The sequence below is a fragment of the Aquibaculum arenosum genome (genome assembly GCF_029222965.1).
GTDB lineage: Bacteria > Pseudomonadota > Alphaproteobacteria > Kiloniellales > DSM-21159 > Aquibaculum > Aquibaculum arenosum.
This window is the reverse complement of sequence record NZ_JARHUD010000002.1, coordinates 55,204-110,552: the sequence shown is the minus strand read 5'-3', so window position 1 is coordinate 110,552 and position 55,349 is coordinate 55,204. Positions and strand designations below refer to the sequence as shown.

57 protein-coding genes and 1 tRNA gene (2 of these 58 only partly in view) are annotated in these 55,349 nt (G+C 64.3%); 23 read left to right on the top strand and 35 right to left on the bottom strand.

Annotation, left to right across the window (positions count from 1 at the left end):
• Nucleotides 1–333 carry the beginning of a prolipoprotein diacylglyceryl transferase gene (lgt, locus tag P2G67_RS03470; RefSeq protein WP_275820059.1) on the bottom strand. Its footprint begins 480 nt before the window's first position, so 333 of the gene's 813 nt are visible here — the first part of the coding sequence; its start codon is at nt 331–333; its stop codon lies off the left edge, out of view.
• A gap of 117 nt (nt 334–450) precedes the next feature.
• Here lgt and P2G67_RS03465 point away from each other — a divergent pair, with 117 nt between their 5' ends.
• The 7 genes from P2G67_RS03465 (at nt 451) to P2G67_RS03435 (ending at nt 5,394) form a co-directional block, all read left to right on the top strand.
• Nucleotides 451–771: an accessory factor UbiK family protein gene (locus P2G67_RS03465; RefSeq protein WP_322099631.1), complete on the top strand. Its 321-nt coding sequence runs from the start codon at nt 451–453 to the stop codon at nt 769–771.
• Nucleotides 772–969: 198 nt separating this feature from the next.
• On the top strand, nt 970–1,470 hold the full coding sequence (locus tag P2G67_RS03460; protein WP_275820057.1) for a type III secretion system chaperone family protein: 501 nt from the start codon (nt 970–972) through the stop codon (nt 1,468–1,470).
• A gap of 4 nt (nt 1,471–1,474) precedes the next feature.
• Nucleotides 1,475–2,296, top strand: a complete 822-nt coding sequence (gene proC, locus P2G67_RS03455) for a pyrroline-5-carboxylate reductase (protein ID WP_275820055.1) — start codon at nt 1,475–1,477, stop codon at nt 2,294–2,296.
• Nucleotides 2,293–2,799 (top strand): YbaK/EbsC family protein, encoded by a 507-nt coding sequence (locus tag P2G67_RS03450; RefSeq protein WP_275820053.1) that lies wholly within the window; start codon nt 2,293–2,295, stop codon nt 2,797–2,799. Before proC ends, P2G67_RS03450 begins: the two co-directional genes overlap by 4 nt.
• Nucleotides 2,800–2,880: 81 nt before the next feature.
• Nucleotides 2,881–3,573, top strand: coding sequence for a TetR/AcrR family transcriptional regulator (locus P2G67_RS03445; RefSeq protein ID WP_275820051.1), 693 nt, complete (start codon nt 2,881–2,883; stop codon nt 3,571–3,573).
• Between the two features lie 88 nt (nt 3,574–3,661).
• The gene (locus tag P2G67_RS03440) at nt 3,662–4,555 is read left to right on the top strand and encodes an S-methyl-5'-thioadenosine phosphorylase (protein ID WP_275820049.1); all 894 of its coding nucleotides are present in this window, start codon (nt 3,662–3,664) and stop codon (nt 4,553–4,555) included.
• Complete coding sequence (locus P2G67_RS03435) at nt 4,552–5,394, top strand: VOC family protein (protein WP_275820047.1); 843 nt, start codon at nt 4,552–4,554, stop codon at nt 5,392–5,394. The genes P2G67_RS03440 and P2G67_RS03435 overlap by 4 nt, the downstream gene beginning before the upstream one ends.
• A 29-nt stretch (nt 5,395–5,423) precedes the next feature.
• Here the strand turns inward: P2G67_RS03435 and P2G67_RS03430 are convergent, their stop codons facing one another.
• The 3 genes from P2G67_RS03430 to P2G67_RS03420 all read right to left on the bottom strand — a co-directional run bounded on the left by P2G67_RS03430 (nt 5,424) and on the right by P2G67_RS03420 (nt 8,574).
• Nucleotides 5,424–6,422, bottom strand: a complete 999-nt coding sequence (locus tag P2G67_RS03430) for an RluA family pseudouridine synthase (RefSeq protein WP_275820046.1) — start codon at nt 6,420–6,422, stop codon at nt 5,424–5,426.
• A 43-nt stretch (nt 6,423–6,465) separates the two neighbouring features.
• Nucleotides 6,466–7,128, bottom strand: coding sequence for a cysteine hydrolase family protein (locus P2G67_RS03425; RefSeq protein WP_275820043.1), 663 nt, complete (start codon nt 7,126–7,128; stop codon nt 6,466–6,468).
• A gap of 144 nt (nt 7,129–7,272) precedes the next feature.
• Entirely contained in the window at nt 7,273–8,574 is a 1,302-nt protein-coding gene (locus P2G67_RS03420) for a replication-associated recombination protein A (protein ID WP_275820041.1), read from the bottom strand.
• Nucleotides 8,575–8,691: 117 nt separating this feature from the next.
• On the opposite strand from P2G67_RS03420, the gene P2G67_RS03415 reads away from it, so the two are divergent.
• The gene (locus P2G67_RS03415; RefSeq protein WP_275820039.1) at nt 8,692–9,942 is read left to right on the top strand and encodes a D-alanyl-D-alanine carboxypeptidase; all 1,251 of its coding nucleotides are present in this window, start codon (nt 8,692–8,694) and stop codon (nt 9,940–9,942) included.
• Between the two features lie 73 nt (nt 9,943–10,015).
• Here the strand turns inward: P2G67_RS03415 and P2G67_RS03410 are convergent, their stop codons facing one another.
• From P2G67_RS03410 to P2G67_RS03365, 10 genes are all read right to left on the bottom strand, one after another.
• Nucleotides 10,016–11,047 (bottom strand): NAD(P)-dependent alcohol dehydrogenase, encoded by a 1,032-nt coding sequence (locus tag P2G67_RS03410; RefSeq protein WP_275820038.1) that lies wholly within the window; start codon nt 11,045–11,047, stop codon nt 10,016–10,018.
• Between the two features lie 31 nt (nt 11,048–11,078).
• Nucleotides 11,079–11,936, bottom strand: coding sequence for a S49 family peptidase (locus tag P2G67_RS03405; RefSeq protein WP_275820036.1), 858 nt, complete (start codon nt 11,934–11,936; stop codon nt 11,079–11,081).
• A 4-nt stretch (nt 11,937–11,940) separates the two neighbouring features.
• Nucleotides 11,941–12,972 (bottom strand): histone deacetylase family protein, encoded by a 1,032-nt coding sequence (locus P2G67_RS03400; RefSeq protein WP_275820034.1) that lies wholly within the window; start codon nt 12,970–12,972, stop codon nt 11,941–11,943.
• Entirely contained in the window at nt 12,972–13,898 is a 927-nt protein-coding gene (locus tag P2G67_RS03395) for a nitrilase-related carbon-nitrogen hydrolase (RefSeq protein ID WP_275820032.1), read from the bottom strand. The genes P2G67_RS03400 and P2G67_RS03395 overlap by 1 nt, the downstream gene beginning before the upstream one ends.
• A 123-nt stretch (nt 13,899–14,021) precedes the next feature.
• Nucleotides 14,022–15,062, bottom strand: a complete 1,041-nt coding sequence (locus P2G67_RS03390) for an extracellular solute-binding protein (protein ID WP_275820030.1) — start codon at nt 15,060–15,062, stop codon at nt 14,022–14,024.
• 75 nt (nt 15,063–15,137) lie between these two features.
• On the bottom strand, nt 15,138–15,932 hold the full coding sequence (locus P2G67_RS03385) for an ABC transporter permease (RefSeq protein WP_275820028.1): 795 nt from the start codon (nt 15,930–15,932) through the stop codon (nt 15,138–15,140).
• Between the two features lie 9 nt (nt 15,933–15,941).
• Nucleotides 15,942–16,841, bottom strand: a complete 900-nt coding sequence (locus P2G67_RS03380; protein ID WP_275820026.1) for an ABC transporter permease — start codon at nt 16,839–16,841, stop codon at nt 15,942–15,944.
• The gene (locus tag P2G67_RS03375; protein WP_275820024.1) at nt 16,841–17,932 is read right to left on the bottom strand and encodes an ABC transporter ATP-binding protein; all 1,092 of its coding nucleotides are present in this window, start codon (nt 17,930–17,932) and stop codon (nt 16,841–16,843) included. Before P2G67_RS03375 ends, P2G67_RS03380 begins: the two co-directional genes overlap by 1 nt.
• A gap of 79 nt (nt 17,933–18,011) precedes the next feature.
• Nucleotides 18,012–18,782, bottom strand: coding sequence for a tRNA1(Val) (adenine(37)-N6)-methyltransferase (locus tag P2G67_RS03370; RefSeq protein WP_275820022.1), 771 nt, complete (start codon nt 18,780–18,782; stop codon nt 18,012–18,014).
• The gene (locus P2G67_RS03365; protein ID WP_275820020.1) at nt 18,782–19,003 is read right to left on the bottom strand and encodes a putative signal transducing protein; all 222 of its coding nucleotides are present in this window, start codon (nt 19,001–19,003) and stop codon (nt 18,782–18,784) included. The genes P2G67_RS03370 and P2G67_RS03365 overlap by 1 nt, the downstream gene beginning before the upstream one ends.
• Nucleotides 19,004–19,112: 109 nt before the next feature.
• Between P2G67_RS03365 and P2G67_RS03360 the strand changes: the two genes are divergently transcribed.
• A complete protein-coding gene (locus P2G67_RS03360; RefSeq protein WP_275820019.1) occupies nt 19,113–20,132 on the top strand; it encodes a polyprenyl synthetase family protein in 1,020 nt (339 codons plus the stop codon).
• Between the two features lie 29 nt (nt 20,133–20,161).
• Here the strand turns inward: P2G67_RS03360 and pgsA are convergent, their stop codons facing one another.
• Nucleotides 20,162–20,743, bottom strand: a complete 582-nt coding sequence (pgsA, locus tag P2G67_RS03355; protein WP_275820017.1) for a CDP-diacylglycerol--glycerol-3-phosphate 3-phosphatidyltransferase — start codon at nt 20,741–20,743, stop codon at nt 20,162–20,164.
• A gap of 94 nt (nt 20,744–20,837) precedes the next feature.
• Nucleotides 20,838–21,137 carry a c-type cytochrome gene (locus P2G67_RS03350; protein WP_275820016.1) on the bottom strand — a complete coding sequence of 100 codons (300 nt, stop codon included), beginning with the start codon at nt 21,135–21,137 and terminating at the stop codon, nt 20,838–20,840.
• Nucleotides 21,138–21,251: 114 nt separating this feature from the next.
• Here P2G67_RS03350 and msrB point away from each other — a divergent pair, with 114 nt between their 5' ends.
• The 3 genes from msrB to uvrC all read left to right on the top strand — a co-directional run bounded on the left by msrB (nt 21,252) and on the right by uvrC (nt 24,805).
• Nucleotides 21,252–21,650, top strand: coding sequence for a peptide-methionine (R)-S-oxide reductase MsrB (gene msrB, locus P2G67_RS03345; RefSeq protein ID WP_275820015.1), 399 nt, complete (start codon nt 21,252–21,254; stop codon nt 21,648–21,650).
• A complete protein-coding gene (locus P2G67_RS03340) occupies nt 21,643–22,425 on the top strand; it encodes an SDR family oxidoreductase (protein ID WP_275820014.1) in 783 nt (260 codons plus the stop codon). The genes msrB and P2G67_RS03340 overlap by 8 nt, the downstream gene beginning before the upstream one ends.
• 430 nt (nt 22,426–22,855) lie before the next feature.
• Nucleotides 22,856–24,805 carry an excinuclease ABC subunit UvrC gene (uvrC, locus tag P2G67_RS03335; protein WP_322099638.1) on the top strand — a complete coding sequence of 650 codons (1,950 nt, stop codon included), beginning with the start codon at nt 22,856–22,858 and terminating at the stop codon, nt 24,803–24,805.
• A 25-nt stretch (nt 24,806–24,830) separates the two neighbouring features.
• Here the strand turns inward: uvrC and P2G67_RS03330 are convergent, their stop codons facing one another.
• The 3 genes from P2G67_RS03330 to P2G67_RS03320 all read right to left on the bottom strand — a co-directional run bounded on the left by P2G67_RS03330 (nt 24,831) and on the right by P2G67_RS03320 (nt 28,622).
• Nucleotides 24,831–26,300, bottom strand: a complete 1,470-nt coding sequence (locus P2G67_RS03330) for an LTA synthase family protein (protein WP_275820012.1) — start codon at nt 26,298–26,300, stop codon at nt 24,831–24,833.
• Nucleotides 26,300–28,372, bottom strand: a complete 2,073-nt coding sequence (locus P2G67_RS03325) for a capsule polysaccharide biogenesis protein (protein WP_275820011.1) — start codon at nt 28,370–28,372, stop codon at nt 26,300–26,302. Before P2G67_RS03325 ends, P2G67_RS03330 begins: the two co-directional genes overlap by 1 nt.
• A gap of 175 nt (nt 28,373–28,547) precedes the next feature.
• A tRNA-Gly gene (locus P2G67_RS03320) sits at nt 28,548–28,622 on the bottom strand.
• Between the two features lie 124 nt (nt 28,623–28,746).
• Here P2G67_RS03320 and P2G67_RS03315 point away from each other — a divergent pair.
• Entirely contained in the window at nt 28,747–29,271 is a 525-nt protein-coding gene (locus tag P2G67_RS03315; protein WP_275820010.1) for a prolyl-tRNA synthetase associated domain-containing protein, read from the top strand.
• A 19-nt stretch (nt 29,272–29,290) separates the two neighbouring features.
• Here the strand turns inward: P2G67_RS03315 and P2G67_RS03310 are convergent, their stop codons facing one another.
• From P2G67_RS03310 to P2G67_RS03270, 9 genes are all read right to left on the bottom strand, one after another.
• Entirely contained in the window at nt 29,291–30,448 is a 1,158-nt protein-coding gene (locus P2G67_RS03310) for a pyridoxal phosphate-dependent aminotransferase (protein WP_275820009.1), read from the bottom strand.
• Nucleotides 30,449–30,500: 52 nt separating this feature from the next.
• Nucleotides 30,501–31,229, bottom strand: a complete 729-nt coding sequence (locus P2G67_RS03305; protein ID WP_275820008.1) for a hypothetical protein — start codon at nt 31,227–31,229, stop codon at nt 30,501–30,503.
• Nucleotides 31,230–31,262: 33 nt separating this feature from the next.
• Entirely contained in the window at nt 31,263–31,475 is a 213-nt protein-coding gene (locus tag P2G67_RS03300) for a DUF4170 domain-containing protein (RefSeq protein WP_275820007.1), read from the bottom strand.
• A gap of 173 nt (nt 31,476–31,648) precedes the next feature.
• On the bottom strand, nt 31,649–33,688 hold the full coding sequence (locus P2G67_RS03295) for a sensor histidine kinase (RefSeq protein ID WP_275820006.1): 2,040 nt from the start codon (nt 33,686–33,688) through the stop codon (nt 31,649–31,651).
• A 96-nt stretch (nt 33,689–33,784) separates the two neighbouring features.
• Nucleotides 33,785–34,627 carry a HesA/MoeB/ThiF family protein gene (locus tag P2G67_RS03290; protein ID WP_275820004.1) on the bottom strand — a complete coding sequence of 281 codons (843 nt, stop codon included), beginning with the start codon at nt 34,625–34,627 and terminating at the stop codon, nt 33,785–33,787.
• Between the two features lie 87 nt (nt 34,628–34,714).
• Nucleotides 34,715–35,710: a GlxA family transcriptional regulator gene (locus P2G67_RS03285; RefSeq protein ID WP_275820002.1), complete on the bottom strand. Its 996-nt coding sequence runs from the start codon at nt 35,708–35,710 to the stop codon at nt 34,715–34,717.
• A gap of 39 nt (nt 35,711–35,749) precedes the next feature.
• Nucleotides 35,750–36,214, bottom strand: coding sequence for a thioesterase family protein (locus tag P2G67_RS03280; RefSeq protein ID WP_275820000.1), 465 nt, complete (start codon nt 36,212–36,214; stop codon nt 35,750–35,752).
• Nucleotides 36,211–37,167 (bottom strand): 3-hydroxyacyl-CoA dehydrogenase NAD-binding domain-containing protein, encoded by a 957-nt coding sequence (locus P2G67_RS03275; protein ID WP_275819998.1) that lies wholly within the window; start codon nt 37,165–37,167, stop codon nt 36,211–36,213. The genes P2G67_RS03280 and P2G67_RS03275 overlap by 4 nt, the downstream gene beginning before the upstream one ends.
• Nucleotides 37,168–37,178: 11 nt before the next feature.
• Nucleotides 37,179–38,063: a beta-keto acid cleavage family enzyme gene (locus tag P2G67_RS03270; RefSeq protein ID WP_275819996.1), complete on the bottom strand. Its 885-nt coding sequence runs from the start codon at nt 38,061–38,063 to the stop codon at nt 37,179–37,181.
• A gap of 175 nt (nt 38,064–38,238) precedes the next feature.
• On the opposite strand from P2G67_RS03270, the gene P2G67_RS03265 reads away from it, so the two are divergent.
• The 10 genes from P2G67_RS03265 (at nt 38,239) to P2G67_RS03220 (ending at nt 49,704) form a co-directional block, all read left to right on the top strand.
• Nucleotides 38,239–39,399, top strand: coding sequence for a TauD/TfdA family dioxygenase (locus P2G67_RS03265; protein ID WP_275819994.1), 1,161 nt, complete (start codon nt 38,239–38,241; stop codon nt 39,397–39,399).
• A gap of 113 nt (nt 39,400–39,512) precedes the next feature.
• A complete protein-coding gene (gene rpoZ / locus P2G67_RS03260) occupies nt 39,513–39,887 on the top strand; it encodes a DNA-directed RNA polymerase subunit omega (protein ID WP_322099630.1) in 375 nt (124 codons plus the stop codon).
• A gap of 168 nt (nt 39,888–40,055) precedes the next feature.
• Nucleotides 40,056–42,209, top strand: coding sequence for a RelA/SpoT family protein (locus P2G67_RS03255; protein ID WP_275819992.1), 2,154 nt, complete (start codon nt 40,056–40,058; stop codon nt 42,207–42,209).
• An 88-nt stretch (nt 42,210–42,297) separates the two neighbouring features.
• Entirely contained in the window at nt 42,298–42,879 is a 582-nt protein-coding gene (locus P2G67_RS03250) for a DUF2062 domain-containing protein (RefSeq protein WP_275819990.1), read from the top strand.
• A gap of 109 nt (nt 42,880–42,988) precedes the next feature.
• Nucleotides 42,989–43,732: a signal peptidase I gene (gene lepB / locus P2G67_RS03245; protein WP_275819988.1), complete on the top strand. Its 744-nt coding sequence runs from the start codon at nt 42,989–42,991 to the stop codon at nt 43,730–43,732.
• Nucleotides 43,725–44,462: a ribonuclease III gene (gene rnc, locus P2G67_RS03240; RefSeq protein WP_275819986.1), complete on the top strand. Its 738-nt coding sequence runs from the start codon at nt 43,725–43,727 to the stop codon at nt 44,460–44,462. The genes lepB and rnc overlap by 8 nt, the downstream gene beginning before the upstream one ends.
• On the top strand, nt 44,459–45,361 hold the full coding sequence (gene era, locus P2G67_RS03235) for a GTPase Era (RefSeq protein ID WP_275819984.1): 903 nt from the start codon (nt 44,459–44,461) through the stop codon (nt 45,359–45,361). The genes rnc and era overlap by 4 nt, the downstream gene beginning before the upstream one ends.
• A 54-nt stretch (nt 45,362–45,415) precedes the next feature.
• Nucleotides 45,416–46,165, top strand: coding sequence for a DNA repair protein RecO (recO, locus tag P2G67_RS03230; protein WP_275819982.1), 750 nt, complete (start codon nt 45,416–45,418; stop codon nt 46,163–46,165).
• Between the two features lie 49 nt (nt 46,166–46,214).
• Nucleotides 46,215–48,455, top strand: a complete 2,241-nt coding sequence (parC, locus tag P2G67_RS03225; protein WP_275819979.1) for a DNA topoisomerase IV subunit A — start codon at nt 46,215–46,217, stop codon at nt 48,453–48,455.
• A 130-nt stretch (nt 48,456–48,585) separates the two neighbouring features.
• Nucleotides 48,586–49,704 (top strand): TRAP transporter substrate-binding protein, encoded by a 1,119-nt coding sequence (locus P2G67_RS03220; RefSeq protein ID WP_275819977.1) that lies wholly within the window; start codon nt 48,586–48,588, stop codon nt 49,702–49,704.
• A gap of 146 nt (nt 49,705–49,850) precedes the next feature.
• On the opposite strand, the gene P2G67_RS03215 is transcribed toward P2G67_RS03220, so the two are convergent.
• The 7 genes from P2G67_RS03215 to ispH all read right to left on the bottom strand — a co-directional run.
• Complete coding sequence (locus P2G67_RS03215) at nt 49,851–51,446, bottom strand: TRAP transporter large permease (protein ID WP_275819975.1); 1,596 nt, start codon at nt 51,444–51,446, stop codon at nt 49,851–49,853.
• A gap of 3 nt (nt 51,447–51,449) precedes the next feature.
• Nucleotides 51,450–51,995, bottom strand: a complete 546-nt coding sequence (locus tag P2G67_RS03210; protein ID WP_275819973.1) for a TRAP transporter small permease subunit — start codon at nt 51,993–51,995, stop codon at nt 51,450–51,452.
• A 156-nt stretch (nt 51,996–52,151) separates the two neighbouring features.
• Nucleotides 52,152–52,937 carry an arginyltransferase gene (locus tag P2G67_RS03205; RefSeq protein WP_275819971.1) on the bottom strand — a complete coding sequence of 262 codons (786 nt, stop codon included), beginning with the start codon at nt 52,935–52,937 and terminating at the stop codon, nt 52,152–52,154.
• A 17-nt stretch (nt 52,938–52,954) separates the two neighbouring features.
• Complete coding sequence (locus P2G67_RS03200) at nt 52,955–53,461, bottom strand: RDD family protein (RefSeq protein ID WP_275819969.1); 507 nt, start codon at nt 53,459–53,461, stop codon at nt 52,955–52,957.
• A 62-nt stretch (nt 53,462–53,523) separates the two neighbouring features.
• On the bottom strand, nt 53,524–53,967 hold the full coding sequence (rnhA, locus tag P2G67_RS03195; RefSeq protein WP_275819967.1) for a ribonuclease HI: 444 nt from the start codon (nt 53,965–53,967) through the stop codon (nt 53,524–53,526).
• Entirely contained in the window at nt 53,967–54,929 is a 963-nt protein-coding gene (locus tag P2G67_RS03190; RefSeq protein WP_275819965.1) for a homoserine kinase, read from the bottom strand. Before P2G67_RS03190 ends, rnhA begins: the two co-directional genes overlap by 1 nt.
• Nucleotides 54,930–54,960: 31 nt before the next feature.
• Nucleotides 54,961–55,349, bottom strand: partial view of a 4-hydroxy-3-methylbut-2-enyl diphosphate reductase gene (ispH, locus tag P2G67_RS03185; protein WP_275819963.1) — the end only. The gene runs 568 nt beyond the window's last position; 389 of the gene's 957 nt are visible here — the last part of the coding sequence; the start codon falls outside the window, past its right edge; it ends in the stop codon at nt 54,961–54,963.

Genomic DNA, 55,349 nt, shown 5'->3' with positions numbered 1-55,349 from the left:
CAGGAAGCCCCCGTGGAACGCCATGCCACCTTGCCAGACGTAGAGCGCCTCGATCGGGTGGGCTGCGTAGTAATCGAAATTGTAGAAGAGCACATAGCCCAGCCGCCCGCCGAGGACCACACCGAGGGTCGCCCAGAGCAGGAAGTCGTCAAAATCCTGGCGCGAGATCCTGGCCGGCGTGCTGTCGGTCAACTTGCGGCAGTAGAGCCAGGCCGTGACCAAACCGACCACATAGGCCAGGGCGTACCAGCGGATTGCCAGTGGGCCCAGCTCGATGGCGACAGGATCGAACTGGGGGAAGGTCAGCGCGGCCAGGGTCGGGAGATCGAACATTGCAGGCTCCGCCAGTGTGCCGGCGCGTTATAGAACCTCCCTGCTTGCGGTTAAAGGCCGTGCCGGCCTAGTTTGCGGCAACGACGCCAGTCGTGCCCCAGGTTTGAGAGGTCCATCATGCAAACGCGCAATCCCATTTTCGACGATTTCGCCCGAGTCTTTTCCGGCGCCGTTGGGGCCGCCAGTGGCGTGCGCGGTGAGGTCGAGGCCCGGGTGCGCGCGCAGCTGGAACGTATCCTGGCCGACATGGATCTGGTGCCGCGCGAGGAGTTCGAAGCGGTGCAGGCCATGGCAGCGAAAGCGCGCGAAGAGCAGGAGGTCATAGCCGATCGTCTGGCTGCGCTGGAGGCTCGCCTGGACGCGCTGGAAGGCGAAGCCGTTTCGAAGCCCAAGGCTCATTCCGCCTCCAAGGACCAACCCCCGCCCAGCGAGGCCTAGGTTTTCCAACAGCTCAGTCTATCAGATTGCCTCTGCCCCTGCAGACCAACAGAAGCGTTGCACTGAGGAATCCAATTTGGCACGCTACATCTGGTAGCGCCTACAGGGCTGTGCCTCGATATTTCGCGTCTGAGCGGAACCTTCGAGGACTGCACGTGCCAACATTCGCCGCATCACGCGGCACTTCGGGAGGCTGACATGAGTCTTCTCGCTGGGGATGCCCCCCTTTCCAACAATCCCTTGGACCTCTTTGAGGAATTGGCTGCCGCCAATGACCTGATCCACGATCGTTCGAGCGACTGCGAGTTGGTGGTGCAACTGACCGGCAGGTGGGGTGACTATCCCATCTGCGCGGTCTGGCAGGCCGAGCTGGGCGCCATGTACCTCTCCTGCCAGATCGACAGCAAGGTGCCGGCGGCGCGCCGCCGTGCCGTCTACGAACTGCTCGGCTTGATGAATGAGCGGCTCTGGCTGGGGCACTTCGACTACGGCGAGGAGGAGGAACTGGTGATGTTCCGCCACACCATTCCCCTGCGCGGGACGCCGGGAGCGAGCGTGGAGCAGATCGAGGATCTGGTGGATACCGCGCTCGAGGAGTGCGAGCGGCTTTATCCGGCATTGCAGATGGTGATATGGGGCGGCCAGAGCGTGCGAGACGCGCTGAACGCTGCACTGATGGAAACGGTGGGAGAGGCTTGAAGGTATGATTTCTCTTGATGGAGAGCTGTTGCTGCTCGGCTGCGGCAAGATGGGCGGTGCGCTCCTGGCGGGCTGGCTCGAGCAGGGCGTGGCGCCGACACAGGTGCATGTGATCGAACCGAGCGCCGAGGCCGTGGCCGATTTTGTGGCCCGCGGAGTGACGCACCACAAGGATGCCAGCAGTCTGCCCGCCGACCTGCGGCCGGCAGTGGTTCTCCTGGCTGTGAAGCCGCAGATGATGGAAGAGGCGCTGCCGGCAGTGGCCACGTTGGCGTCTCCGCACACCCTTTATATCTCGGTTGCTGCGGGCAAGACCATCGACTGGTTCCGCAGCAAGCTGGGTCAGGAAGCCCGGATCGTGCGCGCCATGCCCAACACGCCAGCTGCTGTGGGCCGCGGCATGACGGTTCTGGTGGCAGGAGTGGGCGTGGATGAGCGCCAGGCACAGGCCGCAGCCGATCTGCTTTCCGCGGTCGGGGAGGTGGCCTGGGCGGAAGAGGAAGGCCAGCTCGATGCTGTCACAGCCCTGTCCGGTGGCGGGCCGGCATATGTGTTCCTGCTGATCGAGTGCCTTGCCAAGGCCGGCGAGGATGCGGGCCTGCCGCGGGAGCTTGCCCGCCGGCTGGCCCGGGTGACCGTCGCCGGTGCCGGAGAACTAGTGCATCGCTCGAGCGATGAGCCGGAAACCCTGCGTCAGAACGTGACCAGCCCCGCCGGCACCACGCTGGAAGCCTTGAATGTCCTGATGGCCGAGGATGGTCTGCAGCCCCTGATGACTCGCGCCATTGCGGCGGCGGCGCGGCGCAGCCGCGAACTGGCGTCGTGAGCGAGGCCGGCAGCGATCCGGCGAGCGACCTGCAGCCTGCTGCCCGCCGGGTCCAAGAGGCGCTGGCAGCCAAGGGGCTGTCCCTGGAGGTCAGCACCTTTCCCGCCGGCACGCGCACGGCCCAGGATGCGGCCGCCGCCATCGGCTGCGAGGTGGCACAGATTGCCAAGTCGCTGATCTTCCGCGCACGCAGCAGTAACCGCCCGGTCCTGGCGGTGGTCAGCGGCGCCAATCAGGCGGATGAGAGCCGTCTCGCCGCTTTGCTGGGGGAGGAAATCGGCCGCGCCAATGCGGCCTTTGTGCGTGAGCGCACCGGCTTCGCCATCGGTGGCGTGCCGCCGATTGCCCATGTGGAACCCCCGGTGACCTTTCTCGATTCTGATCTACAAACCTTCGAAGAAATCTGGGCTGCGGCAGGAACGCCGAACACGGTGTTCCGTCTGACCCCGGACGAGCTGGCGGCGATGACCGAGGCGCCATTTGTCGAGCTGCGTCGCGGGTGACTTCGACCGACAGGGCGTTGGATTCGGGCGCTGGCGACCCCACTTCCTTGGGGGTAACACTTGGGATACGAGGAGGCTAGCATGGCCGCGAGACGCCCGCAGAAGAGCAATCGAGACAAGATCATCGACGCGACGCTGCAACTGGCGGCCGAACGGCCCTGGTCCGAGGTGCGGCTTCCCGATATCGCGGCAGCGTCGGAACTGCCGCTGCGCCAGATCTATGAGGAGTTCGGCAGCCGCAGTGAGATCCTGGCCGCCTTTTCCCGCCGCCTTGATGCCGAGGTGCTGGGCGAGGAGGAGATGAACGCCGAGATCGTCGACGAATCGCCCCGCGATCGTCTCTTCGAGGTGCTCATGCGCCGTTTCGAGGCCATGCAGCCCCATCGTGCCGCGTTGAGTTCCATCCTGGCCTGTTACAGCTGCCAGCCGACAGACAGTCTCTCGGCACTGCCGCAGTTGGGGCGCTCCATGGCCTGGATGCTGACCGCCGCCGGGATCTCCGCCGAGGGCTGGCGAGGCATTTTGCGCATCAAGGGCGTCTCGGCCATCTGGCTGGCAACGCTGCGGGTGTGGCTGAAGGATGACAGCGAGGACATGGCGAAGACCATGGCAGCCCTGGATCGCAATCTACGCCGAGCAGAGGATTTGATTTCGCGCCTGCCGCGCCGTCGCCGTCGTGCCTATGCGGAGGATGCAGGCGCGGGCGCCGAGGCATCTGCGGACCCCGGCCCAGAGGCACCTGGGCCAGAGGCACCCTCCGGCGCTCCTGCTTGACCGCGCGCTTTTTCAGTAAAGAGGCATTCAGCCCACCGCCTGACTGCACTATGATGCCGCTCCTTTTCTGAGTAGCCGGGGGCGAGACATGGCGCAGGCGGTTCAGCCGGTGATCGGCATCATCGGCGGCAGCGGGCTGTATGATATCGACGGCTTGAGCGGCAAGCGATGGGAGAAGGTCGAATCTCCCTTTGGCGAGCCGTCCGATGCTTTGCTGTTCGGTGACCTGGACGGGCAGCCCCTCGTGTTCCTTCCGCGGCACGGCCGGGGCCACCGCCTCTCCCCCACTCACGTCAACTATCGCGCCAACATCGACGCCCTGAAGCGGGCCGGGGTGACGGATATTCTTTCGGTCAGTGCGGTGGGATCGCTGAAGGAGAACCTGCCGCCGGGCAAGTTTGTGCTTGTGGACCAGTTCATCGACCGCACCTTCGCGCGGGAGAAGACCTTTTTTGGCGCGGGTGTGGTTGGCCACGTCTCCATGGCCCACCCGGTCTGCGGCCGGCTGCTGGATCGTCTCGCCGAGGCTGCCGGGCAACAGAAAATCGATCACCAACGCGGCGGAACCTATCTGGCGATGGAGGGACCACAGTTCTCCACGAAGGCCGAATCCAAGCTTTATCGCTCCTGGGGCTGCGATGTAATCGGAATGACCAACATGCCCGAGGCCAAGCTCGCGCGTGAGGCGGAGATTTGCTACGCCTCCATTTCCATGGTCACTGACTACGACTGCTGGCACCCCGACCATGACCATGTGACGGTGGAGCAGGTGGTTCAGGTGCTCATGAACAATGCCGAGAAGGCGCGGGGCCTGATCAAGGCGCTGGTGCCTCTCCTGGCAGAGCGGCATATGCCCTGCGAGCAGGGCTGCGACAGGGTATTGGACACGGCCTTGATCACCCATCCCGAAGCACGGGATGCGGCTCACATTGAACGCCTGGATGCGGTTGCGGGGCGCGTACTGAAGGACTCGAAAGCATGAAGCCGGTAATCACCGCCTTCGATCACGTCCTGGTGGGGGTGGCCGACCTGGAGGTAGGGCGAGCCAACTGGGAAAGGCTGGGCTTCACCGTCTGCCCGCGTGGACGCCATATCGGCTGGGGCACTGCCAACTACTGCCTGATGTTCCAGAATGATTATATTGAGCTGTTGGGCATCGTGGACCCCTCGCAGTTCACCAACAATCTCGACCGTTTTCTGGAAGAGCGAGGCGAGGGCCTGCTGGCCGGCGCTTATCGCAGCAGCGATATCGACGGCGACGTGGCAGAACTCCGCCGCCGGGGGCTCACCGTGGATGGGCCCAAGGACCTGGCGCGGATCATCGAGCATCCCGATGGCGAACTGCGACCTCGCTTTCGCTTGATGCATTTCGATCCCGCCTCGCGCCCTGGCTTTCTTGCCTTCGCGTGCCAGCACCTGACGCCGGAGATGGTGTGGCAGGCGCCTTGGCTGGAGCACGCCAATGGCGCCCGGGCGATCACAGGATTTCTGGCGGTGACCGAGGATCTCGAAGCCGCCGAGCGGGCCGGCGTGGCCTGGTTCGGGGAGGAGCAGGTCCAGCGCGCGGCAGACAGCCTGACGATGCGGTCGGGCGAGCTAACTCTGGCTCTGGTGACGCCCGCTGCGGCAGCGAGCCGCTATGGCGAACGCCTGCCTGCCGGGTTCGTGAGCGGACCGCTCGGCTTCACCGTGGCAGTGGCGGATCTCGCAGGGTGCCGTGAGCTGCTTCAGTCCCGTGGCGTGGACTTCGAAGCCGAGGATAGCGGGCTGTATCTGCCCGCGGACGAGGCGAACGGCGTGCTCCTGAGCTTCGTGGAATAGCAGGGGCCGGGAGGGCTGGGCCCGTAGCCTTACTGCTTTTCTGTCAGCCAGTCCGCCGCCCGCTCTGCCGCTGTGTCATCCGGGTCGAAGCCGAGGGCAGCAAAGGCGGTCTGGAAGTGGGGCGGCAGCGGTGCCTGCACGCGCAGGGTCATGCCATCCTCCGGGTGCGGCAGCACAATCTCCCGCGCAAATAGGAAGAGCTGCTTCGGCAGTTCGGGCTGGGTTAGGAAGGCTTTGCGCCTGCCATATTTGCCGTCGCCCAGGATCGGGTGGCCCATGGCCTCGCAATGCGCACGCAGCTGGTGTGTGCGGCCGGTCAGTGGGCGTAGGGCAAGCCAGGCGGCCGACTGGCCTCGCTTGGCCACGGTGGACCAGCGCGTGGTGGCGGGTTTGGCATCCGGCGCTTCGCTGGACATCTTCTCGCCCTTCGGGCCCGGCAGCTTGCCCAGAGGCAGGTTGAGCATGCCCCGCGGCTTCTCGGGAAGGCCCGCGACCAGAGCCCAATAGATCTTACAGGGGGCATCGCTCTTGAAAGCGGCGCCAAGCCGCCGGGCGGCTTCCGTCGTGCGCGCCAGGAGCAGGACGCCCGCCGTGTCGCGATCCAGGCGGTGGACGAGACGAGGGCGCTCCTTGCCATCGAAGATGAGGGCATCCAACAAACCGTCGAGATGGTGCGGAGTGTTGCTGCCGCCCTGAACGGCCAAGCCGGCGGGCTTGTCGATCGCGATCACCCAGTCGTCGCGGTAGAGCACACGCGCGCGCAGCGCCTCGGCTTCCTGGTCGGACGGCCGGGCACGGGTAGGCGAGCGGACGGGTGCCCCGGCGCTTTCGCCCAAGGGCGGGATGCGGATCTCCTGGCCGGCGGTCAGGCGAAGATTTCCCTTCGCGCGTTTGCCGTCGACGCGTACCTGGCCGGTGCGCAGCAGCTTCTCCAGGCGGCCGTGAGTGACCTGCGGATAGCTCTTGCGAAACCAGCGATCCAGGCGCTGATCAGCTTCTTCGGGCGTGATGACGCGAGTCTCGATCATGTGCGCCCTCTAGCTGCAGCCAGGTTGCCCGGTGGCAAGCAAATCAGGCTGCGTTAGGCCGGCGGTTGCCACTCAACCACTCGAGCACCGAATCTGCGCTCATCTGATAGACGCCGAGACGGCCAAGTTCGCGCAGGCCCTCTTCACTTGCATCACAGAGCGCGTCGGCGCCGACAATCACGCGAAAATCCCGGGCGCCGGCGTCATAGATCGTCGCGCGTCCGCCGGTGGGGAAATTGAAGCCACAGACGACGAGCGTGGTGATCCCCATGTCGTTCAGCCGCTCCTCCAGCTCGGTGCGGAAGAATGCGCTCCAGCGGGACTTGTAGAACACGAACTCATTGTGGCGCAGCTTCTGGAACTCTCCATCAAGCAGCGCATCCGCCTCCAGCCTGATCTCGGGATCAGGCTTGGCGGCCTCGATCAGTTCAGCGCCGGAGGTGCCGGGCATCAGGACGCGCAGTCCCTCCTCGACAGCCGAACGCCGGCACAGATCCACGTTCGAGCCATCCGGCCGATAAAGCCGCACCGCGTGAAAGACTGGCCGATCGTGGCTGCGAAAAGCATTCACGATTTTCAGGATCTGGGGAAGGGTTCCGGACACGCCGGACGCCTGGACCGGCGACCCCTGGCAGGCGAAATCGCGCTGCAGGTCGACGGTAAGCAGAGCCACAGCGTGGCGATCGGGTATGTTGTGTTCGGCCATCTGTGGCGGCAGTTCCCTCGACCGTTGCAGGAGCCTCGCCGGTAGGCAAGACCCTCACTCCATAACGCGGGAGCCTAAGCCGGGAACCGGAAGGTGCAAGCTGCAGCTTCGCATAACGGCTTCGCGGGAAGCGCAAGGCTGATATCAGCCTTCTTGCTTGCTTCGTTGACGTCGCAGCTTGTCCCAGTATTCCAGCCGTTTGGCGATTTCCCGCTCGAAGCCGCGTGCCACCGGCTGATAGAAAGTCTCGCGCGTCATGTCCTCGGGAAAGTAGTCCTGACCGGAGAAGCCGTCCGGTGCGTCGTGGTCATAGGCATAGCCCTTGCCGTAACCGAGCTCCTTCATCATCCCGGTGGGGGCGTTGAGGATGTGCTTGGGCGGCATGAGCGAGCCGGTTGCCTTGGCGGCGCGCAGGCTGCGTTTGTGCGCCAGGTAGGCGGCGTTGGATTTCGGGGCTGTGCCGAGGAAGACGACGAGCTGCGCGAGGGCAAGATCGCCTTCCGGGGACCCGAGACGCTCGTAGGTCTGCCAGGCGGCCAAGGCCTGTGTCACTGCCTGCGGTTCCGCCAGGCCCACGTCCTCGATGGCGAATCGCAGCAAGCGCCGGGCGATGTAGTGGGGGTCTTCGCCGCCAACCAACATCCGCGCCAGCCAGTACAGCGCCGCATCGCTGTCGGAGCCGCGCAAGGATTTGTGCAAAGCGGAAATAAGATTGTAATGCTCCTCGCCGCTCTTGTCGTAGACGGGCGCTCGGCGGTGGATCACATCGGTCAAGCCGCGGGGATCAAGTGGTTCCGCGGACTCCGGAACCTGGAAGAGTTCCTCCGCGAGATTGAGAAGGTAGCGTCCGTCGCCGTCGGCCATGGCCAACAGAGCGCTGCGGGCATCCTCGTTCAGGGGCAGTGTCCGTCCGCTCTCCTGTTCCGCTCGCTCGAGCAGTTCTTTCAGGGCGGCTTCGTCGAGGCGATGCAGCACCATCACCTGGCAGCGCGAGAGCAGTGCTGCGTTGAGCTCGAAGGAGGGGTTCTCCGTGGTCGCTCCGATCAGGACGACCGTGCCGTCCTCGACGTAGGGCAGAAAGCCGTCCTGCTGCGCCTTGTTGAAGCGGTGCACCTCATCGACGAAGAGCAGCGTCCCCCGACCGTCTTGCCTGCGCTGGCGGGCCCGATCGAACACTTTGCGCAGATCCGCTACGCCCGAAAAGACCGCCGAAAGCGGCTCGAAAGCGAGATCCGTGGCCTCGGCCAACAGGCGGGCGATCGTTGTCTTGCCGCAGCCCGGCGGTCCCCAGAGGATCATGGAGGCCAGTCGCCGCTGTGCCACCATGCGACCGATCGGACCGTTGGGCCCGAGCAGATGCGTCTGTCCCACCACCTCATCCAAAGTGCGGGGGCGCAGCCGGTCGGCGAGAGGGCGGGGGGCGTCTTTTTCGAAGAGTCCGCTCATGGTCCTGTGGAGTAACATAGGCCGACCGTAGCGCGAAGGCTGGACAGCGACTCATTCATTGGGTAGATTCTTCCTGATATTGCTTCTAGTTAGAACGGGAAATTCGGGGGGTAGCTCATGTTTCCCGCTTTAAATGGCCGAATTGGCAGACTCTTCGCGTTGCTGTTCCTGCTGCCTGTACTGCTGGCAGTCGCGGCACCGACGACGGCGCAAGCCAATCCTCGCTACGCCTCCATCGTCATAGACTATGCGACGGGGGAAGTCCTGCACGCGTCCAATGCGGATGCGCGGCGTTATCCAGCATCACTGACCAAGATGATGACGCTCTACATGCTTTTCGAGGCATTGGAGCGCGGTGATGTCACCGCGGATCAGCGCCTGCATATCTCAGCCCACGCGGCCGGCAAGCCGCCATCCAAGTTGGGGCTTCGGGCCGGCGACACCATTGCAGTGCGGGAGACGATCCTGCCTTTGGTGGTGCGCTCGGCCAATGACGTAGCTGCGGTCGTCGGAGAGGCCCTGGGTGGCAGCGAAAGCGGCTTCGCGCAGAAGATGACCCAGCGGGCGCGAGAATTGGGTCTGACGTCCACGACCTTCAAGAACGCGTCTGGTTTGCCCGACAGCGGACAGGTGACCACCGCCCGAGACATGGCAAAGCTGGCCGTGCGCCTCATGCGCGATTTCCCGCAGCACTACCATTACTTCTCGGACCAGAGCTTCACCTATCGCGGACAGACGCACACCGGTCACAATCGTCTGCTGCGCAGCTACAACGGCGCCGATGGATTGAAGACCGGGTACATCCGCGCCTCAGGCTTCAATGTCGCGACTTCGGCCGTGCGTGACGGGCGCCGGGTGATCGCCGTGGTCATGGGCGGGCGAACGGCTCAGTCGCGCGATGCCCACATGGCGGATCTCCTGGATCGCGGCTTTAGCCGAGCAAATCAGCTCGCCCTTGCCAAGACCCGACCGACACCGCCGGTGCCGAGTCCGCGGCCAGGTCAGGTCACGATTTCCGATGCACTTGCCCGTGCCGAAAGTGACGAGCCGCGTGATGTGGGCGGCATGTTGGTCAGCTCGGCTCAGGCTGCCAGCACTGCTGGCGCGGTGCAGGAAGAGGGCTGGGGCGTTCAGGTCGGCGCCTTCAAGGTGGCCGATCAGGCTCAATTCTTGGCTTCGACAGCGGCGTCCCGCTTGGCTCAAGAGTTCGCCGAGGCCCGGGTTGCTGTCACCGAGGTTCTGGTGAGCAACCAGACGCTCTATCGCGCCCGGCTGACTGGGTTGTTGGAGACACAGGCGCGCACGGCTTGCCAGAGCCTGAACCAGCACGGCATGGACTGCATGGTCGTACGTCCCACCGGCAGCTGATCGCCTTCCAGGCAAACTACGGACCAGCAAAGACCGGAGAGCGGGAGCCGCGCTCCGGTCTTTTGCATTGGGGTCAGGGCTGGAGCACCGCGCGACCGCGGATGCGACCTTCGCGCAGCCGCTCATAGACGCTGGGTGCTTCTTCCAGCGGGAAGGCCTCCACCTCGGCGTGGATCTGCCCGGCGTTTGCCAAGGCAGTCACTTCCATCAGTTCGGTGCGCGACCCCCAATAGGGGATGATGACCTCGCAGCCGTAGGGCGGTCGGTTGGCCGCGTAGGCAAAGGTTCCGCCGGCCAGTCCGAGAATGCAGATGCGGCTGGCCCGCCCGACCACGGCGGAGCAAAGGTCCATGGTGCTTTGGGCCCCCACCACATCGAAGGCCACGGTGATCCCGCGCGGGCCGGCGATGGAGCGGATCTCTTCCTTCGCGGCATCGAAGTCGCCGGTGTTGACGCAGTGCTCGACCCCCAGCTTGCGCGCATGATCGAGCTTGGTCTCGTCGATGTCTCCGGCAATGAGGCGTGCGGGGCTGAGCGCCTGCAGGATCTGAACGGCCATGTGCCCCAGCCCGCCGATGCCAAGAACCAGCACCGTTGCGTCGGGTGAGAGCAGCGGCAGGCTGGACTTGATGGCGTGATAGGGGGTCAGCGCGGCGTCGCTCAGCGGAGCGGCTTTGATTGGGTCCAGCCCTGCCAACGGCACCAGGAGGCGGGGCGAGGGGACGATCATGAACTCCGCCATGCCGCCATCCTTGCCGAGTCCGCCCCCGTAGTAGGGGATGCTGGCGTGATGCTCGCAGTAGTTCTCGGCCGAGGTCTGGCAGGTACGGCAAGCGCCGCAGCCCCAGGGACCGTAGACCGCGACCGCATCCCCTTCCTTGACGTTCGTGGCTCCGGCTCCCAAACCTGCGACCCAGCCGGTGTTCTCGTGTCCGAGCGTGAAGGGCCCGGGGATGCCGATGCCGTGGTCGAGGACGTGGAGATCGGAATGACAGACGCCGGCGCCGGCCACCCGCAACAGCACCTCGCCCGGCCCCGGCGTCGGCTGCGGCAGGTCCACGATCTCCGGCGGCCGACCGGTCTCGATATAACGTACCGCTTTCATGCTAACCTCCCGCGAGTTTCAGTTGCGTGAATCAAAGGCCGTAACGGGCCCAGAGCGCCCGTTCCTCTGCTGCCGACAGGAGTGCATCGGCCCAGTCATTCGGCATGCCCGTGGCCGCCGTTCGCCAGGAAAACCAGCGGCGGGGCCGTTGGGTCCGCCGTAGCACGAGCTTCTTGCCAAAGCGTTGACGCAGATCACTGTGCAGATGCGCCAGCCCATCGGCCAGGCCGAGTTCCACCGCCTTGCGGCCAGTCCAGAACTCGCCGCTGAAGAGCTCCTCCTCGGACGCCTTCAAGCGCCCTTTGCGGCGATGGCGCACCTGTTCCTTGAAGTTTTCGTGCAGCTCGGTCAGGAGGCCACGCAGGCGCTCGACCTCGGCTTGGTCGCGCGGCTGAAAGGGGTCCAACATGGCTTTGCGTTCGCCGGCGGTTTCCACCCGGCGCTCCACCCCCAAACGCTCCAGCAGTGCCGGAAAGCCGAAGCCCGCGGAGACCACGCCGATGGAGCCGACAACGGAGCTGCTGTCCACCAGGATCTCGTCGGCGGCGCTGGCCAGCCAGTATCCGCCGGAGGCGCCGACATCCTCGATATAGGCCAGAACCCGCACCTTCTTCTCGTCGGCCAGTTCCCGGATGCGCTCGGCGATCAGTGCGGATTGCACTGGCGAGCCACCAGGGGAATTGATCGCGAGCGCCACAGCATCCAGTCGCTTGGGAGCGAAGGCCCGATCCAGCGGCTCGCGCAGGCTTTCCAGAGTCAGCCCGTTGCGCAGCGGGCCGACATGGCCGATCACACCATTCAAGCGGACCAGCGAGACAACCGGCGGCGGGTTGCGTAGGGCAGGGATGGGCAGAACCATCCCCAGTGTCTTACGGAGGCCAAGACTCATGGGCTCAAGCCGCCTGCTCAAAGGCGGTCAGCACATTGACGGCATTGATTCCGATGGCTTCCACGGCGTAACCGCCTTCCATGACAAACAGGGTGGGCAGGCCCAGCTTCGCGATACGCTCGCCGATGCGGAAATAGTCTTCGCTTTCGAGCCGGAACTGGGAAATGGGGTCCTCTTTGAAGGTATCGACGCCAAGCGAGATGACCAGGGCGTCGGCACCCTGCGCGGTGATGGCCTTGCAGGCCTGGTCCAGCGCCTCGGACCAGAGATCAAAACCGCTGCCCCATCGCAGGGGGAAGTTCGCGTTGGCGCCTTCGCCCGGGCCACTTCCGGTCTCCTCGGCGTAGCCCAGGAAGTAGGGGAACTCCTGACGCGGATCGCCGTGGATCGAAGTAAAGAAGACGTCCGCACGCTCATAGAAGATCGACTGTGTGCCGTTGCCGTGATGGTAGTCGACGTCGAGGATGGCAACACGCCCCGCTCCCCGGTCGCGCCAGGCCTGGGCGGCAATGGCGGCGTTGTTCAGGAAGCAATAGCCGCCGTAGTATTCGGCAGCCGCATGGTGGCCCGGCGGCCGGCACAGTGAAAAGGCGCTTCTGGCGCCGCCCAGCACAGCTTCCAGTCCGGTGAGCGCGACATTGACCGAGGCGGTGGCCGCACGCCAGGTGCCGGCCGTAACAGGGGTGCCGGCGTCGAAAGAGAAGTAGGAGAGCTTGCCGTCGATCACTTCCGGCTCGCGGTTTTGCATGCCGCGCACCGACCAGTTGAGTGGCAGAGCGTCATGGGAGCGCCCCAGGGCCGACCATTCATCCCAAGCGGTTTCCAGAAAGGTGACGAAGTTCTCGGCATGCACACGCAGGATTGGTTCCTTGCCGAAATTCTTGGGCTCGACCACTTCGCCCAGCCCGACGGTCTTCACCCGGTCCAGCACCATGTCGGCACGCCGCGGCATCTCGAAGCAGGGTTGAAGTTTGCCATCCACCAGCTCGGCCTTGCCGTCCTGCAAGCGGTGATCGTCGCTGTAAACCGTGAGCATCAGGCGGCTTCCTCTTCGATGGTGATCCCGGATGCGTCCCAGGCGCCGGGCCAGACCTCGGCGTCGCCACTTCGCAGAGCGTCGAGCGCCGCGAGCGGCACGTCGGCCAACAGCAGCGGACCGGGACCGTCATGGTCGGTGATGGGCGGTATCTCGGCGGCGCGGCCGTGGCTGCCGAGGCGCTCTTCGCAGGGCAGGAAGAGGCTGCAGCCCGAAACCGTGCCGGGGCGATCCTCACCGTAGGCGGCCGCGCCGATGGTGCCGCAGACCGCCACAGCGGCCTGAAGTTCGACGGCTCGTGCCTTGGCGCAGCTGAAAACGCGATGGTAGCCCGCCAGGCGTCCCGTTTGTGATGGCACCAGGATGACGTCGGGGCGGGCCGGGGCAAGCTGTGCCGCCAGGGCCGGGAGTTCCACGTCCAGGCAAATCACTACCGCAATGCGCACGCCCTTCCAAGTAACGAGCCGCAGGCGTGTGCCGGTGGAGAGGTTCCAGCTCTCGGGATCCTTCTCGGCCGGCGTGAGGCAGAGCTTGTCCTGGGCGATGCAGCGGCCGTCCGGCAGCAGCAGCCAAGCCCGGTTAAGCCAGGGCGCGTCGGTGTCACCGCTCTCATCCGGGACCGGCATGGTGCCCGCCAGCAGCGCGAGGCCGTAACGGGCCGGCAGGTCGCGCAATGCCGCCAAAGCTTGGGCGGACTGCTCCGCCATCCAGGGGATTTCTTGCGCCCCGGTAAGCCCGGGCGGTGCGAACGACAGCCATTGCTCCGCGGCGTACTCGGGCATCACGAGGATGTCGGCGCCGGTCGCTTTCGCTTCGGCCAGACGTGCTTCCACGCCTGCCACCCAGCCGTCGATCCCGTTGACCGGCCGGCCGATGTTGGTCGCCCAAAGGGCGATGCGAAATCTATCCGGGCGTTCGTCGACCATGGCTGATCCTTGTTTACTGACCCACACTCTTTGGCCCCATATGGGTTTGCTCTCACACCACAATAGGGTGGCAATAAGAAGGCCGGGCGCAAGAGCGCCCGGCCTTCAGCATACACTCTCCACTTAGCTGCGCAGGCGGGTCCACACCCGGTTGCGCAGTTCGCGAGCGTCCACCGAACAGTCCTCGGTGGGACGGAGGCGGTCGGCGTACTCTTCCGGCATGTTCACTGCCGGGTCCTCAACCAGCGCCTCGTCCATGAACTCCGAGGAGCCGCGAACGGCGTTCATGTAGCCGGTATAGTTTGATGCAACCGCGATGTTCTCCGGCGCCATCATCCAGTTGATGAAGGTCTTGGCATTCTCCAGGTTCGGCGCACCGGCCGGGACCATGAAGTTGTCGTTCCAGAAGGAGATGCCTTCCTCCGGGTAGACGTAGACCAGGCTGTCGCGCTCCTGCTTGGAACGATGGGCGGCGCCGTTCCACTGCATGTGCATGATCATCTCTCCAGATGCCATGCGATCGATGGTTCCGTCGGATTGATACATGGCCACATGCGGGGCCTGGGCCTGGAGGATGTCGAGAATCTGCTGCGCCTCGGCCGGTTCTTCGGTGCACTTGGAGACGCCGGCGTAGTAGGCGGCTGCGTTGTAGGCCTCGACCTCGTCGTTCAGCACGGCGATCTGGCCGCTCAACTCCTCACGTGGCTCGAAGAACTCTTTCCAGCTTTCCTCCAGCTCACCGACGCGCTCGGAATCATAGGTGAAGCCGGTGGTGCCCCAGAGATAGGGCGCGGAATAGGCGCGTCCCGGGTCCTGGCGCGGGTCGTTGTGCGGCTCCATGACGTTGGAGAAGTTCTCCATCTCGCCTGCATCGATGCGCTCGGCCAAGCCTTCCTTGATCATGATCTCCATCATGTAGTCCGAGGGCACCACGATGTCGTAGCCGGCCGCGCCGGCCTGCAGGCGGGCCAGCATGGTCTCGTTCGAGTCATAGACGTCGAGGGTGACCGAGATGCCGGTGTCGCTTTCGAACTTCTCGAGAAGTTCCGGCGGGAAGTAGTTCGACCAGTTGTAGAGGAAGAGTTCCTCCGCCGAAGCACTCTGGGCCAGGCCGGCGAAAAGGCCGGCTGCGATGCCGGCGGACAGAATGGCTTTCCGGTTCATGTTCTTCATCCTTCTCCCTGTTGCGGGTGTTTGTGGTTGGGCTTGGGACGATCTTTTCCCGAGCCTCGCCGGCCGTCAACGCTGGATGCGGCCGATCAGGAACGAGAGTGTCACGAAGGCAATCGAGACCAGTAGCATCAAGGCGGAGACCGCGTTGACCTCAGGCGTGATGCCGATGCGGATCATACCGAATATGTAGACCGGTAGCGTCGTCGCCCCGGCGCCGGCGACGAAGTAGGTGATGACGAAGGTGTCCAGCGAAATGATGAAAGCCAGCATGGCGCCGGAAAGGATGCCCGGCCAGAGCAGCGGCAGCGTGACCCGCCGGAAGGTGCGCCAGGGGTCGGCGTAGAGGTCTGCTGCAGCTTCCTCCAGGCGTGGATCCATCCCCTGCAGCCTCGCACGGATCGGCAGGTAGGCGAAGGGAATGCAGAACACCGTATGGGCGATGATGACCGTCATCAGACCCAGCTTCATGCCGATGATCACGAAGAAAAGCAGCGTGGCAACGGCGGTGACGATCTCCGGCACGATCAGCGGCAGGGCCATGATGGCGTTCACGCCCTGCTGCCCGCGGAAACTGTCGCGGGTCATGCACAACCCGGCGATGATGGCCGAGAGCGTCGCCATGAAGGTGGCGCTGCTGGCGACGATCAGCGAATTGCGCGCCGCACGCATGATGTCCGGATTGTTCAGGACCACCCCGTACCAGTCGAAGGTGAAGCCGGTCCAGATCGTCGCCAGGCGGTTCTCGTTGAAGGAGTACGCGATGAGAATGAAGATCGGCAGATAGAGGTACGCGAAGACGATCAGCGCCGTGGGCGCGACGCCGGGGAAGCGCCAGAGCGGATTGGAACCACGTTTGAGCATGCCCCCTCCTCAGCCCTGACCCGGCGCGCGGCGGAAGCGCAGCAGGTAGAGCATCATCGAACAGAGCACGATGGCGAGGAGCACGAAGGCCAGCGCCGCACCGAAGGGCCAGTTGCGCGCCGCGCCGAACTGTCCCTGGATCAGGTTGCCGATCATCAATTGTCGGGAACCGCCGAGCAATTCCGGCGTGACGTAGGCACCCAGAGCCGGGATGAACACGAGAATGCTGCCCGCCGCGATGCCCGGTAGGGCGAGCGGCAGAACGATCCGGGTCAGGGCCTTCCACTTGTTCGCGCCGAGATCGTAGGCGGCCTCGACGAGGCGCAGGTCCAGCTTCTCCAGACTGGCGTAGATCGGTAGGATCATGAAGGGCAGGAAGGAGTAGGTGAGGCCGACGCCCACGGCGAAGGGCGTGTAGAGCAGGCGCACCGGCTCGTCCGTCAACCCCAGCCAGATCAGACCGCTGTTCACCAGACCGCTGTCGCGCAGCAGCAGGATCCAGGCGTAGTTGCGCACCAGCAAGTTGGTCCAGAAGGGAATGGTGACCAGAAAGATTAGCAGATTCCGCCAGCGCGCCGGCTGGAGCGCCATGTAGAAGGCAGTGGGCAGGCCGATCGCCAGTGCCACGATCATTGTGCCAAAGGCCAGAGCGAAGGAACGACCGAAGATCCGCAGGTAGTCGATGTTGACCACCAGGTTGTCCATCAGGTCGCGCTCGAAGAGGAAGCGCACGTAGGCTTCAAGGGTGTGCTGACCCCATTGCACCCCGCCGGCCAAGCCGCGTTCCAGGATCGACACATAGGCCATCAGGAACAGCGGCAGGATCATGAAGAAGCCGATGACGAAGAGCGCCGGCCCCAGCAGCAGTCCGCGGCGCAGAAAGCGGTTTCGGCCCAGTCCTTCCAGCATCAGTCCTGCAGCACCCTGATGGCATCCGGGGAGATGGTCACCCGGACCTCCTCACCCTGGCTGAAGCGGCTCGTCGCTCCGCTCCGGTTCTGATGGCGGACCACGAAGGGGGTCTGCTCATCGAGGCGCAGGTGGTAGTGTGTGTCGGTGCCGAAGTAGACGATCTGTTCGATGCGCGCCGCTAGGCCGGAACCCTCGCGGCTGATCTCCGCCCGCTCGGGCCGAACGGCCAGAGTGACCCGCGCGCCAGTCTCATTGCCGCCGTCCTCCTGCCCCTCAAGCAGGCCGCCGGAATCCAACTCGAAGCGCAGCGACGAGGCCATGCGTTCGCTCAAGCGGCCAGTAAGCAGGTTGGTTTCGCCGATGAAGTCGGCCACGAAGCGGCTGGTGGGGTGCTCGTAGATTTCCGTCGGACTGCCGATCTGGAGCACATTGCCATCGCTCATAACGGCGATGCGGTCCGACATGGTGAGCGCTTCTTCCTGATCGTGAGTCACGAAGACGAAGGTGATGCCGGTTTCGCTTTGGAGGCGCTTGAGCTCGATCTGCATCTCCTTGCGCAGCTTGAAGTCCAGCGCGGACAGCGGCTCGTCGAGCAGGAGCACCTTCGGCTGATTGGCCAGCGCGCGGGCCAGCGCCACACGCTGTTGCTGGCCGCCGGAAAGCTGATTCGGGCGACGTGGCCCCATGCCTTCGAGCTTGACCAGCGCCAGCATGCGCTCGACGCGCTGGCCGATTTCCTCGCGGGGGCGCCCCATCATCTCCAACCCGAACCCCACATTCTCCGCCACGGTCATGTGCGGGAAGAGTGCGTAGGACTGGAAGACGGTGTTCACCGGCCGGCGGTGCGGTGGCCGTTCCGCGATCGCTTCGCCGTCCATGAGGAGTTCTCCGCCACTGGGCTGCTCGAATCCGGCCACCAGGCGCAACAGGGTGGTCTTGCCGCAGCCGGATGGGCCGAGCAGCGTGAAGAACTCATTCTTGCGGATGATGAGATCGACGTTGTCCAAGGCACGGACTTCGCCACCGGGGCCGTCGAAAACCTTGGTGAGGCGACGGGCCTCGATTGCCGCCTCCGAGACAGACTCCATGAAGGCTCCACTCGGTTGATTTCTCTGTTCTCGTTCGCCAGCAGTATCGGAAGTCGTCATGCCGCAGGCAAAGCCTTTTTCAGAGGCTCGATCGTTGGGCCGGGGTGAGGAGGTCGATGGCCTCGCCTTGGCGAAGTACCCTCTGTGCAGCGGAACTGTAGCAGCCGCCATCGTCATGAAGGATGAAATCTGGTAGCAATGTCAGGGGCTTGCCCTTGTCCTTGCGTCCGGTGACGATCACCCGCTTGGCCGGGCGATCGGCGTAAGCCCGCAGTGGCAGGACGGCGAGGTCACCGGCGCGGCCATGGAGCAGCGCCAGAATCTCGCCGATCCGGTCGGCGCGGTGAATGAGGGTCAGGCGCCCGCCTCGGGGCAGGCGCGACAGTGCTGCATCAATCCAATGACTGAGGCGGGCTGCGCCCTCAAGGTTTGCCGCCGCACGGGTTGGTTGGCTCGATGGCGAAGCCGCACCGGCGGCCAGGTAGGGCGGATTCATGAAAACCTGATCGTAGCGTCCGGCAACCTGGTCTGGCAGCCGCAGCAGATCGCCCTCCACCACTGAGAGCGGCAGCGCGTTCATCTCGGCACTGCGACGCGCCAGGGTCGCCATTTCGCTGTTGAGCTCGAGGCCCGTGACTTGCGCCCCGCCTACGCGCGCCAGCAGGCAAAGCGAGGCCGCGCCGCTGCCGCAGCCGAGTTCGAGCAGGCTTTGACCGGGCTGCGCCGGTACGGCAGCGGCCAGCAACACGGGATCAATGGCGACACGGTAGCCGGCGTCTGGCTGCAGCAGCCGCAAGCGCCCCCCAAGGAGGCGGCTTTCCCGGGCGGCCTCTGTTGCACAGTCAGCCATCAGCCCACGCGCCCCAGGCTGGCCTCCGCTTCCTCGATCAGCCGGCAGGCACGCTCGAAGTCTTCATCATCGACCATCATGCGGCGAGAAATGGCGACGGCGGAGCCTTCCAGTACCGATGCGTGCTGATCGAGAACGAGGCAGGGGATGTCGGAGTCGTTGAGCAGCGCTTCCAGCCAGGAGAGCTTTACGAGATCGTTGGTCCGCAACAGTTCTTTCACGTCTTGCTCCGGCGGCTTGCGCTTGACCGATGGTCCCTCCGACCTATTGTGCGCAGCGCAAGGCAATCTGCGGGATGTTGCACCGCAAGGCAACCAACGAAGGTGGCGGATGGTCGACGCAGCGCGAACGCTCGATTCCGGGAAGCGGCAGGCCGCCAGTCTGCAGCCGCTGCAGGATTTGGCGGGTGCGGATCTCAAGCGCGTCAACGCCCTGATCCTCGAACACATGCAGTCCTCGGTTCCGCTGATTCCCCAGGTGGCGGAACACATCATCGCGGCCGGCGGCAAGCGATTGCGCCCGCTGTTGGTGCTGGCCAGCGCTCGCCTTGTGGGTGTGGAGAGTGATCGCCCCCTGGGCCTGGCAGCGGCTGTCGAGTTCATCCACACGGCAACCCTGCTGCACGATGATGTCGTGGACGAAAGCGACCTGCGGCGCGGCCGGGAAACGGCCAAGGCGCTGTTTGGCAATCAGGCCAGCGTGCTGGTGGGCGATTTCCTCTTCAGCCGGGCCTTCCAGTTGATGGTGGCCGACGGTTCGCTCGCGGTCCTCAAGCTGCTGGCCGGCACCTCCGCGACGTTGGCGGAAGGCGAGGTGCATCAGTTGATGACGGCCCACGACACCGAGACCAACGAAACGGCCTACCTCGACGTGATCCGCGCGAAGACTGCCGTGCTCTTTGCTGCTTCCGCGCAGGTGGGCGCTCTGATTGCCGAACGGCCTGAACATGAGGTGGAAGCCTTGCGCCGCTATGGCGAAGCTCTGGGCATGGCCTTTCAGGTGGTGGACGACGTGCTCGACTACAGCCAGGAGGCGGCCGGTCGCGGCAAGGCATTGGGGGACGACTTCCGCGAAGGCAAGCTGACCCTCCCGGTGATTCTGGCATTCGAGGCCGGTGACGAAGTGGAGAAGAGCTTCTGGCGCCGCTGCCTGGAGCAGGGTGAGCAGAATGAGGGCGACCTGGAACAGGCACTCGCACTGCTGCATAGGCATGGCGCGCTGGAGCAATCCAAGGAACGGGCTCGCAGGTTCGCCACGGAAGCGCACAGCGCGCTCAGCCTCTTTCCCAACGACAGGGTCCGTGATGCCTTGCTACAGGCGGTCGATTTCACCGTCGAACGGCTTTACTGACTTTCCTCGTAGCCAGGATCGTTCCAGCCTCAGCGAGGCAGCATGTGCTTCAGGCCCCGGCTGAGGTAGTCCCAGCCCGTGATCAACGTCAGCAGCGTTGCCAGCCACAGCAGAGCGAGCCCGAGCAAGCCGATGGCCGCAGGCACCGCTGGTGCGATCAGTAACAGCGCCAGAGCGACCATCTGCACGCCAGTTTTCCACTTCGCTAGCCTGCTGACCGGCAGAGGCACCTGCAGTTCGGCCAGATACTCGCGCAGACCGGACACAAGCAGTTCCCGGCTGAGGATGAGAAGGGCCGCAACGACATGCAAGCCGGCGATATCGCCCGTTGCCACCAGCATGATGATGATGGCAGCCACCAGCAGCTTGTCGGCGATCGGGTCGAGAAAGCGGCCCAAGGGCGAGACCTCCCCGCGATCGCGTGCCAGCTTCCCGTCAAGCCAGTCCGTCAGTCCGGCAAGCGCATAGAGCGCCAGCGCGGCCCAACGGGCAAAGGCTCCATCGACAAACAGCAGCGCCACCACCGCCGGGATCGCTGCGATGCGCGCCAGGGTGAGGAGGTTGGGCAGGGTGGTCAGCTCGGATTTGCGGCTGGTGTGCAGGCTCGTCATGGTGCCATTGTGCACCAAGCGCCCGGGCGAGGACAGGGCGTGCTGCCGCGGTTTGGGGGCCGCCGTACTGTCCGCCCGCTCTCCGCGCTTCTCCTTATTCGGTGAGGCTGCGCATGTAGGCGATCAGGTTATCAACCTGGGTTTCGCTGAGGTCGGCGAACTGCGGCATCTGCGGATGAGGCTCCACGGTGAAGCTGCGCAGGGCCTCGATGTTGTCCCCGGCCTCGCGTGCGATGGCGGGGAAGCTTGGAACCGCATCGCTGCCGCTGCCGCCATCTTCCACCACATGGCAGAAGGCACAGGCTTCCCGCGCCAGTGTCCGGCCGGCTTCAGGGTCCGCCGCATGGGCGGCGCTGGCGAGCAATAGGGTGGCGAGCATGACGAGCAGACGCATTGGATCCCTCCCGGTATGAGTGGCCTTCAAGGCACTTCGGCCTCCCTGGGGGCTGTACGTGGCCGCCTCGGGTTCCGATATTGATAGCCTGGAGCTTAAACGGAGACCTGCATCATGAGCCAGAACGAAGGCCGTCGCTATCACGGCACCGACCACCTAACGCGCGAACAGTATCGCGTGACGCAGCAGGAGGCGACCGAGCGCCCTTTCACCGGCGACCTGCTGGATGAAAAGCGCAAAGGCACTTTCCACTGCGTGGTTTGCGGCTCCCCGGCCTATTCCAGCGAACATAAATACGACAGCGGCAGTGGCTGGCCGTCCTTCTGGCAGCCCCTGGACGAGAATGCTGTGGCCAGCAAGACCGACCAGAGCATCGGCATGGTGCGGACCGAGGTGCACTGTGCGCAATGCGGGGCGCATCAGGGGCATGTTTTCGAAGATGGCCCGCAGCCGACGGGGCTGCGCTTTTGTATAAATTCTGCAGCGCTGTCCTTCGAGCCGAACAATGACTGATAGCCTCACGGGCGGCTATGCGCGCGGTGCGCTGGTCACAGGCGCTGGCCGGCGGATCGGTCGGGCTCTGGCGCTGGAACTTGCTGCCGCCGGCTTTTGCGTCGGCGTGCACTATGGCCACTCACGTGCTGACGCGGAGGAAACCCTTGCGCTCATCGAGGGCTCCGGAGGCAGAGGTGCTCTGCTCCAGGCCGATCTGACCCGTGAGGAAGAGGTGGTTGGCTTGGCCGAAGCTGCGGGGCGCGAAGTCGGGCCGCTGGGCGTGCTGGTCAACAATGCCTCGGCCTTTAAGCGCGATGAATGGAACAGCGTGAAGCGGGAGAACTGGGACCTGCACCTAGAGATCGGCATGAGAGCGCCCTTCGTGCTGGCTCAGGCCCTTGCTGCAGGCTTGCCCGCTGAACGACAGGGTCTGATCGTGAACCTGCTCGATGAGCGGGTGTGGAGCCTCACGCCGCATTTCATGAGCTACACCTTGGCCAAGTCGGGACTGTGGACCCTCACCCGGACACTGGCGCTGGCACTGGCTCCGCGTATCCGGGTGAACGGGATCGGTCCGGGCTTCACTCTGCCGGCGCCTAACCAGAGTGAGGAGCAGTTTGCCAGGCAGGTCGCAACCCTGCCCCTGCGCAGGGCGCCGTCGCTGGATGAGATGCGCGCGACCCTGAGATACTTCCTGGCTGCACCTTCGGTCACCGGACAGATGATTGCGCTTGACGGCGGCCAGCATCTCGGGTGGGCACAATCCCCTTTGGCTGGGCAGAACAGTCCTTGACAGCGCGAGAGTCGACGAAAGTTGTGCACATGGCCGAGAGTCGCGCTTCATTAAATCTCGTCGGCAGCTTGATTCTGGGGAGCGGGAGCAAAGAGAGAGTTGACGATTAAAAACATTCACAGTTTCAGCGGGTTACAGACGTGCCGGTTTTTTAGGCAATTCATCGAAAGGCTTGATTCCGCTAGGGGGAAAGCGTGGAGGCAACACGCTATGCACAACCTTATCCACAGGAACCGTGGAAAGGGGGTTATCTCTTCGGAATCACGGGGGGTTACGCCGGATGCGTCACATTTTATCCTTTCTGTGCGTGCAATAGGGGCGGGGTGTGACCACCAAGCGTCGAGCCGATAAAGCAGCCGATCCGACAGCAGGCGGCAAGCGCGCACCGGAGTCGCTCAAGGAGCTGGTGGCCTTTCAGACTCCAGGTGAGATGCGCCTCCACGCTCTGGGTGAGGAGCCGGCCCGCTTCGAAGCCGAGTCTCCAGATGAGGGAGATGCCAGAGGCCTTGCTCAGGGGGTGGCCGTACTGACTAAGGCGGTGCGGACTCTGCCGGGCGGGCCTGGCGTCTATCGCATGCTCGACCGACGCGGTGAGGTTCTCTACGTCGGCAAGGCCAAGAGCCTGAAGAAGCGAGTCACTTCCTATACCCAGGTGAAAAAGCTACCGCGTCGCTTGCAACGCATGGTGGCCGAAACCACGGCGCTGGAAGTCGTGGCCACCAACAGCGAGGTGGAAGCGCTGTTGCTGGAAAGCAACCTCATCAAGCGCTTCATGCCGCGCTACAATGTGCTGCTGCGCGACGACAAGTCCTTTCCCTACATCCTGATCGGCAGCGATCATCCTTTCCCGCGCATCCGCAAGCACCGAGGCAGTCAGGATGAGCCCGGGAGCTATTACGGGCCCTTTGCGTCCGCAGGCGCGGTCAATCGTACCCTGACCGCGCTGGAGAAGGCCTTCTTGCTGCGCTCCTGCTCCGACAGCGTCTTCAACAACCGCACGCGGCCGTGCCTGCTCTATCAGATCAAGCGCTGCTCGGCGCCCTGCGTCGGCCGTATCTCAGAGGGCGACTACAACAAGCTTGTGGTCGAGGCTCGGGCCTTCCTGACCGGCCGCAGCCAGGGCATACAAGGCGAACTGGCTGCTGCTATGCAGGATGCAGCTGAGCAGCTCGACTTCGAGCAGGCCGCCCGCTACCGCGACCGTATCCGGGCCCTGACCCATGTCCAGGCGCACCAGGACATCAACGTCGAAGGTGTGGAGGATGCCGATGTGATTGCGGCGCGGCAGATGGGCGGGCAAACCTGCGTGCAGGTCTTCTTCTTCCGCGCCGGGCGCAACTACGGCAATCGCGCCTACTTCCCGAGCCATGACAAGGCCATGACCCAGGAGGAGGTGCTCGCAGCCTTCGTCGCGCAGTTCTATGACAACAAGCCCGTGCCGCGGCTGGTGCTGCTGAACGGCGAGATCGAGGAGCAGGCGCTCGTGGCTGAGGCTTTGGCCCTGGCGGCCGAGCATCGGGTGGAACTGGCCGTGCCGAAGCGCGGCGCCAAGCGCAAGCTGGTCGAGGTGGCCGAGCGCAATGCCGAGGAAGCGCTGGCGCGCCGCCTTGCCGAGACCAGCGCCCAGGCGAAGCGCCTCCGGGAACTTGCCGACCTGCTCGGGCTGGAACAGGCGCCGAATCGCATCGAAGTCTACGACAACAGCCACATCCAGGGGAGCAATCCCTACGGGGCGATGATCGTCGCCGGCCCGGAGGGCTTCCGCAAGAACGCCTATCGCCGCTTTGCCATCCGGGGGCAGGCCCCGAGTGACCAGGGAGCGGGAGATCAGGCGCCGGCGCGCAGCAATGACGACTACGCCATGATGCGCGAAGTTCTGAGCCGGCGCTTCACCCGGGCGCAGAAGGAGGACCCGGAGCGGACCGAAGGCGGCTGGCCGGACCTGGTGCTGGTGGACGGCGGGCGCGGGCAGCTCAACGCGGCACTAGAGGTCTTTGCCGAGCTGGGTATCGAGGATCTGCCAGTGGCCGGTGTCGCCAAGGGGCCAGAACGCGATGCTGGGCGCGAGCGGATATTCCTGCCGGAGCAGCCGCCGATCTTGCTACAGCCCTCGGACCCCCTGCTGCACTATATTCAGCGCCTGCGCGACGAGGCGCATCGCTTTGCCATCGGCACCCATCGCGCCGGCCGGAGCAAGGCGCGGCTCAAGAGCAGTCTGGATGAGATTCCCGGCATTGGTCCGGCGCGCAAGAAGGCTTTGCTGCTGCATTTCGGCTCAGCCAGGGCGGTCGAGCGGGCCGGCCGCGCGGACCTAGAGGCGGTGGAGGGAATCTCGGGCACCGTGGCCAAGAAGATCCACTACTTTTTCCACGGCGCCTGATCCACCGCGGCGTGCGGCAGGTGGATCAGGTCATCGCGGCGATGCGCTGGCGCAGCAGGGTGCCCAGCTCGGCGGCATCCAGCTCCCGCGGTCCCTCTGCGGGAGGATCCGCTGAGGTCAGCAGCACATAGTCACTGCGGTGATCCGGCGCAGGGTCGCCGATGGAGCGCAGGATTGGTGGATGGTCGCCGAAGAAACAGAGCGCCCAGGGGCGGTCCATTCCATCCAGGGCATCGAGCACACGGCCCAGCATGGCGTCGGCGTGAACCAGGTGTTGGCCGTAGATCTCGGCCTCTTGCTCCAGTCCCGGCAGCCGCCCGGGTCGCCAGGGACCGTGGTTCTCCATGGTGACGGTGAAGATGAAGGCCGGGTCCCGCGCTTCCTCCATCTGGCGCAGCAACTCCGTGGTCAGCGCGGCATCTGAGACATAGGGGCCGATGCGCTCCACATTGGGGAAGGCCTCCTCGGTCACCATGCGGTTGAACCCCAGAGCCGGCATAACCTTGTGGCGGCGAAAGAAGTGCGCGGCATGGGGATGGAGAAAAAGCGTCTCCCAGCCTGCCTGCGAGAGCAGCCGAGGCAGGCAGGGCAGCGGGAAGCGGTCGGCGCGCAGATAGGGGTCGAGCCCGTCGAAACCCATGGCCCGATTCGCGGTCGCGCTGAGGAAGGCATATTCGGTGCGCATGGTATAGGCGCCGATTGCCGGCACGCCGAGCGGCCCCCATGCCAAGGCTCTCTGCTGTGCCCGGGCGAGGTTGGGCAAGGCGGGTGCATCATCGCGCAGGCGGCGCAGGTCCAGAAAAGATTCGCTCTGAACGGCCACCACCAGCGGCGCCGGGTTCCGCCCGGCAATGGCCGGAAGCGGCAAGGGTTCGGTGACCTGCGGCGGCCGGGTGTCCAGCCAGCGCAGGAACGAGAGCAGCAGGAAGGCAGCAAGTCCCAAACGCTCTGTGGCTGCTTCGGGCTCCGGCACCGGCAGATGGCGGGCGGCAGCACGTCGCAATGCCGGCCCCAGCCCTGGCAGGTAAGGCGGCAGCGCCAGAAGTGCTGGAGCGAGGGCGATCAGGCCAAAACGTGCCCAGTAGGGCTGCATGACCGGCTCAAGCCATAGCCAGAGCAGCAGGAGTGCGATCACCGGTGCAATCAGCAACCAGGTGCGCAATCGCTGCAGTAGCTCAACATAGTAGAGTCGGGGGTGGCGTAGGATCTGGGGTATCAGTGCGAAGTCGGAAAAGACGAGCGGTTCGCGCAGCAACGCGTACTTGGCGTTGCTGACGACCTGCAAGGCGAAAGCACCGGCCAGTGAGATGAGCAGCGCCAGCAGCGCTCGCCCCGTCACTCCCAGCAACAAGGCATACCAAGCGAAGCCCACGGTGAGAAATGTGAGGTAGGCAATCGGCGGTCGCCGCCAGCGGGCCGGGCGCGGGGCCACGCCGCGCTCCAGGTAGAGGCCCACGGCGTAGAGCACGAGCAGCCCGACGAACGCAGTGGCCATCAGCCTTCCCTCTGCAGGCGTCGGTTCCACAGCCGCCGGCCGCCGGCCATCAAGTGCCAGACTGCTTCCCTGATCGGCCAGATGATGCGCCGTGGCGGCTTGCCGCCGCGGCCTTCCGCAAGACGGGTCACGACCAGTTCGGGCGGGCAGGGCAGGGAGGACACCGGGTCCAGGTAGCGCGGGTAGAGTATCAACGCCACCGCCACGAGCTCGTCCAGCGTCAGCCGTCTTCGGCGCCGGGGCGTGTCCAGCAGGTCCTCGGTGAGTCCCCAGCCGGCATAGAAGGGTCGGCCGTGCACAGCCACCTGCTTGTCGCGCAGCAATGCCTCGAAGCCCACGAGCGAGGTCATGGTCTCCACGGCATCGCACTGCGCCAGCACCTCGGGCAAGGCCACGTCGCGCACGATGCTGTCGGCATGCTCGTAAACCTCGCGGTCCTCGAGAGCCCCCTGGCGATAACCCGCTTCCACATCGGGATGCGGCTTGTAGAGGATGAAGGCATTCGGGTTGCGCTTCCGCGCACGACGCAGGAGCCCGAGATTGCCACCACACTCCGGGGCGCCGAGCTGGACGGACTGGTCGTCCTCGACCTGGCCCGGAACGAACACGGCCTTTTGGTCCGGTGGGAACAGCGGCTCCGCGCTGCGCCGGCCGACGTTGTACTTGCTGACTGCGCGCTCCACGATGGTTCGGCGCAGGGTGTCGGCCCGGGCGCGCAGTTCGGGGGAGAACTCTGTCGTTTCCGCGAGCTGCTCGAGACGGCTCGTTTTCGTGGGATCGTAGTAGATGCCCTCATCGTCGAAGACGAGAGAGGCCGCGGGGTTGAGCGCCGCTCCCAGCCCCACCGAGCGCAGGAAGCCGTCCTCCACGTTGATCAACGGCACCCCCGCCTCTGCGGCTGTCTTACGCAAGTCCGGCGGGCAGCGGGTATTCCAGACCAGAAGGCGTGCGTCCGTTTCCTGCGCCAATCGCACCGCAGTGGCAGGCTGTTTTTCGAAACGGGGCGTTGTGTCACCGCGCAGGAAGGCAGCCACGGTCTTGCGCTTCCAGCGGGTGAAGCCGACCAGGACCGCAGGGCGCTTGTTCTCCCAGTAGATGTCGCGCAGGAAAGCCAGCGCTTGCGCTGCTTCCTCGAAAGTCACCGGCTTGCGATCCCAGGGGTCGAGATAGCGACTGTACAGCAGGTAGGCCGCTGCGAAGATCTCTTCTGTGCTGCGGGTGCGTGTGCGCCGCGCACAGTGCTTACGATCGTCGGTCGCCCCCCAACCGGCATAGAAGGGCATGCCGAAACAGGTCACCGGCAAGCCGGCGCAAAGCGCTTCGAATCCGAGCCCGCTGCTGACGGTATAAACGCGATCCACTCGGTCGAGCAGGGACCAGGGATTGATCGATTCGCTGAGGAGCCTCACGTCGGAACGGCTGCCAGCGTCCGGCAAATAGCCGCGCTTGAGGCCGCGCGCGACCTCTGGATGGCCCTTAACTACTACTTCTGCGCCCGGATTCTCGGCCAGCGCAGCCTCCAGCATGGCGGTGAAGTCAGACGCTTCAGCGAGAGCGCCGGGAATGGATATGTCTCCGGCCGTTTGATCGATTACCAAAACAAGTCGTCGCTTGGCGGTGAGGCCGAGGTCCTCGGCGCTGCGATCGATGCCGTCATTGTACTTAGACAGCCGGAGGCGCCGCAGCAGCGCCATACCGTCGCGCGCCCGGCGGAGGAACTCGGGACTTTCCCAGCCGCCGTCCTGCAGCAGCGCTTCCAGATCGCTTGGCTGGCGAGCGTCATAATAGATTCCCTGGCGATCGAGAACGAATCCAAGGGCGGGATCGACGCCGGCGCCTGGCCTGATTGAACGCAGGAAACCGTCTTCCAGGCGGAGATAGGGCAGGCCCTTGGCCTCTGCGTGACGGCGCACCGGGGCCGCACTCGGCCGGTGCCCCCAGCCGATCAGGCATTCAGCCTCGGCCGGCGGGTTCAAGCGGTAACGGCGCGCTTCCAAACCGGTCAGCGTTTCCACGTCCCGTCGCAGCTTCCAGATGCCGGGGGAGCGAATGGCAACGCAGGGGCGGGTCACGGGGAAAGGTCCTTGTCTGCTCGGCGCGAGGCGAAAGAGGAGGGTGCTGTGGCTGCCTTGTAGCACTCCGCTGTACGGGACAGAAGTCCGCCAGAATGGCCCGGGAGCGCGCTGAGGAGATGCCCCGAAAAAGCAACAAGGGCCTGGCGCGGTGACGCCAAGCCCTTGTCGAAACTGGAGCGGGCGATGAGATTCGAACTCACGACCCCAACCTTGGCAAGGTTGTGCTCTACCCCTGAGCTACGCCCGCGTCGGGTATGGCCCGCATCCCTGCGGGCGGAGGGTGAATAGCTTTTCCTCCGACAGGATGCAAGGCCCTTTATCGCATTTCCTCGCTTGGCTATCGTTCGCGCACCATGCACGACATTCCCGATATGAATCAGCGGCTGGAGGACGGCTCTGCGCCCTGCTCCCCGCAAACGCTCCTGGCCCGTTTCGACAGCCTGGGCATCGCTCACCGCGCGGTAACGCACCCGCCGCTTTTCACCGTGGAGCAGTCCAAGGAACTCCGTGGCGATATGCCGGGCGGCCATACCAAAAACCTCTTCCTGCGCAACAAAAAGGGAGCCATGTGGCTGGTCACCTGCCTTGAGGATCGCGAGGTCGATCTGAAGGCCCTGGGCGAGCAGTTGGGCGCCGGTCGGCTCTCTTTCGGCAAGCCCGAACGTCTGATGCGCTATCTGGGAGTGCTGCCGGGTGCAGTGACGCCGCTGGCCGTGATCAACGACACGGCGGGGCAGGTGGAACTGGCGATAGATTCGGCGTTGCTGGCGCACGATCCGGTGAACGTGCACCCTCTGACCAACGATATGACGGTCGCCCTTTCGCCGGGTGACCTGCTCCGCTTTCTGGAATCGGTTAATCATCCGCCGCGGATGCTGGCGTTCGACCCTGCTTGAGGTCGGGGCGGCAGAGGGGTCACCTCCGCCGCCGCTCGTGCCAGTCAATCAGCCGCCGCGCCGCCTCTGCGATGTCATCCTCAGCGGCCGCAAAGGAGAAGCGGAGGTAGTGCTTGCCGCGAATCGGATCGAAGTCGGTGCCGGGCGTCAGCGCGACGCCGGTTTCATCCAGCAGTTGCCGGCACAGGGCTTCGGAGTCGCCGGTCAGGTGCCCAACGTCAGCGTAGAGATAGAAGGCCCCATCGGCCGGCGCGAGTTGGCCGAAGCCGGCTTTCGGAAGTTCTTCCAGCAAGAGCGCGCGCTTGCGCGCATAGCCGGCCAGGTGCTCCTGCAGTTCGGCGTGGCACTCGAAGGCGGCCACCGCGGCAGCCTGTGACAGGCTAGGCGGCGAAATGAAGAGGTTCTGCGCCAGACATTCCACCGAGCGCAGCAGATCTTCGGGCAGAATCAACCAGCCGAGCCGCCAGCCCGTCATTGAGAAGTACTTGGAGAAGGAGTTCACCACCACGGCTTGGTCGGTGAACTCCAGGGCCGAGACCGACCGCTCACCGAAGGTGATGCCGTGGTAGATCTCATCGGAGATCAAGCGCACGTCATGCGACTCGCACCACTGCACCAGCGCCGCCATTTCCTCCCGGCCGAGCATTGTGCCGGTGGGGTTCGAGGGGCTGGCAATGATCAGGCCGTCCAATGGTCCAGCCGAGTCGAGCAGTTCCGGCGTCGGCTGGAAGCGGTGCTCCAACTCGGTTTCCAGCAGCACTGCCTCAATGCCCAGGGCTTCGAGAATGTTGCGATAGGCGGGGTAGCCTGGCGCCGCCAGAGCCACCCGGTCCCCGGCTTCGAAGGCCGCCAAAAACGAGAGAAGAAAGCCGCCGGAGGAGCCGACGGTGGTGGCGACGCGCCCAGGCGAGACTTGGACGCCATAGCTGTTCTCGCAGTGGCGAGCGATGGCTTCGCGCAGAGGCGTAATGCCGAAGGCGTCGGTGTAACCGAGGTTCTGACCCTCCAGCGCGCGCGCGGCCGCAGCACGCACACCCGCAGGCGCCGGCGTTCCTGGCTGGCCGACCTCAAGGTGGAGAACCCGTTCGCCGGCTGCGGCCTTCTCGTTCGCGGCGCGCAGTACATCCATGACGATGAATGGTGGGACCTGTCCCCGGCGCGCGACCTTCAAGGGCATGAAACGACTCCCAGTCTGAACCGGCTTCAAACCCTGCCGGCAATGGTGATGCTTAATCCAGTGCTTCCGGCACGAGCCCGTGAAAGCCTGGCAGCGGATTGCTTATGGCGCTGCCCTCCAGCCGGGCGCGCAAGCGATGGCGTTCGTCCGTAGCATCTATCATTGCGAGCAGGAAACTTTCCAGGCTGCTGCTGCAGTCCCATAGCCTGTGGATGTGTGTCAGGGCGTCGCGCTGCGACAGCCTTGGCAAGTGGCCAGCATCCTGGGTGACGGCGTGCAGCGCGACGGCGTCGGCGCCGATGGTCAGGCATCCTGGACGCCCGTGATAGAGGTGCAGCTCCTGCGGTTGCGCACCGGCCTCCACCTCGAAATCCGCTTGCAAGCGGCCGAAGCCATAGGCGCCCTCGGTGCGATGCATGAACTGCAATTGCTGTTGGGTCAGCCAGGTGATCGACAACCGCGCGCTCGCGCCCGGCAGGTGGCGCAGCAGCGACGGGCAGGCGCCATAGCGCGTCAGGCAGGCCGCGTAGACCACCGCATGATCGCGCAGCGTGCCATGAGTTACGGGGATTTCGCCGTTCGGGAACTTTCGCGCCAGTTGTTTGGGAGAGCGGTTGGAGCCGTGCGCCAGCACTGCTATGCGCCCGGCGAAATCGGTGTTGGCCGGGAGCGCAACAGCGCGGCCGTTGCGCAGTAGGTAGCTCTCCTCCGGAACGGCGTAGGGATAACCGAATGCCAGAGCCAAGCGCTTAGCCGGCTCGGCAGGCAGTGGCCAACTCATTGGGTATTGCTGGCACTCAGCATGGAACGTGCATCAATCGGTGCAGGGGGGCGATTCGTCAGGATCCATCGCCTCGATGCGATAGCGTGTCGTTGCGTGGTCGACGGTGGACCAGGCAAGGCGTGCCCATTCCTTCTTGGCCTGCTCGAAGCTGTCGAAGGGACCGAACCATTCCTCGCGACCGGCAGCGACGGCCTGGAAAGAAGTGTCCTTGTACTCGCCACCGATCACCCAATAGCGTTGCATCGGAAGTTGCCCTTGTTCCTCAACGAATCCATGCAGCCAGCGATTCGAAGGTAATGGGCTTGTCAGAGAACTGCAACCTTGGCCGGGCTGAGAACGGGCACTTTTTCCAGTGATTTCCACGCTTTGGGCCTGAAAATGCCCAGGATGAGACAGGAAGGCTGCCCTGCCAGCCGTCATCCGTGGGTTGCAGGCTGCGCGGACGGCAGGTGACAGCGGGCTATCGTCCCCTTCTTGGGCGTCGACTCCAGTTCCAGGTGCCCGCCGTGCAGTTCGATGAGAGAGCGTGCCAGCACCAGCCCCATGCCGGCGCCGGTCCGCCGGCGTTGCGTGCGGGAAAAGCGTCCGTAGTCCTCCCGGCCCAGGATACCCGCGCGCTCATCTTCCGGAATGCCGATTCCGTTGTCCTTGACGGTGAGAATCACTTCGTGGGCTTTGCGCTCTACAGCGACCTCGATCGCCCCACGATCCGGCGTGAAGCGGAAGGCATTGGACAGCAGGTTGAACAGCACCTGGCTGAGGCGACGCTCGTCGCCTTGCAGCGTGCCGATTTCGTCAGGGCAGGAGACTGTCAGTGCCAGGTTGCGGGTCCGGGCCCTGTCGCGCCACAGCTTCTCCACGCTGGTGACCAGTTGGCAAAGATCCACCTCGCCGGTCTCGATTTCCATGTAACCGGCCTCGATGGAGGCGAGGTCAAGTATGTCGTTGATCAGCGCCATCAGCTGTTGTGAGGAGTTGATGATGGCGCCGGCATACTCCTGTTGCCGTTCGTTCAGTTCGCCGAAGTAGTTCTGCTGCAGCATCTCGGCGAAGCCGACGATGGCGTTGAGCGGTGTGCGCAGCTCGTAGGAGATGTTGGCAATGAACTCGCTTTTCAGCCTGTCGGCGGTCTCAAGGGCCTCGTTGCGTTCGACCAGCGCCTGCTTGGCGTTGACGCTATCAGTGACATCCACGTAGCCCAGTACACAGTTGCCGTCGGGCAAGGGAGTCTGCCGCCACTCGATGACCGAACCGTCGCTTCGATCCATCCGACCGGCACGGGTTTGGGCCTCAGTCGTGATGGCGACGATCTTCTCCAAGAGGTCCGGCCAGGCCTCGTCGGACACATCGAAAAAGCTTCTGCAGCGTGCCACCATCTCTCGAACGTGCGGCTGCTCATCAAGCCAGGGCAGGGACAGGTTCCAGATGCGGGCGAAGGCGGGATTGCTCAGGCGCAGACGCCCGTCCGGACCATAGACGGCAACGCCTTCGTGCAGGCTGTCCAGGGTCGCTCGCTGGACGGCCAGCAAGGTATTGTAGGTCCGCTCCAGTTCCAGGCGGTCGGTGACGTCCTCGTAGACCTGCACCACACCGCCAAAAGGATGGGGGTGCAAGGTGGCGCGCAGCGTGCGCCCGCTGGGCAGGTGGTGCGCCTCCTCCTCTGGCTCGACCAGCATCTCCAGCTTACGGATACGCTGCTGCCGCCAGGCGGAAAAGTTCACCTGCTCCGGAAGGCGCTGGTGCTCGCGCAGCCATTCGAGCATCTCGCTGACATGCGGGCCTTCGGCCAGGAAATCCTCGTCGAATTGCCAGATCGCCGCGTAGGCGAGATTGAAGAAGCTCAGATGCATATCGGAGTCGAGAATGGCGATACCAATGCCGATACTCTCCAGGATGCTTTGTTGCGCTTCCAGGTGCCGGCGCAGGTTCTTGTCGGTTTCCTGCCACTCCGTCAGGTCTCGCGCATAGCCAATGAGCTCACCGGTTGCGAGCGGCACCTCCGTCAATTCCCAATAGCGCCGTTGGCCGTCGGCGATGATGTGGAAACGATCACTCTGAGCAGCTTCGCCTGATAGCGCCTGGTCGATCAGGGTCTGAAGGCGTGCGTGATCGGGCGTTTCCACCAGCGGCACGTTGTGGGCGATCACGCCCTCACGCTCCGCTTCGAGCACGGCGGCGTAGGCGGCGTTGCAGTATGTCAGGCGGCCCCGGCTGTCCCGTGTCCACACTGGTCGGGGCACGTGGTCGACCAGTGCCGCGAGCCGGTCGCTGTCTTTGCGGGCGCTCTGCTGTGCTTCCCGTTCGGCCGCGAGCGTCTCTCGCAGGCTGCTCAGTTCGTGTTGCAGGCTTTCACGCTGCGCACCGGCCTGGCGTTCTCGACGCCGGGTCCGCAGCAGCGCGGCTGTCAAGGACAGGGTCGTAAGGCCGAGGGCGGATGCGAGCAGCCACGCGGTCATGCGATCATTATCCGCCGGGCCCGCCCCTTCGAGGCGTTTCCCCTTCGCCATCGGCAGCCCTGAGGCACCGCTGCTGCTCTTCGCGTGAGTGGCATGTCACTCCGCAGCGTAAGAGGCCGCAGTGTCACGGTAGGTGTCGGCATCGATGGAGGTGATTTGCGCTTCCTGGCTGCAAAGCGGACAATGGGGATCTGCCTTGACCCGCAGTTCGGAAAAGCGGCCCTCCAATCCCTCATAGAGCAGCAGGCGGCCGGCAAGGGAACGACCGAACCCAACGATCTCTTTCATCACCTCTGTTGCCTGCAAGGTACCCAAAACGCCCGGCAGGCTGGCAAGGACGCCCACATCGGCGCAGGAGGCCTTGAAGCTGCTGTCCGGCTGGTCGGGATAGACGCAGCGCCAGCAGGGGTTCTCCGTGCCCTCGGTGCCATGACCGAGATAAGAGCGATAGACCGAAAGCTGGCCTTCGAAGCGCATCATGGCGGCGGAGACGAGCGTGCGTCCCGCGAGATGACAGGCATCGGCGACAAGGTAGCGCGTGGCGAAGTTGTCGCTGCCGTCGGCCACGATATCGTAGCGGGCGATTAGCTCCAGGGCATTCTCCGGCGTGAGGCGCTCCGGATGTACCACCACCTCAACCTCGGGATTGAGGGCGCGGAGATGGGCGCGGGCGCTTTCCACCTTGAGACGGTCCACGTCCGCGGTGCTGTGCAGGACCTGTCGTTGCAGGTTCGAGAGGTCGACGGTGTCGTGATCGATGACCCCGAGACATCCCACGCCTGCAGCGGCCAGATAGAGCAAAAGTGGCGAGCCCAGGCCGCCGGCGCCGACCACCAGCACCCGGGCCTGCATCAAGCGGCGCTGTCCGGCTTCGCCGATTTCCGGCAGCACGAGGTGACGTGCATAGCGGTCGATTTGGGCGTCGCTGAAGTCTTCCATGCGCTCAGAATACAGATAGCGGACTCTTACGTCACCTCATGGCTTCAGCGCGGTGCCATGGCTCTGCGCCATCGGCGCATGTTGCCCTTAGGCCGGGCCGAAGGGTGTCTGGCGCGGTCGATCGTCGCGGCGTTCCTGCACCGGCGGATGCCCGAAGCGAGCATGGTAAGCCCGGCTAAAGTAAGGAGCAGAACTGAAGCCGCAGGCCAGCCCCACCTCGAAGACCGGCATGCGGGTCTGCTGCAGGAGCTGCTGCGCGCGATCCAGCCTCAAGTTGAGATAATGCCGTAGCGGCGGCGCGCCGACATGATTTCGAAAGAGGCGAGAGAGTTGGCGCTTGGACAGGCCCGCCTGGCACGCCAGCTCGTCCAGCGAGAGCGGCTCCTCCATGTTGCCTTCCATGGTTTCCAAGATGTCCGCCAGTCGCTCGCTGCGCGCGCCGACCCGTCGGTCCGCCGGCATGCGCTGCTGCTCCTCCGGCGCGCGAATCTGGTCGTGGATAAACTGCTCGCTGACCCGGCGTGCCAGCTCCGCGCCATGCCCCAAGGAGATGAGGTGCAGCATGAGATCGAGCGCCGCCGTGCCGCCGGAGCAGGTGAAGCGGTTACGGTCGATCTCGAAGAGCGTTTCGCGGGCGTCGATGTCGGGAAAGGCCTCGCGAAAGGCCGGCAGGGCCTCCCAATGCAGCGTCACACGGTAGCCGCCCAGCAGGCCGGCGCGTGCGAGCAGAAAGGGACCGGTGTCCAGGGCGCCCAGGTCCGCACCGCGGACTGATTCATGACGCAGCCACGCGGCGATCCGTGGATCGGCTTGCCCGTCGACATCGAATCCCGCCACGGTGATGACCACAGGCAGCGGCCCGACTTCGGCGATAGGCGCTTCGGCCACGATAGCCATGCCGTTGCTGGCCTGGACCGGCTCTCCGTCCGCCGAGAAGAAGTGCCAGGAATAGAGGTGGCCGCCGCCGCGTTGATTGGCCACCCGCAGGGGCTCGATGGCTGAAACGAGGCAGAGCATGGAGAAGCCGGGGACAAGCAGGAAGCCGACACGCTGCGGCGTTTCGCGGTTGCGTTCCGTCAGCACCGTCGTCCTCCTGACCCTAGAGCCCGGCGGGCGGCGGCGTCAGTGTTCGCGTGCTCCCGGCAGGGCGATCCGGCGGCCAACATAGTCTGGCGCCTCTGCCGTGCAAAGCGCGCGGAAGCGGTCCTGCAGGCCGTCGCTCATCACCGTGCTGCGGCCCAACCCGGTATCGACGCACATGGCCAGGATCTCTTCCGTGGCCACGATCTCGCCGTTGCGCTCCATCTCGTGGGCGAAGTGGATGCGCTTGTGATCGAGATCGAGGACATGAGTGGCGATGGTGATTTTGGTATCGACGGGCACCTCGCGCAGATAGCGAACGTGGGCTTCCAGGGTATAGAGCGAACAGCCGCTTTCGGCGCGCCAGGTCGCGTCAGCCCCGATGTGGTCATAGAGGGCATCTGTAGCCGCGCAGAAAATGATGACGTACCACCCCTCGTTCAGGTGGCCGTTGTAGTCGATCATGTGCGGCCGGACGACGTCGCGATGCAGACGCAGTACGCTCATTGCCTCGCGCCTCCGGTGTTGCTCTCGCGCAGGGCCTTGAGGATAGCGATCAGGCCCCGATCGCGTTCGCGGACGAGTTCGGCGATGTTGCGCTCACCGGCCTCGCGCTCGCAACCTTCGACCATGGAATCGCGCAGCTCCTTAGTGAGCTCGGGGGCCTCCAGCCGGGTCCAGGGCTCCTTGAGAGCGGGGCCGAAGTGGTCGAGCATGTGCGCCATGCCGCCTTCGCCGCCGGCGAGGTGGAAGGTGAGACAGGGGCCCATGAGCGCCCAGCGCAGACCTGGACCATCGACAATCGCCTGGTCGATCTGCTCCACGGTTGCTTCGCCCTCGGCTACCATATGCAGCGCCTCGCGCCAGATGGCGTCTTGCAGGCGGTTGCCGATGAAGCCCGGCAATTCACGCTCCATGCGGATGACCGACTTGCCTGCCAATTCATAGAAGGCGCAGGCTTGGTCCACGGCCCAGCCGGCTGTGCGTTCGCCGCCTACAACCTCCACAAGGGGAATGAGATAGGGCGGGTTGAAGGGGTGGCCGACGACGAGGCGCGAAGCGTCCTCTGCCTCCGCCGCCATGTCGGTCATGGAATAGCCCGACGTGGAGGAAGCGATGATCGTTTCCTCTCCCGTGGCCGCTGCCAACTCGGCCAGGAGCTTGCGCTTCAGGTCCAGGCGCTCCGGCCCGCTTTCCTGGACAAAGGCGACATCACCCACTGCCTCCTGCAGGCTGTCCGTAAAGCGCAGCCGGTCCAGTGATGCGCCCGCGGCCAGACCAAGGCTTTCCAGTGCTGGCCAAGCGGTCTCGATCAGGCGCTTCAGCGCAGCTTCCGCCTGGGCCCCGGGGTCCCAGGCCAGCACGTCGTAGCCCCGGGCCAGAAAATGGGCAGCCCAGCCGCCGCCGATGACACCGGTGCCGACACAGGCGACGCGGGAGATGTTTTTCGGGTCTTGCATGATGGTCCCTGTCACTTGGCGGCCAAACCGAGCTTCGTCCGCGCCTCGGCAGGGTTGCAAACCTTGGCGCCCAGATCGCTGATGATGCGCACGGCCTTCTCAACCAGGGTGCCGTTGCTCGCGTGTACACCCTTCTCAAGATAGAGATTGTCTTCCAGGCCGACGCGGACATGGCCACCCAGTAGGACGGCCTGCGCCACCATGGGCATTTGCATGCGGCTGATGCCGAAGCCGGCCCAAACGGCGCCGGAAGGAAGCTGCTGCGCCATGTGAGCCATGCTGGCGGTATCCGCCGGCGCACCCCAGGGAATGCCGAGGCAGAGCTGGAACATGGGCGGTGCGTCGATCAGCCCTTCGGCAACCAACTGTTTCGCGAACCAGAGGTGGCCGGTATCGAAGACCTCCATCTCCGGCTTCACCCCCAGCTCCTGCACGCGTCGCGCCATGTGGCGCAGCACGTTGGGAGTCTGCAGCACCACGGCATTGCCATCGCCGAAGTTCATGGAGCCGCAGTCCAGCGTGCAGATCTCGGGCTGGAGCGCCTCGATGTGCAGCAAGCGGGTCTTGGCGTTGACGAGATCGCTTCCTTCACCGGGCACGGCGGGGTTCTCATCGTCCACCACCAGATCGCCGCCCATGCCAGCAGTTAGGTTGAGGATGACGTCGCTGTTGCGCTCACGCACCCGCTCTACCACTTCGGCGTAAAGAGCGGTCTCGCGACTGCCCTTGCCAGTCTGCGGATCGCGAACATGAATGTGGGTGATGGCAGCGCCGGCGTCCGCCGCTTCCAGGCAGGCCTCGGCGATCTGCTTGGGGGTGACGGGAATGGAGGGGTGCTTGTCGACAGTATCGCCTGCGCCGGTGACGGCGCAGGTCACAATGACTTCGCGGTTCATGGCGGGATCTCCTTTGCGAGCCTGTGCTGGCCGAGTCAGTGTGGGATTGCGGCCCATCCTCTGCCGAAACACCGTGACGTCTTGACCGATACAGCCGATTTTCGTCTGTTTTCGTTAAGAGCTTGCGCGGCCTTGGGATAGCGTCCGCGCGTCATCAAGCTGGAGGACACACAGCATGAGCCTTGCGCAGCAAACCAGGATCGCGCGTGCGGAAACCAGCAACGGCGTCGTTGCGCTGACCTGGAGTGATGGCGCGGAGCAGCGGCTCCATCCGATATGGCTGCGGGAACAGGCTCCGGACGCTGACACGCGCGACCCGATCACCGGTCAACGGCTGCTCGATGCCTGGAGTCTGCCACTCGACCTGACTGTCTCATCGGTGCATGTGGACCAGGGGGATACTCTGGAACTCACCTTCAGCGATGGGCATCGAACTCGCTACGTGGCGGCATACCTGCGCGCAGCGCTTCTGGGGGACAACGCGGAGGGCGCCTTGCTTGCGCCGGGGCAAGAGGCCTGGCGCGTTGCCGATGACCCCCGCTCGGAAGCCGAGCTTGCGGTGATCGAGCAGAATCCGGCGGCACTGCTCGAAGCGTTGCAGTCCCTGCATCGTTTCGGCTTTCTATTGGTGCGCGGCCTTCCGGTCGAGATGGAGGGGATCGAGGGCTTTGGCAGGCTCATCGGCCCTTTGCGCGAGACCAACTGGGGGCGCCTTGCCGATGTCAAAGCCCTGCCGCAGGCCTTTGATCTCACCATGACGCCGCGCGCGCTCGAGGCCCATGCAGACAATCCCTATCGCGAGCCGGTGCCAGGCTACGTCCTGCTGCACTGTCTGGTAAACAACGCCGAGGGCGGTGACTCCACCATCACGGACGGCTTCGCCGCTGCCTTGGCCTTGCGCGAGCGTGATCCGGAGGGATTTGACACCCTGACCCGCACCCGCCCGAAGTTCCGCTATGTCGACGAAGACACCGTGCTGGAAAGCGAAGGCCCCCTGATCGAACTGGATGCTGCAGGGCGGCTCAAGCAGGTGCGCCTGTCCAATCGCACGGACTGTATCGACGCCTTGGCCCCGGAGGTGCTGGAACACTATTATCGGGCACGGCGTGCCTTTACTGACATCGTCAACGACGCGGCTTTCCAACTGCGCTTTAAGCTTCAGCCGGGTGACATGCTGGTGATGGATAACTACCGCCTCTTGCATGGCCGCTCGGCGTATCGGCCCGGAAGCGGGCACCGCCATATGCGGCAGGGGTACATGGACAGGGATGCCGTCGCCAGCCGGCGCAAGATCCTGAGCAAGATCCTCGCCCGTCGCGCCACGCAGCCGAAATAGCCGCGGACGGCCGCGGTGGTGCTTGCTGCTGCCCTTGAATGGGCCGTGCAGCGCGCCTATAACCAGCGCAAGCGATCGCCCTAAATTTTCAGCCCGGTACCGGAGTACACACCATGGCCCGCGTCACGGTCGAAGACTGCATTCTTCAGGTTCCCAATCGTTTCGATCTCGTAATGCTCGCAGCCCAGCGTGCGCGTGAGATTTCCTCTGGTGCTCCTCTGACTCTGGATCGGGACAACGACAAGAACCCCGTCGTGGCTCTGCGCGAGATCGCCGATGAAACGATCGACCGCGAGGCGCTTGAACAGTCCCTCATTTCCGGCCTGCAGCGCCATGTCGAGGTCGATGAGCCGGAAGAGGACGATCTCTCGGAAACGGCTCTGCTCAGCGCAGGCCTCGCCGAGGAGGGCGTGCTTGGCGGTGCGACAGGCAAAAGCATCGAGGCCGAGTACGAGCGTGCTGTTCAGGCCGGCGAAGCCGAAGAATAATGCAAAACGGCGCCTCCCGGCGCCGTTTTTTCTTTCCGAGCATGGTGTGTTGCTGGCTTGCCGCTTGGCAGAGACTGCGCGCATGCTTAAATCCTAAGTTACGGCCGTATCGGTCGGTGTCCTTGCTGCCCCGCAAAGGTGAATGGTTGATTCGGGACTGAGTGGTGAATGCTGCGGCAATTCGAACTGGTTGAGCGCGTCAAGTCATACGATCCGGGAGCGGACGAAGACGGGCTGAACCGCGCGTATGTCTACGCGATGAAGATGCACGGCAGCCAGAAGCGCGCATCGGGCGACCCTTACTTTTCCCACCCCATAGAAGTCGCCGGTATCCTCACCGAGCTGAAGCTCGATGGGGAGTCCATCATCACTGCGCTCTTGCATGACGTGGTTGAGGACACCGACGGCACTCTGGAAGACATTGAGAAGCTGTTCGGGGCCGAGATCGCGCGCCTTGTGGACGGCGTCACCAAGCTGGGTCGATTGGAACTGCAATCGGAACGCAGCAAGCAGGCGGAAAACTTCCGCAAGCTCGTCCTGGCAATGTCGGAAGACATCCGTGTTCTGCTGGTCAAGCTCGCAGACCGGCTGCACAACATGCGCACGCTGCACTTCGTAAAGTCCGAGGACAAACGCAAGCGCATCGCCCGTGAGACCATGGATATCTATGCGCCCTTGGCTGCGCGCATCGGCCTGGAGCGCTTCAAGAATGAACTCGAGGACCTTGCGTTCAGCGAACTCAATCCCGATGCCCGCAGCTCGATCGTCGCGCGACTTGATTTCCTCAGCAATCGGGGCGGCGATGTCACCCAGAAGGTCATCGACGAGTTGACCCGCGCGCTGGCCGAGGAGGGCGTCGAGGGCTGGGTATCCGGCCGGATTAAGTCGCCCTACTCGATCTGGCGCAAGATGCAGCACCGCAACGTCGGCTTCGAACAGCTTGCGGATATCATGGCCTTTCGGATCGTCGTGCGCGATGTGACGAACTGCTACCAGGCGTTGGGCGTGCTGCACTCGCGCTATCCCGTGGTGCCCGGTCGCTTCAAGGACTATGTCTCCACTCCCAAGCTGAACGCCTACCAGTCGCTTCACACGGGGCTTATCGGGCCCCTGAAGCAGCGTATCGAGGTACAGATCCGCACCCAGGCGATGCATGAGATCGCCGAGTTCGGTGTGGCGGCTCACTGGCGTTACAAACAGGGCCCCGGTGACCACGAGCAACCGATGGAGGGCCGGCAGTTCCGCTGGATCCGCGCACTGCTCGACATCCTGGAGCATGCTTCCAACCCCGATGAGTTTCTCGAGCACACCAAGCTCGAGATGTATCAGGATCAGGTCTTCTGCTTCACGCCGAAGGGCGATCTGATAGCGCTGCCGCGTGGCGCGACCCCCATCGATTTCGCCTATGCCGTCCACTCGGAGGTGGGCAACGCCTGCGTGGGTTGCCGGGTCAACGGCCGCATGGTGCCCGTGCGCACCATGCTGCAGAACGGCGACCAGGTGGAGGTCGTCACCTCTAAAGCACAGCGCCCCTCGCCGGATTGGGAGAATTTCGTCGTCACCGGCAAGGCGAAGGCGGCGATCCGGCGCTTCATCCGACAGGAGCAGCGCGAGCAGTTTCACGATCTCGGTCGTCAACTCGTGGACCGCGCTTTCCGGCAGGAAGGCTACGATCTGACCGACAAGGCCGTCGCCGGCGTTCTGAAGAAGTTGAAGGCCGACAGCGTTGCCGATGTTTACGTCGGGGTGGGGCAGGGTAACGTCACGGCGCGTGAAGTGCTGGTTTCGGTGTTCCCTGGGGTCAAGGATCAGGACAAAGCCAACAACAAGGTCGTCCCCATCGCCAAGGCGCGCCGGGCCAAGGGTGGCAATCATGCGGTTCCGATCAAGGGTTTGATCCCGGGTATGGCGGTGCACTTCGCGCACTGTTGCCACCCTCTGCCGGGCGACCGCATTGTCGGCATCGTGACCACGGGCAAGGGCGTGACCGTCCACACCATCGACTGCGAAACCCTTCAGTCTTTCCAGGACACGCCGGAACGCTGGGTCGATCTCGGCTGGGAGCGCAGTCACAGTGACGAACCCTTCACCGGGCGTCTGCACCTCGTGGTCTCCAACGAACCGGGCAGCCTGGGCGCCTTGTCCACGGTGATCGGCAAGAACTCGGGCAACATTACCAACCTGAAGATCACGCACCGTTCGCTGGATTTCTTCGAAATGCTCATCGACCTCGAGATTGCCGACGTGCGCCACCTCACCAATGTTATGGCGGCGCTCCGGGCCATGCCGGTGATCTCGTCCGTCGAGCGGGCCAGAGGCTGAGCGCGGCCGTGTCAGTTCGTCGCGGACAGTGTGTTGACAGCAGCCTCTGCTTGACCCTAGCGCCTTTGTCCCTGCACCTGCGAATACCATGCTGTTCAAGCGACGGAACAAGCAGCCGCTCCTGCACCGGTTAAGGGCGGCCGCCTGGCCGAGGCCGGGCTGGCGCCGCAGCGCGCGTTACGCTGCGCACCGCCTCAGCCGTCTGCCGGCCACGCCCTATCGTATTGCGGCTGGATTTGCCTGCGGCGCGGCCATCTCCTTCACGCCGCTCATCGGTATGCATTTCTTCGGCGGTGCGCTTTTGGCGATGCTGGTCCGGGGCAATGTCTTGGCTTCCGCCTTAGGCACCGCGGTCGGCAATCCCTGGACCTTCCCTTTCATCTGGGCGTGGACCTTTGCCTTTGGGCGCTGGCTGGTTGGTCATGCCCGGGAAATCGAGACGCTGCCGCAGCATCTTTCGATGCGCTACATTTTCGACAATCCGAACGAGGTCTTCTTCCCTATGCTCGTCGGTTCCTTGCCGACGGCCATTGTGGTGTGGTTCGGGGTGTTCTTTGCCGTGCAACGACTTGTCAGCGGCTATCAGCGCGCGCGGCGGTTGCGCCTGCTGCGCAGCAAGCGGCGCGCGAAGCTCTCGCGTTTTCGGCGAGGGGGCGGACCACGAACTTAGTCGGTTGCGCAGGAGTTCAACACTCTGCGGTTTCAAATTCCCCCTGCAGGGGCTATACCCGCCAAGGCCCCAAAGGGCGCGGCCGTATGAGGACATTATGGATTCCACTATGTCGGAAAAGAAGAGTGAAGGCGGCGGGATCGGCGAGACCATCCGCACAGTGGTCTATGCGGTCCTGATCGCCATCGTGCTGCGCACCTTTGCCTATGAGCCCTTCTCCATCCCCTCCGGATCCATGCTGCCCACCCTGCTCGTGGGTGATTATCTCTTCGTCTCGAAGTATTCCTACGGCTACAGTCAGTACTCGCTGCCCTGGAACCTGCCCATCATCAATGGCCGTTTTCTGGGTGAAGTGCCGGAGCGCGGCGACGTCGCGGTCTTCAAGCTGCCCACCGACAACTCCACGGACTATATCAAGCGCATCGTCGGGCTACCCGGCGATCGCATCCAGGTGGTGGACGGTATCCTGCACATCAACGGCGCCGCGGTGGAGCGGCAGCGTGTCGGGGAAACGGTCATTTCCGCCACGGGCGGCTTTCCCGTGCGCGTGACGGAGTACATCGAAACGCTGCCCAACGGCGTCAGCCACCGTATCTGGGAACGCGGTGACGCCATGCCTTTCGACAATACGCGGGTGTTCGAGGTGCCGTCCGGTCACTACTTTGCCATGGGCGACAATCGTGACAGCAGTCAGGACAGCCGTTCCTCACAGGTAGGCTTCGTTCCCTTTGAAAACCTGATTGGTCGGGCCGAGATCGTCTTCTTCTCCCACGATGGCAGTGCGCGGTTCTGGGAAATCTGGAACTGGCCGACTTCCATTCGTTTCAGTCGGATCTTCGACCGCATTGAGTAAGCCACGCCCCGCCGGAAGCAGACGCAAGGGCGCGCGTGAGCTGCTGCCCGAGGATCTGCAGGCCTTTTCCCAGGGGCTTGGACATCACTTCCGGGAGCCGGACTTGCTGACGGAGGCCGTGACCCACGCCAGCACCGACGGCGGTCGCTCCTACGAGCGCCTTGAGTTCCTGGGTGACCGGGTGCTGGGCTTGCTGGTGGCTGACATGCTTTATCGCCGCTTTGTCGCTGAACCTGAAGGGGCACTCGCCAAGCGCTATGCTGCGCTGGTGCGCGAGGACACGCTGGCGCAGGTGGCTCATGCGCTGAACCTCGGGTCACATCTGCGACTGTCACCCAGCGTCGCCGACGGCGGTGGTCGCGACAATCCCGCCATCTTGGCCGACAGCTGTGAAGCCTTGCTGGGCGCGCTTTATCTTGACGGTGGTCTTGCCGCCGTGCGTCCACTGGTGGAGCGGTTTTGGCAACCCTTGCTCGAGGCCGATCTCAAGCCCCCTCAGGACAACAAGACGGCGCTGCAGGAATGGGCCCAGGGGCGCGGCTTGCCCTTGCCGAACTACCGTGAGGTCGGGCGGAGCGGGTCGGCCCATGAACCTGTCTTTGCCGTCCGCGTTTCCATTGATGGGCAGGAGGCGGCTGACGGCAGCGGCCGTTCCAAGCGGGCGGCCGAGCAGGCTGCCGCGGGTGAACTGCTCGAACGCTTGCGCGGGACAGTGGAGCCTGAGGCATGAGCACGCGTTGTGCTGTGGTGGCCCTGGCCGGGCCGCCAAACGCCGGGAAGTCTACGCTGATCAACCGCGCTGTTGGCGCGAAAGTTTCCATCGTCACGCACAAAGTCCAGACGACGCGCACGCGGGTTCGCGGCATCGCGCTGCAGGGGGACACGCAACTCGTCTTTGTCGACACGCCGGGTATCTTCGTCTCGCCTAAACGACGCCTGGAGCGGGCCATGGTGGCGGCCGCCTGGGATGCCACGGAGGATGCCGACCTCGTGGTGGTACTGCACGATGCGCGCAAGCCCGCCGACGACGAACAGGTCTCCTTGGTGTTGGAGGGACTGGCCAAGCGCAAATGCAAGCGCGTGGTGCTGGCGATCAACAAGGTCGACGATGTGCGCCGGGAGTCGTTGCTCGCTCTCGCCCAGAACCTGAACGCAGCCTATCCTTTTGAGCGGGTGTTCATGATCTCGGCGCTGACCGGCGATGGGGTCGAGGACCTTTTGGCTTGGCTGGCGGCCCAAGCGCCGGAAGGCCCCTGGCTCTATCCGGAAGACGAGATCTCCGATTTGCCCCAGCGCCTGCTTGCCGCAGAGATCACCCGGGAGAAGCTGTTCCTCCACCTCCACGACGAATTGCCCTATTCACTTACAGTGGAAACCGAGGCCTGGGAGAGTTTTCGCGACGGCTCGGTGAAAATCACCCAGACGATCTACGTGCAGCGCGAAGCGCACAAGCGCATGGCCATCGGCGCCAAAGGCGCAACCGTCCGGAAGATCCGCGGGCTGGCTCAAAAGGAGCTGGAAGAGATGCTGGAAACCCGGGTGCACCTCTTCCTGTTCGTCAAGGTGCGCGAGCGCTGGGTGGAGGATCCGGAACGCTACCGCGACTGGGGTCTGGACTATCGCTCCTAGGCCCATCCGGCGGTTGTTCCTGCCAGAACCTGGTAGATGTGATGGGCGATCAATGTGATTGAGTGGCGCGACGAAGCCTTTGTGCTGGCTGCCCGGCCGCATGGCGAAACGGCCGCTGTGGTGCAGTTGCTCACCCGCGAGCACGGGCGCCACGCCGGGCTGTTGCCGGGAGGGCAGGGCACGCGCCAACGCCCTGTTTTGCAGCCGGGCAATGGCGTGGCTGCTTACTGGCGCGCGCGCCTCGCTGATCATCTTGGCACGCTGACACTGGAACTGACCGACGCGCATGCTGCGCGCTTTCTCGCCGACCCGGCGCGCCTGGATGCGCTCTCCTCTGCTTCAGCTATTGCGGAAGCGGCCTTGCCGGAACGCGAAGCCCAACCGGGCGCCTATGAGGGCTTTGCCGCGCTGCTTGCGGCCTTGCGGGCCAGTGCTTGGGCCGAAAGCTATGTCCAGTGGGAAGTTCTGATGCTGCGGGCGCTGGGCTTCGGTCTCGATCTCGCGCAGTGCGCCGCGGGCGGCGACAACAACCAATTGGCCTACGTTTCGCCGCGCACGGGCAGGGCGGTTTCCCTGGCTGCCGGGGAGCCCTACAAGGAGCGGCTGTTGCCACTGCCGGGCTTCCTGATCGGGCGTGGCGGCGGTGGACCGCTGGAGGTGGCCCAGGGCCTGCGCCTGACGGCGCATTTCCTGGAGAAGCACGTCTTTCATCCTCAGGATCGGCCCTTGCCCGCGGCCAGGGGGCGCCTGGCAAGACGTTTCGAACAGCAACCATCCGAGGGTTCCGAGCACAACGGCTTGTGAAGGCCGGGCCCGACTCCTACTGTATCTCGCGAACAGCGAAGGGGAATCCATGAGTTCGCAAGCGCCCACGGAAACCGGCAGTGTGCGGGAAGTGCGTCTCGTCGAGGCGCTCTCGGATCGTTATCTCGCCTATGCCCTTTCCACCATTATGTCCCGTTCCCTGCCGGATGTACGGGACGGCTTGAAGCCGGTTCATCGGCGGTTGCTTTACGCGATGCGCCAGCTTCGGCTCGACCCGGGTGGTCCGTACAAGAAGGCCGCCCGCGTCGTCGGTGACGTAATGGGTAAGTTCCATCCGCACGGGGACCAGTCGATCTACGATGCGCTGGTGCGGCTGGCACAGGACTTTTCGCTTCGCTACCCCATGATCGACGGCCAGGGTAATTTCGGAAACATCGATGGCGATAACGCGGCCGCCATGCGTTACACCGAAGCGCGCCTCACCGCCGTTGCGTCCCGGTTGCTGCAAGGCATCGACGAGGACACCATCGACTTCCGGCCGACCTACGACGGCGAGGCGGAAGAGCCGGTGGTGCTGCCGTCGGCCTTTCCCAACCTGCTGGCCAATGGCTCGCAGGGCATCGCCGTGGGTATGGCGACCGCCATTCCGCCGCACAATGTCGCCGAGATCTGCAATGCGCTGATCCACCTGATCGATCACCCGGAGAGCGAAACGGCGGCGCTGCTGCAGCACATGCCGGGACCGGATTTCCCGACGGGCGGTGAACTGGTGGAGCCGCCAACTTCTATGCTGGAGGCTTACAGCACCGGTCGCGGCTCCTTCCGACTGCGTGCACGCTGGGAGGTCGAACAGCTCAAAGGCGGGCAGTACCAGATCATCGTCACGGAGATCCCCTATCAGGTGGCGAAATCGCGCCTGGTGGAGCGGATCGCTGACCTGCTGCTGGCCCGCAAGCTCGTGCTGTTGGGCGATGTGCGGGACGAGTCGACCGATGAGGTGCGCCTGGTGTTGGAGCCGCGCAGCCGCAACGTCGACCCCGCTGTGCTGATGGAGTCCCTCTTCCGGCAGAGCGATCTGGAAGTGCGGATTCCGCTCAACATGAACGTGCTGGACGCGGACAACACGCCCCGCGTCATGAGCCTGCCGACCGTTCTGCGGGCCTATCTGGACCATCGCCACGAGGTTCTGCTGCGGCGCACCCGCCATCGCCTGGCGCAGATTGCCCGGCGCCTGGAAGTGCTGGAAGGCTACATCGTCGCCTTTCTCAATCTCGACGAGGTCATCCGCATCATCCGCGAGGAGGACGAGCCCAAGGCCGAGCTGATGCAGACCTTCGAGCTCAACGATGCACAGGCCGAAGCCATTCTCAACATGCGCCTGCGCTCATTGCGCAAGCTGGAGGAGATGGAGCTGCGTCGGGAGCACACCCGCCTCAGCGAGGAGCAGGAGGATCTGAAAGCCCTGCTGGCCGATGAGCCGCGTCGCCTTCAGGTGTTGCGCCAGGAGATGGAAACGCTGCGCGAGGAGTTCGGCCCCGAGACCGCTCTGGGCCGTCGCCGCACGCAGCTCTCAGAGCCGCCGGCCGAAGTGGTCGTCCCCCTGGAGGCCGTGATCGAGCGCGAGCCCATCACAGTGATGCTGTCCGAGAAGGGTTGGATCCGGGCCCTGAAGGGTCATCACGACGACGTTTCCGATGCCAAGCACAAGGACGGGGACCGCGGCCGCTTCGCTCTGAAGGCCCAGACCACCGACAAAATCCTGCTTTTCGCCACTAATGGCCGCTTCTACACTCTGCCGGCCGACAAGCTGCCCGGCGGGCGCGGTTTCGGCGAGCCGGTGCGCTTGATGGTCGACCTGCCCAATGATCAGGATGTGGTCGCGCTGCTGGTGCACAGCCCGGGCGCACGCCTGCTGCTGGCCTCCAGCGATGGCCGGGGCTTCGTGGTCGCCGAGGACGATGTGCTGGCCCAGACCAAGAATGGCAAGCAGGTGCTCAATCCCGGCAAGGGCGGCGAAGCTGCCGTCTGCCGCCGCCTGAGCCCGGAGGATGATCACGTGGCCGTGGTGGGCGAGAACCGCAAGCTGCTGGTGTTCCCCATGACGGAGCTGCCGGAAATGGCGCGCGGGCGCGGCGTCATGCTGCAGCGCTACAAGGACGGCGGCCTGTCCGATGCACGGGGCCTGCGCCTGGCGGACGGTCTCTCCTGGGCTGCCGCAGGCGGACGGACCCGCACGGAAAGCGATCTCAGCGAATGGCTCGGCCGACGCGCCAGCACCGGCCGCATGGCGCCCCGCGGCTTCCCGGCGGGGAATCGCTTCTACCCATGAGAGCACGCATGAAAAAGTGCGGCACAGGGCGCTAACCTATAGTAGGGTTCGCGTAGGCTCGATAGGAACGCGGGCGGTCGGTGGATTGCGCGCAGCCTTCGGGAAGCATAAGCAATGAAAGGGAGTGCAAATGAACCGACGTAAGTTTCTCACCGGGGCGGCGCTTGGCGGTGCTGCGACCGGTCTTGTCGCCGCGTCCAGCCTGCCGAAGCCGGCGATTGCGCAGGGCGTGAAGCGGCTGCGCATGCAGACCACTTGGCCCAAGAACTTCCCGGGCCTGGGCACCGGCGCCAACTTCCTCGCCGAGACCGTGAACAAGCTTTCCGACGGCGCGATCGAGATCGAGGTCTTTGGTGGCGGCGAGATCGTGCCGCCGTTCGAGACCATCGATGCGGTTGAGTCCGGCACCATCGATATGGGGCATGGCGCTCCCTACTACTGGAAGGGCAAGGTACCTTCCACTGAGTTCATTGCCGGTGTGCCTTTCGGTCTTACCGCCGTGGAAATGACCGCCTGGATGAAGTTTGGCGGCGGACAGGCGCTCGCCGACGAGGCCTATTCCCAGATGAACTCAAAGTTCTTCCTCTCCGGCAGCACCGGCACCCAGATGGCGGGCTGGTACAGCAAGGAGATGAACAGCCTCGAAGACTATCGGGGCCTGCGCTTCCGCCTGCCGGGGCTGGGTGGCGAGGTCGCGGCCGCGGCCGGTGCGGCTGTGGTGAACCTGCCGGGCGGCGAAATCGGACCGGCCATGGCTTCCGGATCACTGGACGCTGCCGACTGGGTGTCACCCTACAATGACCTGGCGCTCGGTATGCATCGCAGTGGCTGGCTCTACTATTACCCGGGTTGGCAGGAGCCGGGCCCGATCCTCGACAACTTCATCAACCTGGATGTCTGGAACAGCTTCACGGAGACAGAGAAGGCGATCTTCGAGGCAGCGAACGGCCACGCCAACCTCTACGTCTATTCGGAGTTCCAGGCCAACAACAACGATGCCCTGGCCGAGATGGTCAATGAGCACGACGTGCAACTGCGTCGCTTCACCGACGAGACGCTGACCGGGCTCGCAGAATTGAGCCGCGACGTATTGGACGGGCTGGCCGAGGCCGATCCGCTGTCTCGCCGGGTTTATGACTCCATGCTGACCTTCCGCGCCAAGTCCATGCCCTGGGCCAATGTCGCCGAGAGCGCCTTCATGCAGGCCCGTGCCCTGGACTACCAGTTCTCGCAGCCCTCGGAAGGCTGAGTCTCAGCACCACGGAAACAGTTGCTTTCTGCAACTGTTCAATAGGAAAAGCCCCTCTCCGACTCTGGGAGAGGGGCTTCTTCTTTGCGCTCATGAATGATCGGAGCGCTTGTGTGTACCACTCGGCACGACGCGTTGGTTCGGCTCTATCGCACCACAGAAGGCAGCCAGGTGGCGATGTCGGGGAACTGCCAGAGCAAGGCCAGGCCAAGCAGCTGGATAAAGACGAAGGGGACGATGCCGCGGTAGATATCCATCGTGCTGACGCTCGGTGGCGCCACACCGCGGAGGTAGAAAAGCGCGAAGCCGAAGGGTGGGGTCAAGAAGCTCATCTGCAGATTGATCGACATCATCACCCCCAGCCAGATGGGATCAACACCCATAATCAGCAGGATGGGCCCAACGATGGGCACCACCACGAAGATGATCTCGATGTAATCCAGGAAGAAGCCCAGAAAGAACATCAGCGCCATCACCGCCAGCGTAGCGCCGAACGCACCGCCGGGCAGGGACGACAGCACGTCGTGGACGATCTTTTCGCCGCCGAGCGAACGGAACACGAGGCTGAAGATCGATGCGCCCAGCAGAATGATGAAGACCATCACCGTGATCTGCATGGACGATCGCATGACCTCGCGCAGAATGCCGTTCCGCCATGTGCGCAGCAGCGCAAAGCTGACGCCATAGGCCACGACCATCACCGCAAGCGTCACCACGGCCACACTGATGTAAGTGGTCACCGCCACTTCACTGCGCTGGAAGTTCAGATTGAGGAAGATGCGGGCCAGCACGATCACCACGATGGCGATGCCGGTCCAGTAGATCGGCTTGGGCGAGCGGCCTTCCTTCTCGGCGATGGCGAGACCAGCCAGAAGGGTGGCGCCGATGGCGCCCACCGCGGCCGCCTCCGTCGGCGGTGCGGCACCGACCAGAATGGAGCCAAGCACGGCCAGGATCAGGACCGCAGGCGGCATGAGCACGCGCAGCAGGCGCCGCCGCAGTTCGCGGCGATCCACCTGGATATCGATGGGCGGAGCGCTCTGTGGGTGGATCGCCGCTTTGATCAGGATCCAGGCGATGTAGAGGCCGACCAGCATCAGGCCGGGGAGCAGCGCGCCGGCAAAGAGGTCCAAGACATTCACCGGCGGGACGATGACGTCATAGACACCCTGGGCCATCAGCGTGTTACGCGCCTGCTGCGCGGCGCCCTGCAGGATGTCGCCCAGCAGCACCAGCACGATGGAGGGCGGGATGATCTGTCCCAGTGTCCCGGAGGCGCAGATCGCGCCTGTGGCGAGGCGCTTGTCATAGCCGTTGTTGATCATCACCGGCAGGCTGAGCAGCCCCATGGTGATGACTGTCGCACCCACGATGCCGGTCGAGGCGGCGAGCAGCATGCCCACCAGGACCACAGACACTCCCAGGCCGCCGCGTAAGCGGCCGAAGAGCATCCCCATGGTTTCCAGGAGCGCTTCAGCGATGCGCGAGCGCTCCAGCATCACCCCCATGAAAACGAACAGCGGCACCGCCACCAGCACGTAATTGGTCATTACGCCGAAGTAGCGATTGGGCAGAGCGCCCAGGTCGGCGAGACGGACGATGTCCACCCCGTAGCCGATGGCGAAGAACAGCAGGGCGGTGCCGCCCAGTGTAAAGGCAACCGGGAAACCCAGCAGCAGCAGCACGCAGGCGGTCGCAAACATCAGGAGGCTCAGGACCTCCCCGAGCAGGGCCGGATCCATGGGTCAGAAAGCCTCGCTGTTATCTTCTGGCGGGGCATAGCGCTGGTCGCCGCAGAGGACGAGAACGGAGCGGCCGAGCAGGGAGAGACCCTGCAGAAGCATCAGGACGCAGAAGATGGGAATGACTGTTTTCAGCAAGAAGAGACCGGGCAGCCCTCCGGCTTCACTGGAGCCTTCAAGTCGGCCCCAGGAGCGCATGACGAAACCCTCGCTGTAGTAGAGCACCACGAGCGTCATGGGCGCGAGCAGGAAGAGTGTTCCGAAGATATCCACCCAGGCTTTGAAGCGCGGAGAGGCAGTACGATAGAAAATATCGACCCGGACGTGCCCGTTGTGGAGCAGCGTGTAGCCGGCGCCCAGCATGAAGACGGCGCCGTGCAGCCAGACGAAGGATTCCTGCATCCACACCCAGCCAAGGGCGAAGACATAGCGCAGCACCACGACGACGAAGGCCACGAGCACCAGGGCCAGCATTAGCCAAGCTGTGCCCCGGCCGACCCACTCGTTGATCCAGTCGATGCCGCTCACCAGTAGGCGTATAAGATGCACTCGCTTTTCCCCCTCGACCCTGCGCTGGGTCGAGCCTGTTGCTGCGAATTCTCATCGGCGCGTTCGGGCCGATTGCGACCCTCGGGCGATCAGGGTCTTGGCGAAAACGAAGGCATTGATAGCGAATGCGACTTTGCGACGAAAGCGAATTTGCGTTCAACTGCTTGCCTCGAAGCGCTCCCACCCGCGAGCAGTGAGGCCTTCCAGCGCTCCGAAGCGGGCCTTGTAGTCCATCTTCGGCGAGCCGGCGATCCAGTAGCCGAGATAGAGGTAGGGCAGATTGCGCTCCCGGCACGCCTCCACCAGCCAGAGGATGCAGTGACTCCCCAGGCTGCGGCGATGTTGTGCGGGATCGAAGAAGCTGTAGACCGCAGAGGCGCCGTCATCCAGCCAGTCCACGAGACAGACCGCCACCAGGACTCCCTGTGGGTCGCGGAAGCTGACGAGACTGCTGGCCACAGCACTGTCCTCGACCATTGCCCGATAATCTTCGGCTGACATGCCGGCCATTTCGCCGTCGGCGTGGCGGGACAGCAGGTACCGCTCGAAAAGGCGGTACTGCTCAGTCGTGGCCTGGGATGCCCCGATATGTACCGAGAGGTCCCGATTGCGGCGCAGTATACGCTCTTGCGACCGCGAGGGCGTGAAACGATCCGCTGCGATGCGCACGGCTACGCAAGCCTCGCAGCCGCGGCAGGCCGGACGATAGGCAAAACGATGACTGCGGCGGAATCCGGCTCGCGACAGGCGACTGTGTTGGCTGCCGGCTTTCGGGCCATGCAGTTCCGTGATCAGCTTGCGCTCGGTCCGGTCCGGGAGATAGGGGCAGGGCCCTTCCGTGGTTAGCAGAAAGAACTGCGGCCGGTCGATGCCCTGCTCCGGCGGTACGAGCCCCGACCCAGAAGGGGACCGGGAGGGGGGATCGGAGGGATCGTGTGGCATGAACCCCTCGCTAAGTCCTAAAGACCCGCTTCCGTATCGAGCCGGCTTCGACGGAGGACAATGGTGCCGGAGAAGTAGTCGTGCATGGTCCGTCGCCGTTGATTGAAGAGCGCCACGATCAGGATGAGCCATCCTGTGGCCGCAACGCTGAGGAAGAAGAGTACCGTCATGACAGTGGCCTGCAAGGCTTCCGGTGGCCGGCCGTCGAGAACGCTGCGTACCGTGAGGTCGCAGATCGACATACCCGGCGTGCCTCCGTAGGCGGTCATCAGTCCGGCGTGATAGAGCACCGGCAGAAGCGCCAGCAGGAATACGCTGAGCGGCGAGATGAGGCCGAAGGTGAGGAGCCCCAGAAAACCCAGCAAGAGGGCGGCTATTCCGCCCAGGACGGCGAGCAGCAGAACGTCGATGCCGTAGGCGATGACCCGCCGCACCACGATACCGTCGAACAGCGCCAGGTCGACGAACAACGGCGTGTCGTCGCTTTCGGCTTCGGGATTCGGTTCCATCACGCTTTTGCGCACGCAGTTACTCCAAACAGTAAGGCAGGCGTCACACGGCACCGCAGGGTGAAGAGACTGTTCGCTCAATCCCTCTCGGGCATCGCCGCCCGGGCCAGTGCGTCGGCCCGTTCGTTCTCCGGGTGGCCGGCGTGGCCCTTGACCCAATGCCATTCCACTTGGTGGGGTTCGGCGGCAGTGACAAGCCGCTCCCATAAATCGCGGTTCTTGACCGGTTTCTTTGCGGCCGTCTTCCAGCCGTTGCGCTGCCAACCCGCAACCCATTTCATGATACCGTCGCGCAGGTAGACGCTGTCAGTGGTGATGGCGATCCGGCTGGGCCGCTTCAGGGCTTCCAGCGCGGCAATCGCGGCCATCAACTCCATGCGATTGTTGGTGGTGTCAGCCTCGCCGCCAGAAATTTCCCGCTCATGCCCGCGCCAGCGCAGCACGGCTCCCCACCCTCCGGGACCGGGATTGCCGCTGCAGGCGCCATCGGTGAAGGCTTCGATCAGGTCCGGCTCGCCCATCAATCCAGGCCGTAGGCGCCAGGACCGCGCACCTGCTGGTGAAAACGCAGCTTATCCAGGTACTCGCGCGGATCCTTGGGCTGCACGAAAGCGCCTTCCGGGTGGTTCAGCCAGTCGTAGAGGCGCGTCAGGTGAAAGCGCAGCGAGGCACCGCGCGCCAAAAGCGGCAAGGCGTCCAGTTCGGCGCCGGAGAAGGGGCGGACGTTCCGGTAGGCGGCCAGCAAGAGACGCGCCTTGGTGGCGTTGAAGGCGCCATCCGGCTCGAAGCACCAGGCGTTCAGGCAGATCGCCAGGTCGTAGGCATAGAAGTCGTTGCAGGCAAAATAGAAGTCGATCAGGCCGGTCAACTTCTCTTCGCGAAAGAACACATTGTCCGGAAAGAGGTCAGCGTGGATCACGCCGGCCGGTAGGTCTTGCGGCCAGTGCGCTTCCAGGAAAGCCAATTCATTGCCCAGTTCCAGGGCAAGACCGGGCACCACCTCATCTGCACGCGACCGGCAGGCCTCGTAAAGCGGGCGCCAGCCGGTCACCGAAAGATTGTTCGGGCGTGAAAGTGGGAAGTCGCCGCCGGCCAGATGGAGCCGGGCGAGATGCGTGCCGAGCTCTTGGCAATGAAAGGGATGGATGCGCCGAGGCCAAAGCCCCTCGAGGAAGGTGACCATGGCGGCGGGCCGCCCCGCCAGTTCGTGCAGAATGGCGCCATCCTCGGCGTGAAGTGGGGTGGGACAGGCGATGCCGCGCGAGGCCAGATGCTCCATCAGGCCCAGGAAGAACGGCAGATCGTCCCGCGCTACGCGCTTCTCATAGAGCGTGAGAATGTAGCGACCCTGCGGGGTCTCCAGCAGGAAGTTGGAGTTCTCCACCCCTTCCGCGATGCCCTTGAAGGTCAGAGCCGGGCCGAGGCCGTAGCAGGTGAGGAACGCTTCGAGTTCCTCGGGGGGGACTTCCGTATATACGGCCATGAAGGGGGTCTGATTGATCCGAGAGGCGGGTTCAGGCGGCGTCCGAATCGGTGAGCGCACGCGGGAGCTTGAAGTGGATATCTTCGCGCGGGCCCACGCCGTCAACGAGAGAGACGTCGAAACGCGCGCGGAAGGCGTCTATGACCTCCTCGACCAGGGCTTCTGGTGCGGAGGCGCCGGCTGTCAGTCCCACCGTATCGTCGGCGCGGATTGCGTCCCACGGAATGTCGGCAGCGCGTTCAACCAGGGCCGCAAAACGGCAGCCAGCTCGCTCAGCCACCTCCACGAGGCGCTTCGAGTTGGAGGAATTCGGCGCGCCCACGACAAGCACCACCTGACAGCGCGCGGCGATGCGCTTAACCGCATCCTGGCGATTGGTGGTGGCGTAACAGATGTCCTGCTTTGCCGGCCCGACGATGG

Bases quoted from the DNA above. Each gene is read 5' to 3' on its own strand.
- P2G67_RS03465 (WP_322099631.1), top strand. From the start codon at position 451: ATGCAAACGCGCAATCCCATTTTCGACGATTTCGCCCGAGTCTTTTCC.
- P2G67_RS03460 (WP_275820057.1), top strand. From the start codon at position 970: ATGAGTCTTCTCGCTGGGGATGCCCCCCTTTCCAACAATCCCTTGGAC.
- proC (WP_275820055.1), top strand. From the start codon at position 1,475: ATGATTTCTCTTGATGGAGAGCTGTTGCTGCTCGGCTGCGGCAAGATG.
- P2G67_RS03445 (WP_275820051.1), top strand. From the start codon at position 2,881: ATGGCCGCGAGACGCCCGCAGAAGAGCAATCGAGACAAGATCATCGAC.
- P2G67_RS03440 (WP_275820049.1), top strand. From the start codon at position 3,662: ATGGCGCAGGCGGTTCAGCCGGTGATCGGCATCATCGGCGGCAGCGGG.
- P2G67_RS03435 (WP_275820047.1), top strand. From the start codon at position 4,552: ATGAAGCCGGTAATCACCGCCTTCGATCACGTCCTGGTGGGGGTGGCC.
- P2G67_RS03430 (WP_275820046.1), bottom strand. From the start codon at position 6,422: ATGATCGAGACTCGCGTCATCACGCCCGAAGAAGCTGATCAGCGCCTG.
- P2G67_RS03425 (WP_275820043.1), bottom strand. From the start codon at position 7,128: ATGGCCGAACACAACATACCCGATCGCCACGCTGTGGCTCTGCTTACC.
- P2G67_RS03420 (WP_275820041.1), bottom strand. From the start codon at position 8,574: ATGAGCGGACTCTTCGAAAAAGACGCCCCCCGCCCTCTCGCCGACCGG.
- P2G67_RS03415 (WP_275820039.1), top strand. From the start codon at position 8,692: ATGTTTCCCGCTTTAAATGGCCGAATTGGCAGACTCTTCGCGTTGCTG.
- P2G67_RS03410 (WP_275820038.1), bottom strand. From the start codon at position 11,047: ATGAAAGCGGTACGTTATATCGAGACCGGTCGGCCGCCGGAGATCGTG.
- P2G67_RS03405 (WP_275820036.1), bottom strand. From the start codon at position 11,936: ATGAGTCTTGGCCTCCGTAAGACACTGGGGATGGTTCTGCCCATCCCT.
- P2G67_RS03400 (WP_275820034.1), bottom strand. From the start codon at position 12,972: ATGCTCACGGTTTACAGCGACGATCACCGCTTGCAGGACGGCAAGGCC.
- P2G67_RS03395 (WP_275820032.1), bottom strand. From the start codon at position 13,898: ATGGTCGACGAACGCCCGGATAGATTTCGCATCGCCCTTTGGGCGACC.
- P2G67_RS03390 (WP_275820030.1), bottom strand. From the start codon at position 15,062: ATGAACCGGAAAGCCATTCTGTCCGCCGGCATCGCAGCCGGCCTTTTC.
- P2G67_RS03385 (WP_275820028.1), bottom strand. From the start codon at position 15,932: ATGCTCAAACGTGGTTCCAATCCGCTCTGGCGCTTCCCCGGCGTCGCG.
- P2G67_RS03380 (WP_275820026.1), bottom strand. From the start codon at position 16,841: ATGCTGGAAGGACTGGGCCGAAACCGCTTTCTGCGCCGCGGACTGCTG.
- P2G67_RS03375 (WP_275820024.1), bottom strand. From the start codon at position 17,932: ATGGAGTCTGTCTCGGAGGCGGCAATCGAGGCCCGTCGCCTCACCAAG.
- P2G67_RS03370 (WP_275820022.1), bottom strand. From the start codon at position 18,782: ATGGCTGACTGTGCAACAGAGGCCGCCCGGGAAAGCCGCCTCCTTGGG.
- P2G67_RS03360 (WP_275820019.1), top strand. From the start codon at position 19,113: ATGGTCGACGCAGCGCGAACGCTCGATTCCGGGAAGCGGCAGGCCGCC.
- pgsA (WP_275820017.1), bottom strand. From the start codon at position 20,743: ATGACGAGCCTGCACACCAGCCGCAAATCCGAGCTGACCACCCTGCCC.
- P2G67_RS03350 (WP_275820016.1), bottom strand. From the start codon at position 21,137: ATGCGTCTGCTCGTCATGCTCGCCACCCTATTGCTCGCCAGCGCCGCC.
- msrB (WP_275820015.1), top strand. From the start codon at position 21,252: ATGAGCCAGAACGAAGGCCGTCGCTATCACGGCACCGACCACCTAACG.
- P2G67_RS03340 (WP_275820014.1), top strand. From the start codon at position 21,643: ATGACTGATAGCCTCACGGGCGGCTATGCGCGCGGTGCGCTGGTCACA.
- uvrC (WP_322099638.1), top strand. From the start codon at position 22,856: ATGCGCCTCCACGCTCTGGGTGAGGAGCCGGCCCGCTTCGAAGCCGAG.
- P2G67_RS03330 (WP_275820012.1), bottom strand. From the start codon at position 26,300: ATGGCCACTGCGTTCGTCGGGCTGCTCGTGCTCTACGCCGTGGGCCTC.
- P2G67_RS03315 (WP_275820010.1), top strand. From the start codon at position 28,747: ATGAATCAGCGGCTGGAGGACGGCTCTGCGCCCTGCTCCCCGCAAACG.
- P2G67_RS03310 (WP_275820009.1), bottom strand. From the start codon at position 30,448: ATGCCCTTGAAGGTCGCGCGCCGGGGACAGGTCCCACCATTCATCGTC.
- P2G67_RS03305 (WP_275820008.1), bottom strand. From the start codon at position 31,229: ATGAGTTGGCCACTGCCTGCCGAGCCGGCTAAGCGCTTGGCTCTGGCA.
- P2G67_RS03300 (WP_275820007.1), bottom strand. From the start codon at position 31,475: ATGCAACGCTATTGGGTGATCGGTGGCGAGTACAAGGACACTTCTTTC.
- P2G67_RS03295 (WP_275820006.1), bottom strand. From the start codon at position 33,688: ATGACCGCGTGGCTGCTCGCATCCGCCCTCGGCCTTACGACCCTGTCC.
- P2G67_RS03290 (WP_275820004.1), bottom strand. From the start codon at position 34,627: ATGGAAGACTTCAGCGACGCCCAAATCGACCGCTATGCACGTCACCTC.
- P2G67_RS03280 (WP_275820000.1), bottom strand. From the start codon at position 36,214: ATGAGCGTACTGCGTCTGCATCGCGACGTCGTCCGGCCGCACATGATC.
- P2G67_RS03275 (WP_275819998.1), bottom strand. From the start codon at position 37,167: ATGCAAGACCCGAAAAACATCTCCCGCGTCGCCTGTGTCGGCACCGGT.
- P2G67_RS03270 (WP_275819996.1), bottom strand. From the start codon at position 38,063: ATGAACCGCGAAGTCATTGTGACCTGCGCCGTCACCGGCGCAGGCGAT.
- P2G67_RS03265 (WP_275819994.1), top strand. From the start codon at position 38,239: ATGAGCCTTGCGCAGCAAACCAGGATCGCGCGTGCGGAAACCAGCAAC.
- rpoZ (WP_322099630.1), top strand. From the start codon at position 39,513: ATGGCCCGCGTCACGGTCGAAGACTGCATTCTTCAGGTTCCCAATCGT.
- P2G67_RS03255 (WP_275819992.1), top strand. From the start codon at position 40,056: ATGCTGCGGCAATTCGAACTGGTTGAGCGCGTCAAGTCATACGATCCG.
- P2G67_RS03250 (WP_275819990.1), top strand. From the start codon at position 42,298: ATGCTGTTCAAGCGACGGAACAAGCAGCCGCTCCTGCACCGGTTAAGG.
- lepB (WP_275819988.1), top strand. From the start codon at position 42,989: ATGTCGGAAAAGAAGAGTGAAGGCGGCGGGATCGGCGAGACCATCCGC.
- era (WP_275819984.1), top strand. From the start codon at position 44,459: ATGAGCACGCGTTGTGCTGTGGTGGCCCTGGCCGGGCCGCCAAACGCC.
- parC (WP_275819979.1), top strand. From the start codon at position 46,215: ATGAGTTCGCAAGCGCCCACGGAAACCGGCAGTGTGCGGGAAGTGCGT.
- P2G67_RS03220 (WP_275819977.1), top strand. From the start codon at position 48,586: ATGAACCGACGTAAGTTTCTCACCGGGGCGGCGCTTGGCGGTGCTGCG.
- P2G67_RS03215 (WP_275819975.1), bottom strand. From the start codon at position 51,446: ATGGATCCGGCCCTGCTCGGGGAGGTCCTGAGCCTCCTGATGTTTGCG.
- P2G67_RS03205 (WP_275819971.1), bottom strand. From the start codon at position 52,937: ATGCCACACGATCCCTCCGATCCCCCCTCCCGGTCCCCTTCTGGGTCG.
- rnhA (WP_275819967.1), bottom strand. From the start codon at position 53,967: ATGGGCGAGCCGGACCTGATCGAAGCCTTCACCGATGGCGCCTGCAGC.
- P2G67_RS03190 (WP_275819965.1), bottom strand. From the start codon at position 54,929: ATGGCCGTATATACGGAAGTCCCCCCCGAGGAACTCGAAGCGTTCCTC.